General features: G+C 42.6%; 55 protein-coding genes and 1 other RNA gene (2 of these 56 cut by a window edge). 7 read left to right on the top strand and 49 right to left on the bottom strand.

Annotated elements, in window-relative coordinates:
• The 6 genes from pheT to thrS form a co-directional block, all read right to left on the bottom strand.
• A protein-coding gene (gene pheT, locus ACMUMQ_RS13715; RefSeq protein WP_414682538.1) for a phenylalanine--tRNA ligase subunit beta crosses the window boundary here: on the bottom strand, positions 1-928 show its 5' end (the start). The gene continues 1,457 nt to the left of window position 1, outside the view; the window shows 928 of its 2,385 coding nt (coding positions 1-928); it begins with the start codon at positions 926-928; the stop codon falls past the left edge of the window.
• 22 nt (positions 929-950) lie between these two features.
• Positions 951-1,946, bottom strand: a complete 996-nt coding sequence (pheS, locus tag ACMUMQ_RS13710) for a phenylalanine--tRNA ligase subunit alpha (RefSeq protein WP_414682537.1) — start codon at positions 1,944-1,946, stop codon at positions 951-953.
• 128 nt (positions 1,947-2,074) lie between these two features.
• Positions 2,075-2,431, bottom strand: coding sequence for a 50S ribosomal protein L20 (rplT, locus tag ACMUMQ_RS13705; RefSeq protein ID WP_024023333.1), 357 nt, complete (start codon positions 2,429-2,431; stop codon positions 2,075-2,077).
• 46 nt (positions 2,432-2,477) lie between these two features.
• Entirely contained in the window at positions 2,478-2,672 is a 195-nt protein-coding gene (rpmI, locus tag ACMUMQ_RS13700; RefSeq protein ID WP_317004231.1) for a 50S ribosomal protein L35, read from the bottom strand.
• Between the two features lie 63 nt (positions 2,673-2,735).
• Positions 2,736-3,281 carry a translation initiation factor IF-3 gene (infC, locus tag ACMUMQ_RS13695; protein ID WP_414682544.1) on the bottom strand — a complete coding sequence of 182 codons (546 nt, stop codon included), beginning with the start codon at positions 3,279-3,281 and terminating at the stop codon, positions 2,736-2,738.
• Positions 3,278-5,215: a threonine--tRNA ligase gene (thrS, locus tag ACMUMQ_RS13690; RefSeq protein ID WP_414682536.1), complete on the bottom strand. Its 1,938-nt coding sequence runs from the start codon at positions 5,213-5,215 to the stop codon at positions 3,278-3,280. Before thrS ends, infC begins: the two co-directional genes overlap by 4 nt.
• A gap of 239 nt (positions 5,216-5,454) precedes the next feature.
• On the opposite strand from thrS, the gene ACMUMQ_RS13685 reads away from it, so the two are divergent.
• Positions 5,455-6,081 carry an O-methyltransferase gene (locus tag ACMUMQ_RS13685; protein ID WP_414682535.1) on the top strand — a complete coding sequence of 209 codons (627 nt, stop codon included), beginning with the start codon at positions 5,455-5,457 and terminating at the stop codon, positions 6,079-6,081.
• A 94-nt stretch (positions 6,082-6,175) separates the two neighbouring features.
• Positions 6,176-6,874 carry a GIY-YIG nuclease family protein gene (locus ACMUMQ_RS13680; RefSeq protein ID WP_414682534.1) on the top strand — a complete coding sequence of 233 codons (699 nt, stop codon included), beginning with the start codon at positions 6,176-6,178 and terminating at the stop codon, positions 6,872-6,874.
• Between the two features lie 86 nt (positions 6,875-6,960).
• On the opposite strand, the gene ACMUMQ_RS13675 is transcribed toward ACMUMQ_RS13680, so the two are convergent.
• From ACMUMQ_RS13675 to ACMUMQ_RS13660, 4 genes are all read right to left on the bottom strand, one after another.
• Entirely contained in the window at positions 6,961-8,307 is a 1,347-nt protein-coding gene (locus tag ACMUMQ_RS13675) for a class II 3-deoxy-7-phosphoheptulonate synthase (RefSeq protein WP_527195810.1), read from the bottom strand.
• Positions 8,308-8,347: 40 nt separating this feature from the next.
• The gene (locus ACMUMQ_RS13670) at positions 8,348-8,959 is read right to left on the bottom strand and encodes a helix-turn-helix domain-containing protein (protein ID WP_414682533.1); all 612 of its coding nucleotides are present in this window, start codon (positions 8,957-8,959) and stop codon (positions 8,348-8,350) included.
• Positions 8,960-9,030: 71 nt separating this feature from the next.
• Positions 9,031-9,459 (bottom strand): protein tyrosine phosphatase family protein, encoded by a 429-nt coding sequence (locus ACMUMQ_RS13665; protein ID WP_414682532.1) that lies wholly within the window; start codon positions 9,457-9,459, stop codon positions 9,031-9,033.
• Between the two features lie 24 nt (positions 9,460-9,483).
• Positions 9,484-9,762 (bottom strand): peptidylprolyl isomerase, encoded by a 279-nt coding sequence (locus ACMUMQ_RS13660; RefSeq protein ID WP_414682531.1) that lies wholly within the window; start codon positions 9,760-9,762, stop codon positions 9,484-9,486.
• Between the two features lie 127 nt (positions 9,763-9,889).
• On the opposite strand from ACMUMQ_RS13660, the gene ACMUMQ_RS13655 reads away from it, so the two are divergent.
• Complete coding sequence (locus ACMUMQ_RS13655) at positions 9,890-10,687, top strand: response regulator transcription factor (RefSeq protein WP_414682530.1); 798 nt, start codon at positions 9,890-9,892, stop codon at positions 10,685-10,687.
• Positions 10,688-10,731: 44 nt separating this feature from the next.
• On the opposite strand, the gene mutT is transcribed toward ACMUMQ_RS13655, so the two are convergent.
• The 33 genes from mutT to tsaE form a co-directional block, all read right to left on the bottom strand.
• The gene (gene mutT, locus ACMUMQ_RS13650; protein ID WP_414682529.1) at positions 10,732-11,118 is read right to left on the bottom strand and encodes an 8-oxo-dGTP diphosphatase MutT; all 387 of its coding nucleotides are present in this window, start codon (positions 11,116-11,118) and stop codon (positions 10,732-10,734) included.
• Positions 11,118-12,338: a bifunctional glutamate N-acetyltransferase/amino-acid acetyltransferase ArgJ gene (gene argJ / locus ACMUMQ_RS13645; RefSeq protein WP_414682528.1), complete on the bottom strand. Its 1,221-nt coding sequence runs from the start codon at positions 12,336-12,338 to the stop codon at positions 11,118-11,120. Before argJ ends, mutT begins: the two co-directional genes overlap by 1 nt.
• A 15-nt stretch (positions 12,339-12,353) precedes the next feature.
• Entirely contained in the window at positions 12,354-15,062 is a 2,709-nt protein-coding gene (secA, locus tag ACMUMQ_RS13640) for a preprotein translocase subunit SecA (RefSeq protein WP_414682527.1), read from the bottom strand.
• A gap of 146 nt (positions 15,063-15,208) precedes the next feature.
• On the bottom strand, positions 15,209-16,126 hold the full coding sequence (gene lpxC / locus ACMUMQ_RS13635) for a UDP-3-O-acyl-N-acetylglucosamine deacetylase (protein WP_414682526.1): 918 nt from the start codon (positions 16,124-16,126) through the stop codon (positions 15,209-15,211).
• Between the two features lie 106 nt (positions 16,127-16,232).
• A complete protein-coding gene (gene ftsZ / locus ACMUMQ_RS13630; RefSeq protein ID WP_414682525.1) occupies positions 16,233-17,465 on the bottom strand; it encodes a cell division protein FtsZ in 1,233 nt (410 codons plus the stop codon).
• A gap of 40 nt (positions 17,466-17,505) precedes the next feature.
• Complete coding sequence (ftsA, locus tag ACMUMQ_RS13625) at positions 17,506-18,777, bottom strand: cell division protein FtsA (RefSeq protein WP_414682524.1); 1,272 nt, start codon at positions 18,775-18,777, stop codon at positions 17,506-17,508.
• Positions 18,778-18,850: 73 nt separating this feature from the next.
• Positions 18,851-19,531, bottom strand: a complete 681-nt coding sequence (locus tag ACMUMQ_RS13620) for a cell division protein FtsQ/DivIB (protein ID WP_414682523.1) — start codon at positions 19,529-19,531, stop codon at positions 18,851-18,853.
• A 3-nt stretch (positions 19,532-19,534) separates the two neighbouring features.
• On the bottom strand, positions 19,535-20,488 hold the full coding sequence (locus ACMUMQ_RS13615; protein ID WP_414682522.1) for a D-alanine--D-alanine ligase: 954 nt from the start codon (positions 20,486-20,488) through the stop codon (positions 19,535-19,537).
• Between the two features lies 1 nt (position 20,489).
• Positions 20,490-21,911, bottom strand: a complete 1,422-nt coding sequence (murC, locus tag ACMUMQ_RS13610) for a UDP-N-acetylmuramate--L-alanine ligase (RefSeq protein WP_317005997.1) — start codon at positions 21,909-21,911, stop codon at positions 20,490-20,492.
• Positions 21,911-22,981, bottom strand: coding sequence for an undecaprenyldiphospho-muramoylpentapeptide beta-N-acetylglucosaminyltransferase (gene murG, locus ACMUMQ_RS13605; RefSeq protein WP_414682521.1), 1,071 nt, complete (start codon positions 22,979-22,981; stop codon positions 21,911-21,913). Before murG ends, murC begins: the two co-directional genes overlap by 1 nt.
• Positions 22,978-24,183 (bottom strand): putative lipid II flippase FtsW, encoded by a 1,206-nt coding sequence (gene ftsW / locus ACMUMQ_RS13600; RefSeq protein ID WP_414682520.1) that lies wholly within the window; start codon positions 24,181-24,183, stop codon positions 22,978-22,980. Before ftsW ends, murG begins: the two co-directional genes overlap by 4 nt.
• A complete protein-coding gene (gene murD / locus ACMUMQ_RS13595; RefSeq protein ID WP_414682519.1) occupies positions 24,180-25,529 on the bottom strand; it encodes a UDP-N-acetylmuramoyl-L-alanine--D-glutamate ligase in 1,350 nt (449 codons plus the stop codon). The genes ftsW and murD overlap by 4 nt, the downstream gene beginning before the upstream one ends.
• A 9-nt stretch (positions 25,530-25,538) precedes the next feature.
• On the bottom strand, positions 25,539-26,621 hold the full coding sequence (mraY, locus tag ACMUMQ_RS13590; protein ID WP_414682518.1) for a phospho-N-acetylmuramoyl-pentapeptide-transferase: 1,083 nt from the start codon (positions 26,619-26,621) through the stop codon (positions 25,539-25,541).
• A gap of 18 nt (positions 26,622-26,639) precedes the next feature.
• Complete coding sequence (locus ACMUMQ_RS13585; protein ID WP_414682517.1) at positions 26,640-27,983, bottom strand: UDP-N-acetylmuramoyl-tripeptide--D-alanyl-D-alanine ligase; 1,344 nt, start codon at positions 27,981-27,983, stop codon at positions 26,640-26,642.
• Positions 27,973-29,442, bottom strand: a complete 1,470-nt coding sequence (locus ACMUMQ_RS13580; protein ID WP_414682516.1) for a UDP-N-acetylmuramoyl-L-alanyl-D-glutamate--2,6-diaminopimelate ligase — start codon at positions 29,440-29,442, stop codon at positions 27,973-27,975. The genes ACMUMQ_RS13585 and ACMUMQ_RS13580 overlap by 11 nt, the downstream gene beginning before the upstream one ends.
• Entirely contained in the window at positions 29,443-31,209 is a 1,767-nt protein-coding gene (locus ACMUMQ_RS13575) for a peptidoglycan D,D-transpeptidase FtsI family protein (RefSeq protein WP_414682515.1), read from the bottom strand.
• Positions 31,206-31,484: a cell division protein FtsL gene (gene ftsL / locus ACMUMQ_RS13570; protein WP_414682514.1), complete on the bottom strand. Its 279-nt coding sequence runs from the start codon at positions 31,482-31,484 to the stop codon at positions 31,206-31,208. Before ftsL ends, ACMUMQ_RS13575 begins: the two co-directional genes overlap by 4 nt.
• A complete protein-coding gene (rsmH, locus tag ACMUMQ_RS13565; protein ID WP_414682513.1) occupies positions 31,477-32,415 on the bottom strand; it encodes a 16S rRNA (cytosine(1402)-N(4))-methyltransferase RsmH in 939 nt (312 codons plus the stop codon). The genes ftsL and rsmH overlap by 8 nt, the downstream gene beginning before the upstream one ends.
• Positions 32,412-32,867: a division/cell wall cluster transcriptional repressor MraZ gene (gene mraZ, locus ACMUMQ_RS13560; protein WP_317004256.1), complete on the bottom strand. Its 456-nt coding sequence runs from the start codon at positions 32,865-32,867 to the stop codon at positions 32,412-32,414. Before mraZ ends, rsmH begins: the two co-directional genes overlap by 4 nt.
• Before the next feature lie 294 nt (positions 32,868-33,161).
• An RNA gene (rnpB, locus tag ACMUMQ_RS13555) (RNase P RNA component class A) lies at positions 33,162-33,510 on the bottom strand.
• Positions 33,511-33,584: 74 nt separating this feature from the next.
• Positions 33,585-34,892 (bottom strand): HAMP domain-containing sensor histidine kinase, encoded by a 1,308-nt coding sequence (locus tag ACMUMQ_RS13550; RefSeq protein ID WP_414682512.1) that lies wholly within the window; start codon positions 34,890-34,892, stop codon positions 33,585-33,587.
• A 6-nt stretch (positions 34,893-34,898) separates the two neighbouring features.
• On the bottom strand, positions 34,899-35,597 hold the full coding sequence (locus ACMUMQ_RS13545; protein ID WP_414682511.1) for a response regulator transcription factor: 699 nt from the start codon (positions 35,595-35,597) through the stop codon (positions 34,899-34,901).
• A 211-nt stretch (positions 35,598-35,808) separates the two neighbouring features.
• On the bottom strand, positions 35,809-37,107 hold the full coding sequence (locus ACMUMQ_RS13540) for an adenylosuccinate synthase (protein WP_414682542.1): 1,299 nt from the start codon (positions 37,105-37,107) through the stop codon (positions 35,809-35,811).
• Between the two features lie 38 nt (positions 37,108-37,145).
• Entirely contained in the window at positions 37,146-38,321 is a 1,176-nt protein-coding gene (locus ACMUMQ_RS13535) for an ATP phosphoribosyltransferase regulatory subunit (RefSeq protein WP_414682510.1), read from the bottom strand.
• 12 nt (positions 38,322-38,333) lie between these two features.
• Positions 38,334-38,531, bottom strand: a complete 198-nt coding sequence (locus ACMUMQ_RS13530) for a DUF2065 family protein (protein WP_414682509.1) — start codon at positions 38,529-38,531, stop codon at positions 38,334-38,336.
• A gap of 115 nt (positions 38,532-38,646) precedes the next feature.
• The gene (hflC, locus tag ACMUMQ_RS13525; protein WP_317004260.1) at positions 38,647-39,528 is read right to left on the bottom strand and encodes a protease modulator HflC; all 882 of its coding nucleotides are present in this window, start codon (positions 39,526-39,528) and stop codon (positions 38,647-38,649) included.
• Positions 39,528-40,775 (bottom strand): FtsH protease activity modulator HflK, encoded by a 1,248-nt coding sequence (hflK, locus tag ACMUMQ_RS13520; protein WP_414682508.1) that lies wholly within the window; start codon positions 40,773-40,775, stop codon positions 39,528-39,530. The genes hflC and hflK overlap by 1 nt, the downstream gene beginning before the upstream one ends.
• 39 nt (positions 40,776-40,814) lie before the next feature.
• Positions 40,815-42,104, bottom strand: coding sequence for a ribosome rescue GTPase HflX (gene hflX / locus ACMUMQ_RS13515; RefSeq protein ID WP_414682507.1), 1,290 nt, complete (start codon positions 42,102-42,104; stop codon positions 40,815-40,817).
• Positions 42,105-42,139: 35 nt separating this feature from the next.
• On the bottom strand, positions 42,140-42,385 hold the full coding sequence (gene hfq / locus ACMUMQ_RS13510) for an RNA chaperone Hfq (RefSeq protein WP_317004263.1): 246 nt from the start codon (positions 42,383-42,385) through the stop codon (positions 42,140-42,142).
• 89 nt (positions 42,386-42,474) lie between these two features.
• On the bottom strand, positions 42,475-43,407 hold the full coding sequence (gene miaA / locus ACMUMQ_RS13505; RefSeq protein ID WP_414682506.1) for a tRNA (adenosine(37)-N6)-dimethylallyltransferase MiaA: 933 nt from the start codon (positions 43,405-43,407) through the stop codon (positions 42,475-42,477).
• A gap of 1 nt (position 43,408) precedes the next feature.
• On the bottom strand, positions 43,409-45,328 hold the full coding sequence (gene mutL / locus ACMUMQ_RS13500) for a DNA mismatch repair endonuclease MutL (RefSeq protein ID WP_414682505.1): 1,920 nt from the start codon (positions 45,326-45,328) through the stop codon (positions 43,409-43,411).
• A gap of 54 nt (positions 45,329-45,382) precedes the next feature.
• Entirely contained in the window at positions 45,383-46,711 is a 1,329-nt protein-coding gene (locus ACMUMQ_RS13495; protein WP_414682504.1) for an N-acetylmuramoyl-L-alanine amidase, read from the bottom strand.
• A gap of 104 nt (positions 46,712-46,815) precedes the next feature.
• A complete protein-coding gene (gene tsaE, locus ACMUMQ_RS13490) occupies positions 46,816-47,268 on the bottom strand; it encodes a tRNA (adenosine(37)-N6)-threonylcarbamoyltransferase complex ATPase subunit type 1 TsaE (protein WP_414682503.1) in 453 nt (150 codons plus the stop codon).
• A 155-nt stretch (positions 47,269-47,423) separates the two neighbouring features.
• On the opposite strand from tsaE, the gene ACMUMQ_RS13485 reads away from it, so the two are divergent.
• Complete coding sequence (locus ACMUMQ_RS13485) at positions 47,424-48,173, top strand: sulfite exporter TauE/SafE family protein (protein ID WP_414682502.1); 750 nt, start codon at positions 47,424-47,426, stop codon at positions 48,171-48,173.
• A gap of 11 nt (positions 48,174-48,184) precedes the next feature.
• On the opposite strand, the gene orn is transcribed toward ACMUMQ_RS13485, so the two are convergent.
• Positions 48,185-48,739 carry an oligoribonuclease gene (orn, locus tag ACMUMQ_RS13480; RefSeq protein WP_414682501.1) on the bottom strand — a complete coding sequence of 185 codons (555 nt, stop codon included), beginning with the start codon at positions 48,737-48,739 and terminating at the stop codon, positions 48,185-48,187.
• A 74-nt stretch (positions 48,740-48,813) separates the two neighbouring features.
• Here orn and rsgA point away from each other — a divergent pair, with 74 nt between their 5' ends.
• Positions 48,814-49,848 carry a small ribosomal subunit biogenesis GTPase RsgA gene (rsgA, locus tag ACMUMQ_RS13475; protein ID WP_414682500.1) on the top strand — a complete coding sequence of 345 codons (1,035 nt, stop codon included), beginning with the start codon at positions 48,814-48,816 and terminating at the stop codon, positions 49,846-49,848.
• Here the strand turns inward: rsgA and ACMUMQ_RS13470 are convergent.
• Both ACMUMQ_RS13470 and motA read right to left on the bottom strand, forming a co-directional pair.
• Positions 49,845-50,753, bottom strand: a complete 909-nt coding sequence (locus tag ACMUMQ_RS13470; RefSeq protein ID WP_414682499.1) for a flagellar motor protein MotB — start codon at positions 50,751-50,753, stop codon at positions 49,845-49,847. The two genes, rsgA and ACMUMQ_RS13470, sit on opposite strands and share 4 nt — an antisense overlap.
• A gap of 33 nt (positions 50,754-50,786) precedes the next feature.
• Entirely contained in the window at positions 50,787-51,641 is an 855-nt protein-coding gene (motA, locus tag ACMUMQ_RS13465) for a flagellar motor stator protein MotA (RefSeq protein ID WP_414682498.1), read from the bottom strand.
• Positions 51,642-51,761: 120 nt separating this feature from the next.
• Between motA and ACMUMQ_RS13460 the strand changes: the two genes are divergently transcribed.
• The gene (locus ACMUMQ_RS13460) at positions 51,762-53,243 is read left to right on the top strand and encodes an HDOD domain-containing protein (protein ID WP_414682497.1); all 1,482 of its coding nucleotides are present in this window, start codon (positions 51,762-51,764) and stop codon (positions 53,241-53,243) included.
• Between the two features lie 24 nt (positions 53,244-53,267).
• On the top strand, positions 53,268-54,152 hold the full coding sequence (asd, locus tag ACMUMQ_RS13455; protein ID WP_414682496.1) for an archaetidylserine decarboxylase: 885 nt from the start codon (positions 53,268-53,270) through the stop codon (positions 54,150-54,152).
• A gap of 71 nt (positions 54,153-54,223) precedes the next feature.
• On the opposite strand, the gene ACMUMQ_RS13450 is transcribed toward asd, so the two are convergent.
• From ACMUMQ_RS13450 to secD, 3 genes are all read right to left on the bottom strand, one after another.
• Complete coding sequence (locus ACMUMQ_RS13450) at positions 54,224-55,237, bottom strand: serine hydrolase domain-containing protein (RefSeq protein ID WP_414682541.1); 1,014 nt, start codon at positions 55,235-55,237, stop codon at positions 54,224-54,226.
• Positions 55,238-55,312: 75 nt separating this feature from the next.
• Entirely contained in the window at positions 55,313-56,227 is a 915-nt protein-coding gene (gene secF / locus ACMUMQ_RS13445) for a protein translocase subunit SecF (protein ID WP_414682495.1), read from the bottom strand.
• A gap of 9 nt (positions 56,228-56,236) precedes the next feature.
• Positions 56,237-57,671 carry the 3' portion of a protein translocase subunit SecD gene (gene secD / locus ACMUMQ_RS13440; protein WP_414682494.1) on the bottom strand. The gene runs 419 nt beyond the window's last position, so only the last 1,435 of its 1,854 coding nucleotides appear in the window; its start codon lies beyond the right edge, outside the window; it ends in the stop codon at positions 56,237-56,239.

The raw sequence follows: 57,671 nt of genomic DNA, 5'->3' as shown, positions 1-57,671 counted from the left end.
ATGGCGCTTTCTCATCAGCAATCACCAATGTATCTTCACGAAGAGAGATTTCTTGGCCATCTAGCAAGACGATTTTTTCGTCAGCCGCTGCCATTCGAACAACAATTGATCCAGACAAATTAGCCAAATCAAATGCATGCATTGGTTGACCCAATTCAAGCATGACATAGTTCGTAATGTCGACAATAGGATCAATCGAACGAATTCCGCTTCGGCGAAGTTTTTCAATCATCCATAAAGGCGTTTGTGCTGTGACATTAACACCACGGATAACACGTCCTAAATAACGTGGACACGCTTCTACAGCATCAACACGAACGGGGAATGTGTCTTCGATAGCGACATCAACAGCCACTATATCAACAGGTGTAAGGTCGACTTTATTTAACACACCTACTTCACGTGCTAGTCCGGCTAGGCTCAAACAATCACTTCTATTTGGCGTCAGATCAACATCGATAATTTTATCATCAAGACCTAACACCTCACGGAAATCTGCACCTGTCGCCAATGACAAAGGCAATTCCATAATACCGTCATTGTCATCACTCACACCTAACTCAGATGCTGAGCACAACATACCAAAAGATTCTACTTGGCGTAGCTTAGCTTTCTTAATCTTAAAGTCAGCCCCTAATACCGCGCCGATTTTTGCAAAAGGAATTTTAATTCCTGGTCGTGCATTTGGTGCACCACAAACGACTTGAAAAGTATCTGTACCGTCTGACACTTGGCAAACTTGAAGCTTGTCAGCATTCGGATGTGGATCCGCACTGATAATTTCACCCACTACCACACCAGAAAATTCAGAGGCAACAGGTAGAACCTCATCAACTTCAAGACCAGCCATGGTTATCTGAGCCACCAAATCATCACTACTGATGCTTGGATTGACCCACTCTCTTAGCCAATTCTCACTGATTTTCATAAAAACATCCTAGATCGACTGGTTACTTGAATTGCTTAAGGAAACGTAAATCGTTTTCAAAGAACATACGAAGGTCATCCACTTTGTAGCGCAACATAGCAAAACGCTCGACACCCATACCAAAGGCAAAACCAGTATATTTTTCAGAATCGATCCCAGACATCTCAAGCACTTTAGGGTGGACCATGCCACAACCCAATACTTCCAACCAAGATTCCTCACCTTTACTGTTTGTACGCATGATGTCGACTTCAATAGAAGGCTCAGTAAAAGGGAAATAGCTAGGACGGAATCGAACCTTTAAATCATCTTCAAAGAAGACATTCAGAAACTCCTGCAGAATTCCTTTCAAATCAGCAAAGGAAATATTCTCATCAATTAGCAAACCTTCTACTTGATGGAACATCGGAGTATGCGTCTGATCTGAGTCACAACGATAAACCCGACCAGGACAAATAATTCGGATCGGTGGCTGCGTTTTTTCCATCGTACGTACTTGAACAGGAGATGTATGCGTTCTCAGTACGGTAGTTGGATTAAAATAAAATGTATCCTGCATAGCGCGCGCAGGATGATGTGCAGGAATATTTAACGCTTCGAAGTTATGATAATCATCTTCGATTTCTGGACCTGCCGCTACATCAAAACCAATGCCACGGAAAAACGTTTCAATACGCTCCATGGTTCTAGTGACTGGGTGCAAACCACCCACTTCCTGCCCTTTTCCAGACAGAGATATATCAATCGTTTCGTTAGCAAGCTTGGCATTTAAAGCGGCTTTTTCTAGACCAGCTTTACGCTCAGTAATTTTTTCTTGAACTTGCCCTTTGGCTTCATTCACCATTTGGCCAAACTTTGGTCGTTCCTCTGCAGAAACATTACCAAGCTGTTTCAACAAAGCGGTAAGAGCGCCCTTTTTACCTAAATAATGTACTCGAACATCATCTAGCGCGGACTCACTCTCAGATGCAGCTACTGCGCTTAACGCATCAGCAAGAATCTGCTTTAGGTTCTCCATTTATACACTCCAAAAAATAAAATAGGGGAAGAGCGCTAGCTCTTCCCCTATCAAAGACTGCATTGAGTTACTCGTTCTATTAAGACGGAATCTTTCAAGATCGACTCACTCTAAGGCTACGTCAGAAATTAAGCCAAGCTTGCTTTCGCTTTTTCAACGATAGCAGCAAAAACTTCTTTCTCGTACACAGCTAGGTCAGCCAAAACCTTACGGTCAATTTCGATTGCAGCTTTTTTCAAGCCAGCAATGAAACGGCTGTAAGATAGACCATTGATACGTGCAGCAGCGTTGATACGAGCAATCCACAATGCGCGGAATTGACGTTTACGCTGACGACGGTCACGGTACTGATACTGACCAGCTTTGATGACTGCTTGTTTAGCTACACGAAATACACGGCTACGTGCACCGTAGTAACCTTTAGCTTGCTTTAAAATCTTCTTGTGACGGCGACGAGCCTGAACACCACGTTTTACGCGAGGCATAATATAAACCTTATACTAATAAATTAATAAACTAAAAAATTGGGACTTAAATGTATGGCAACATGCGTGTGATTAACGCTTTGTCGCTAGCAGCGATGCTCTTCATTGCACGAAGATGACGCTTACGCTTAGTCGATTTCTTAGTCAAAATGTGACTAGTATGAGACTGCTTATGTTTAAAACCATTCGCGGTACGTTTGAAGCGCTTAGATGCGCCACTGTGTGACTTAATTTTGGACATGATAAAACCACTCTCGCATTCGTTAATGTTAATGTAATTTTTTAATAGCTAAGCTATTTGAAATTACTTCTTCTTTTTGGGGCCTAGCACCATAGTCAATTGACGACCTTCCATTTTCGCAGCTTGCTCTACTGCACCATATTCCTCTAAGTCTTGAGCGACTCGATTCATAAGTTGCATACCAAGCTCCTGATGGGCCATTTCACGACCACGATATCTTAATGACACCTTAGCCTTATCCCCGCCTTCAAGGAAACGTATCAGGTTGCGGAGTTTTACCTGATAATCCCCTTCCTCCGTCCCTGGACGGAATTTCATTTCTTTTACCTGAATCTGCTTTGCATTTTTCTTTTGAGCCGCTTTTGCTTTCTTCAGCTCAAAAATATGCTTACCGTAGTCCATTATTTTACAAACAATTGGATCTGAGTCAGTAATTTGCACTAAATCAAGGCTTGCTTCTTGAGCAGCTTTGAGCGCTTCCTCAATCGAAACAACACCAATTTGTTCACCATCAGCCGCGATTAAACGTACTTCGGTGGCGCGAATGTTCTCGTTGATTTGAGGACGCTGCTTGTTAGCGGCACGCCCACGATTAGTATTACCTTTTATAGCTCTATCTCCATTTCTTGTTTACGGCTACGGCGAGCAACTTCTGCGTGAAGCAAATCTTCAAAATCAGAAATACTCATCACTCCAAGATCTTCACCTGTTCGAGTTCGAACGGCTACTTGTTGTTGCTCAACTTCTTTATCACCAACAACGATCATATATGGAATTCGTTGAATAGTATGCTCGCGGATTTTAAACCCGATCTTCTCGTTTCTCAAGTCAAGTTTTGCTCTAAAGCCACTTGAGTTCAATCTTTTTTCCAAATCTGCACAATATTCGGCTTGTCGATCGGTAATATTCATGATCATCACCTGTTCAGGCGCCAACCAAAGTGGGAACGAACCTTCCGACTCTTCGATTAGAATACCGATAAAGCGCTCAAGAGAACCTACTATTGCACGGTGTAACATAACAGGCGTTTGACGCGAACCATCTTCCGATACAAATTGCGCACTCAAACGAGTTGGCATTGAGAAATCTACCTGAATCGTACCACACTGCCATACTCGGCCAATGGCGTCTTTCAAAGAGAACTCAATCTTAGGACCATAGAAAGCACCTTCACCTGGCAATTCTTCCCAATCCAATCCTGCTGCATCTAACGCATCCGCCAACGCTTTTTCTGACTTATCCCACACCTCATCAGAACCAACGCGCTGTTCAGGACGAGTTGAAAGACGATAAATCACATTATCAAAACCAAAATCGGCATACACTTCATGCAACAAACGAATAAACTCAGATACTTCACTCTGTATTTGGTCTTCTGTGGCAAAAATATGACCATCATCTTGTACGAAATTACGCACACGCATAATACCGTGTAAAGCACCAGATGGTTCATTACGGTGACAAGAGCCAAACTCCGCCATACGGAATGGCAGGTCTCGGTAACTCTTTAATCCCTGATTATATACTTGCACATGACATGGGCAGTTCATCGGTTTCACTGCGTAATCGCGGTTCTCCGAATGCGTTGTAAACATGTTTTCTTGATATTTACCCCAGTGCCCTGATTTTTCCCAAAGAACACGGTCAACAATCTGTGGCGTTTTAACTTCTTTGTAGTCATTATCAAGCTGTTTCTGACGCAAATATTGCTCAATAACTTGGTATAGGTGCCAACCTTTAGGGTGCCAAAAAACCATACCTGGCGCTTCTTCCTGAACATGAAAAAGGTCCAGTTTTTTACCTAATTTACGGTGATCTCGCTTTTCAGCTTCTTCGATTCGAGTTAGATATGCTTTTAACTCTTTCTTGTCATTCCACGCTGTACCGTAAATACGCTGCAACTGTTCATTATTAGAATCACCACGCCAGTAGGCACCAGCCAGCTTCATCAATTTAAAATGACGTAGAACACGAGTATTAGGAACGTGAGGACCACGACACATATCCAAATATTCTTCGTGATGATACAAACCAACCTCTGTTGTTGATTCATCCATATCATCAATAAGGGAAACCTTGTAAGTCTCACCACGCTCAGAAAACAACTGACGAGCTTCAGCAACCGGTGTCATTTTCTTAACAACATCGTAATCCGTTTTCACTAATTCAGCGATGCGTTTTTCAATTGCGGCTAAGTCTTCTGGTGTGAAAGGACGTTCGTACGCGATATCGTAATAAAAGCCTTCACTAATCACAGGCCCTATGGCCATCTGCGCCGTTGGATACAATTGTTTTACTGCGTGCCCAACAAGGTGAGCAAAAGAGTGACGAATGATTTCAACACCGTCTGAGTCCTTCCCCGTCACTATGCTTAATTCAGCATCATCAGAGATTAATTCACACGCATCAACAAGTTGTCCATTAATACGCCCTGCTACCGTTGCTTTAGCAAGACCAGGGCCGATATCTTCGGCAACTTGCATAACAGTAACTGGATTAGAAAAAGAGCGTTGGCTGCCATCAGGCAAAGTAATTACAGGCATTTTATTCCCCTATCGGAGTCAGTGGTGCTCCATACTAAAGAGCACATGTAAATTTCAGCGCATAACCTACCATTTTTCTATTATTCATGCGAATTAAATTTAAATAAGACTTTTTAGTGCATGTAATGGTCATCTATAAAAATCAAGCCTTTTTTCTCCTTTTCAGGCATAGACATTCTCTGTACTGAGAGTAAAATTGCCGTCCGTTTCATGAATACTTTAATTGACTAATAAAACCTATGGCTCTTGATAATCTTGACGACTACTGTATTGAGACAACTCAATCAGAACCAGACCTTTTGCTTGAGCTGGTTGAAAAAACCTACTCTGACATGGGCTATCCAAATAAGCTGTCAGGTAAAACCATAGGACGTACATTAAAGCTTTTAGCAAAAATCGCCCAACCAAAACGCGCCTTAGAAATTGGCATGTTTACAGGCTACTCAGCCCTTTCCATTGCGGAAGGCATGCCTGTTGATGGTAAGCTGATTTGCTGTGAAACCAATCCAAGAGCGATTGAATTCGCCCAGTCTTTTTTTGATCGTAGTGAGCACGGAAAGAAAATCAATGCTATTTTTGGACCCGCTCTTGATACGATAAATTCCTTGGAAGGGGAATTCGACTTTGTCTTTATCGATGCAGATAAGCGCAACTATTTGAATTACTACGAAGCAGTATTGCCTCTTGTAAAATCAGGCGGTCTCATCATCATCGATAACTCCCTATGGCAAGGGCGCGTTCTAGACCCTAAAGAAAACAGCGACATTGCTGTCGACCAAGTCAACCGCTTAATCGCGCAAGACAACAGAGTCGAGAATGTCCATTTAAATGTTCGTGACGGTCTCAATATCGTCGTAAAACACTAACCCTATTTTTTATAGAGCCCTCTCACCTTTGGGTTTCCTGAGGTGATAGGGTTTTATTTGCTATTTAAAAGATACTAGTTAAGAGGCAACGATTTTGGTCGTTTTTAAAATCACAAATAATATCTCTGGAAAGCATTATATTGGCACTTCCTTTAACAGTGGATTCCAGCGTTTTGAGCAATATGTTGAAGCAACAAACGAAGGTTTAGACTTTCCTCTGTACAATGACATCAGGGAGAGTGGCATTGAAGCTTTTATTGTTGAAGAACTTTTTGAAACCAGCGACAAACAAGAGCTGTATGAATTGGAAACAGATTACATTTCAATTTATAACGGTGAAAGCCTACGCGGTTACAAAATTGCTCAAACAGCAGAAAAGTCAGTCAACCTAAATCTTGGCAAAAAGGCATTATTTGACGCAAACGGCGTATCCACAGCAGAGCAACCTAAAAAAACACGAAAAGCAGCGGTAAAAAAAACCGTTGAGCTACCAAAGAAAACGGTTGAAGCTACACCAACAGCCAAATCTTTCTTTGGTGAGCTTATCAGTGAAGAGAGACTAGATGCACCTGCTGAGAAAGTAGCCGACAAAAAGAAACCGGTTACTCGCACAAAAAGCAAAGCCAGTATTCAAAAGATGCTGAATGAAGCAGAGAGAGCATCAAAGAAAGAGCGCGAAGAGAAACTAAAGCTACAGCAACAAGCTGAAGCGGAAGAAATGGCTCTTATCATGGCAAAGATTGACGTAACGTCCAAATCAGCTACTTCCGCTTTCAGAAAGCGTAAAGGCTAATTTAAGACTTTATCACTCTTTTCAAAACAAAAAAATCCCCGATTAAAAACACATTAATCGGGGATTTTTCGTTTATCGAGCTAAACTTAAGCTCTTGCTTTCTTCAATGTCTCAGAAATCATAAATGCCAATTCCAAAGACTGGTCTGCATTCAAGCGAGGATCACAATGTGTATGGTATCGATCAGCAAGGTCAGCCTCTGTCACTTCAAAGGAGCCACCAATACATTCCGTCACATTTTGACCTGTCATTTCAAAATGTACACCACCGGCATAAGTGCCCTCTGCATTATGCACTTGGAAAAATTGCTGCACTTCTTTTAATACATCATCGACACGACGAGTCTTATAGCCAGTTGATGCTTTCACCGTATTACCGTGCATAGGATCACTACTCCAAACAACTTGCTTCCCTTCTCTCTGAATAGCTTGGATTAGCTTAGGCATTCCATCTTCAACTTTATCAGCCCCCATTCGAACAATTACATTCAAACGACCAGCCTCATTTTCTGGGTTTAGCACATCACACAAACGCACCAAATCTTCAGGATCCATAGAAGGGCCAGCCTTCACACCAATCGGATTTTTAACACCACGTAAAAATTCAACATGAGCACCATCCAACTGACGAGTACGATCACCAATCCACAACATATGCGCAGAACAATCGTACCAGTCACCAGTTAAGCTATCCTGACGCGTAAGAGCTTGTTCGTATGGCAACAACAAAGCTTCATGAGAAGTATAAAACTCTGTTTCTTTTAATTGAGCCAAACCAGAACCGACTCCACAAGCTTCCATAAACTGCAACGCATCATCAATTTTTCCTGCCACACCATGGAATCGATCGCCCACTGGACTAGCATTTAAAAAATCTAAGTTCCACTGATGCACTTGATGTAAATCGGCAAAGCCACCTTGAGCGAAAGCGCGAAGTAAATTCATTGTTGAAGCGCTTTGATTATAAACCTGGATTAAACGCTCAGGATCCGGAACTCGTGCCTCTTCAGTAAATTCAATACCATTAATAATGTCACCACGGTAGCTTGGCAATTCAACACCATTAACCGTTTCCATTCCCGCAGATCTCGGCTTAGCGAATTGTCCAGCCATACGGCCCACTTTAACCACTGGGCACTTACCGGCATAAGTAAGCACAACAGCCATTTGCAGCATAACCTTAAAAGTGTCACGAATATTATTCGCATGGAATTCAGCAAAGCTTTCAGCGCAATCACCACCTTGCAATAAAAATGACTGTCCATTCGCCACTTGTGCCAATGCTTTTTTAAGCTGACGAGCTTCACCTGCAAAAACAAGAGGAGGCATTTTTCCTAACGTCGCTTCAACCTGAGATAAATGCGCTGCGCTAGGATAAACCGGCTGCTGTAATGCCGTTTTTTCTCTCCAACTTGCTAACTCCCACTCTTTCATAATTATTCTTAACCTTTTTTCATATTATTGTTTAATATTTTCAACGGGCTACAACCCAAAGTATTTCAGCATCTTTTGGGGACAAAGACACCACCGCATGCCCCATAGTGGCATCATAATACACACTATCCCCTTCTTTTAATTCAATTGGTTCATAGAGTTCAGAGAAAAAATTAATTTTACCGTCTAAAACCAAAAGAAACTCTTCGCCATCATGACGCACCCACTCTTTAAATTCATTAAAAGATCGAGCTCGCACCTTAGTTTTAAAAGGCACCATCTTCTTACGACTAATGGAGTAATTTAACAACTCATGCTCATAAGTGGCAGTAGGGTGAGGCTCTCCTTTTCCTTTTCGCGTAATGTCTCTACGACCAGCAATCGAGTACTCACTTGCCTCAACAAAAAGCTGCGGCAAATCCATCTCCAAACCATTTATTAATTTCTGAACAATGGTAAAGCTAGGGGACACCTGATCGTTTTCAATTTTAGACAAGGTTGAGCGCGCAATGCCGGTTCTCTTTCCAACCTCTTCTAACGTCCAACCTTTCGCCAGACGTATCTCTTTAACCCGCTTTCCAAGCTCTAAAGGCTCAACAAAACGATCCGGGTCAGACGCGGTGGCAGTTTCTAATGAAGGACGACTAACCATAATATTCCAATACTACTTTTTAAAATTTAACCTTACTCAAAAACCAACAACCCAAATACACTTCTAAAGCACTACTTCTTCGCCAAAGGCTCCATCGCAGCAGAACAACGAGACAAATCAAAGCCTTTACCTGAGACTTGGGAAACCAATTCTTGATACTCTCCACCTTGAGCATTTTTCATCAACACCCACAAGACAGATGAACGAGTACCTGTTCGGCAAAATGCAAGCGTTTTCTCACCTTCTACCAAAGCATCACTTTGAGCATCTACATGCGCCTGAGAAAGCTTAGGTAGCTCGATAGGGTTACTAACGTATTTCATACCAAGCATTTCCACTGCAACACGAATACTCTCAGCCGAAGGCTGATCATCAGATTCACCATCCGGTCGATTGTTAATAATTTTCTCAAACCCCTGTTTCTTTAATTCGGATAAGTCTTCTCTCAATAATTGAGGAGAAACAAAATAAAATTCATCAATCTGAACCACATTACTCATCACAATATCCTCATAAAACCTAGTTTAAGAACGGTATAAAACTTTAATCAGGTGAAAACCAAACTGCGTTTTCACAGGGCCTTGAACTTTCAATAAAGGCCCATTAAAAACAGCCTTATCAAAAGCGGCAACCATATCCCCTTTTCTAAATTCGCCCAAGTCCCCACCTTTTTTCCCAGATGGACAAGTCGAAAATTGTTTCGCTAACTTATAGAAATCAGCTCCTTTGTCTAACTTTGCTTTGATCGACTCAGCTTCAGACTTAGTTTTCACTAAAATATGACACGCACTTGCAGTGGACATCAACACTCCTATCTTTGAAACACTATAGATAAAACATGGTAACCCATTTAGTATATTGGAATTAACTAAAAATATAATGGATACTGTATTTAGTTGTATAAGTATCAATAAGTAGGCGATTTCATAAATGAGCAATTACGAAGCAATTAACGACCTTTCTTTTCTTCTTGTGGAACCTTCTGACACTCAAAGAAAAATTATCGTTAAGGCACTACAAGAAGCTGGTATCAAACAAATTGAGTGCGTAAATAGTATCCAAGAAACAATGGACACTCTATCTTCTTTCCCGCCAGACCTTGTTATTTCCTCAATGTATTTACCTGACGGCTCAGCCAATGACTTAATCGATCGCATACGCTCCAATGAGGAAACCGAGGGGCAATGTTTCATGCTTATTTCAAGCGAACGCAATAAAGAACACCTTGAGCATCTAAGACAATCTGGTGTTCTTGCGATTTTACCAAAACCATTCAGTCTTAAAGACTTACAGCGAGCAATTCACGCTACTCTAGATCTCATAATTGAAGAAGAAATAGACCTAGAAATGTTTGACCCTAGAACACTCAGGGTACTTGTAACAGATGACAGTCTTATGGCAAGGAAACACATCAGCAAAACTCTTAACACTATGGGCATTGAAGACATTGAATTTGCTGAAAATGGTAAAGAAGCAATAGAAATTTTAAGTCAAAGCGAATTTGATTTAATTATCACTGACTACAATATGCCTGAAATGGATGGCAAAGAACTTACTGATGCAGTACGACAAACACCTGAATGGGCTCACCTCCCTATTCTAATGGTCAGCTCAAATTCAGAAGACAGTCAATTAGCAAACATCGCTCAAGAAGGCGTCGATGCAATTTGCGGCAAACCGTTTGAACCAAGTGTTGTAAGGAAGCTCTTAGCTCAAATTTTGAACTAAAAAAAAGAGCTTCATATTGAAGCTCTTTTTTTGACACTAAATAACTAAACATTCGACATTAAGTCATCCACTACTTCCTGATTCGCCTCAGGAAAGTCATAGGAAGATAAAGTCGAAACAGGCGCCCAACGAACCTTTTGACCTTCTTTTCCTACAGGATCACCTTCAAAACCTGTAACCCGATAAAAAAGGAGTTGAACCTTTTTATCACCGTAATCATGAGAAATCTCCTTAAAGAAAGAGCACTCTGTTACAGAGATATCACACTCTTCTTTTAACTCTCGAACCAAAGCGATCTCAGCAGACTCTGAAGGCTCGCATTTTCCTCCAGGAAACTCCCATAAACCTCCTTGGTCCTGATCACTCTTTCTCAAAGCAATAAAAACAAGGTCATCTTTCAAAATAATGCCGGCCGCCACCCTAATTAACATTAGGTGCGGTACTCAGCATTAATAGTGACATATTCATGAGAGAAATCTGTCGTCCAAACCACATCAGATTCCTTACCCATACCTAAATCAACGCAAATATGGATCTCATCTGGCGCCATGGCTTTTTTGCCATGCTCTTCCAAATAATCAGGTGACCGGCCACCGTCTCGCGCAATCTCGAAGCCATTAATATGCAATTGAACTTTATCAACATCTAGATTCTCAACGCCTGCACGGCCAACCACTGCCAAAATTCGGCCCCAGTTTGGATCTGAAGCGAAAAGCGCTGTTTTTACCAATGGTGAGTGTGCGATTTCAAATGCGGTTTTAGTCGCATCTTGTTGCTCAACGGCACCAACAACCTCAACCGTCACAAACTTAGTCGCACCCTCTCCATCTCTTACGATTGCGTGAGCAAGCTCCTGCATGACTTCCGTAAAAGCTGAGATGAAGGCTTGCGTCAAAGGCTCATCAATAGACAAGAGTTTAGCATTACCCGCCATTCCAGTAGCAACAGCAATACAAGAATCATTAGTCGATGTATCACTATCAACTGTAATGCGGTTAAAGCTCTTATTCACAACATCTTTCAGAATACTGTAAAGCAAATCTTCATCCATTGAAATATCGCTGAACACATAACCCAACATGGTTGCCATATTAGGGCGAATCATGCCAGCACCTTTCGAAATCCCCGCGACAGTATAAGTACGACCTTCAAATTCAAAGGTACGTACGGAGCCTTTTGGCAAGGTATCAGTGGTCATAATACCAACACCTGCCGCATTCCAATTATCCGCAGATAAATTAGCAATCGCCGCTGGTATCGCATCAATAATTTTATTTACTGGTAAAGGTTCACCAATTACACCCGTTGAGAAAGGCAAAATAGCATCAACATCAACACCTACTTGAAGCGCTAACGCGTCACAAGTCTTTAATGCATTTTCAAGCCCTGACTTTCCAGTACCGGCGTTAGCATTGCCTGTATTAACAAGCAAATATCGACTGCTTGTCGTGCTTAAATGCTTCTGACAAATACGAACTGGCGCAGCGCAAAAAGCGTTTTGAGTAAACACACCTGCGACGGAAGCACCTTCACACAATTCAAAAAGAACAAGGTCTTTTTTGTTTGCTTTTTTAATACCCGCTTCCGCAACACCAATTCTCACACCTTTAACTTCAGGTATGAGAGGGAAATCATGCAACCCTACAGCCATTTAAACGCTCTCCAATTAAACCAGACGACCGTGACATTGTTTGTATTTCTTACCAGAGCCACAAGGACAAGGCTCATTTCGACCTACTTTAGGGTACTCAGCGCCATCATCAGACGATGAATCCGATTCATTCGATAATGAATCTACAGAGTTGTGAACCATGTCCATTTTAGTTTTTTCTTCTTGCTGACGACGAGCTTCTTCAATTTTTTCAGCTTCGTCTGCAGACTGTATTTTCACTCTCGTGATAATTTGAATAACTTCAAATTTAATCTGACTTAATAAACCTTGGAACAATTCAAATGCTTCACGCTTATATTCTTGCTTAGGGTTTTTCTGAGCATAACCACGTAAATGAATACCTTGGCGCAGCATGTCCATGGTTTGCAAATGCTCTTTCCAAAGAGTATCAAGCACTTGAAGCAATACTTGCTTCTCAAATGACCTAAATGCAGGAGCACCAGCAATCTCTTCTTTTTCCTTATGATTAGCAATCACACTATCAAGAATCTTCTGACGAAGTGGCTCTTCATAAAGTTTTTTATCTTCTTCAACCCATTGCGCAATAGGCAAGTCTAAGCTGAATTCATTACGCAATTTCTCTTCCAGACCAGCAAGATCCCACATATCAAAGATACTTTGAGGTGGTATAAACTCATCAATCAAGTCAGAAATAACTTCTTCTCTCATCGCTGCAATAGCTTCAGATAAGTCATCAGAAACCATCATATCAAAGCGCTGAGTATAGATTACTTGTCTCTGATCATTAGCGACATCATCGTATTCTAATAACTGCTTACGAATATCGAAGTTACGACCTTCCACTTTACGCTGAGCTTTTTCAATCGCGTTAGAAACCATCTTATGCTCAATGGCTTCGCCTTTTTCCATACCAAGTGCCATCATCATTTTCTTGATGCGGTCTGACATGAAAATTCGCATTAGATTATCTTCTAAAGATAAGTAGAAACGAGATGAACCCACATCACCTTGACGACCTGCACGACCACGCAGCTGATTATCTATACGGCGAGACTCATGACGCTCTGTACCGATAATATGCAAACCGCCTGCAGCCAAAACTGATTCATTACGCGATTTCCAATCAGCTTTAAGTGCATCAATACTTTCTTGGCTAGCGCCTTCACCAAGTTGAGCTAACTCAACTTGCAAATTACCACCAAGAACAATATCGGTACCACGTCCAGCCATGTTAGTTGCAATAGTTACCGCACCAGGGCGACCAGCATCGGCAACGATCTCAGCTTCTCGCTCATGCTGCTTAGCATTCAACACATTATGCTTTACGTTCTTTTTGTTGAGATAGTTTGACAACAACTCAGAATATTCAATCGAAGCCGTACCAACAAGCACCGGACGTCCTTGATTAACCACTTCTTCAATGTCTAATACGATCGCTTCAAATTTGTCTTCGGTAGACATATAAATCAAGTCATTGAAGTCTTTACGCTGCACTTGACGATTCGTAGGAATAACAACAACAGACAAACCATAAATTTGCTGAAACTCAAAAGCTTCAGTGTCTGCCGTTCCCGTCATACCTGACAGCTTTTCATATAAACGGAAATAGTTCTGGAAGGTTGTTGAAGCCAGAGTCTGACTTTCAGCCTGAATAGTCACACCTTCTTTTGCTTCAACCGCTTGGTGAATACCTTCGGACCAACGGCGTCCAGCCATAGTACGCCCAGTATGCTCATCAACGATGACAACTTGGTCACCTTGAATAACATAATCAACGTTTTTCTTGAAAATAACATGCGCTTTCAAACAAGCATGAACATGATGAAGCAAAGACAAGTTCGCAGCCGCATAAAGACTCTCACCTTCACCTAGCATGCCTTGCTCTACCAACCAACCCTCCACAAAAGAGTGGCCTTCTTCAGTTAATTCAATGCTACGCTGAGACTCATCATAAACATAATGGCCTGTTGCTTCAGCTTCAGCTTCTGTTTCTTCTTGCTTAACAAGCAAAGGTGCCAGTTCATTGATTCGGCGATACTGCTCTGAACTATCCTCAACCGCACCAGAAATAATAAGCGGCGTTCTAGCCTCATCAATAAGAATGGAATCCACCTCATCGACAACAGAGAAATTCAATTCACGCTGAACACGATCTTCTAAACGAAAAACCATGTTGTCACGTAAGTAATCAAAACCAAATTCGTTGTTGGTACCATAGGTAATGTCGCATAAATAGGCCGCTTTTTTGTCTTCTCGATCCTGCCCAGAAAAAACAACACCAACGCTCATGTCTAAAAACTCGTAAAGCGGTCTCATCCAATTCGCATCACGCTTTGCCAAATAGTCATTCACGGTAACAACATGAACACCTTTTGATGATAAAGCGTTCAAGTATACGGCTAGGGTCGCAACCAGTGTTTTACCTTCACCTGTACGCATTTCTGCGATACGACCTTCATCAAGCACCATACCGCCGATAAGCTGCACATCGAAATGGCGCATTCCCATAACTCGACGACTGCCCTCTCGAACAACCGCAAAAGCTTCTGGTAAAATAGAATCTAATGACGCTCCGGCATTAATACGCTCACGAAACTCACCCGTTTTTGCTGCCAAATCATCATCAGACAATCCTTTTAAAGATTCTTCAAATTGATTGATTTGTGAAACAACTTTTCTATATCGTTTAACTTCTCGGTCATTCTTTGTACCGATAATTTTTTTAATTACAGTTCCTAACATCTTGAACTCAACGTAGCCAATTAGTAATAAACACAGTCTATCATGGTAATGTGTGACAAAACATGAAATATCAAGGACCTATATACAAAAAAACCAGACATAATGTCTGGTTTTTTATAATTCGATCAAGTTTTCAACACTAGCAACTAGGCATTTGCAAAAACTGAATCCGTATAAGAAATAGGGTCAGCTTGCGCTTCATCTTCAAAGACAACATATTCCCAAGCATCTTGTTGCTCAAGCAATGCCAACAACAATTTGTTGTTTAATGCGTGTCCAGATTTGTAAGCTTTATATTCACCAATCAAACTATGACCTAGCAAATAAAGATCACCAATAGCATCCAAAACTTTGTGACGCACTAGCTCATCTCTGTAACGTAAACCTTCGTCATTTAATACTCTAAAATCATCAAGAACGATTGCATTTTCCATGTTCGCACCGCGAGCAAGGTTATTATTCTTGAAGTATTCAAGATCTTTCATAAAACCGAATGTTCTTGCACGACTGATTTCTTTGACAAAGGTAGTTGTCGAGAAATCAAATGAAGTACTTTGAACGTCTTCACCAATTGCAGGGTGCTGAAAATCAATTGTAAAAGACAAACGGAAGCAAGAATGAGGTTCTAATGAAGCAAACTTGTCGCCTTCTTCTACTTTAATTGGCTTTTTAACTCTGATGAATTTCTTAGGTGCGTTTTGAGCTTCCAATCCAGCAGATTGCAATAAGAATACAAAAGGACTCGCACTGCCATCCATCAAAGGAACTTCACTAGCACTCACTTCAACATAGGCATTATCAACACCTAAGCCAGCCATTGCAGATAATAAGTGCTCAACAGTACTAACTTTGACATCACCCTGACATAAAGCCGTAGCAAAATTGGTTGATCCTACCGATCGAGCATCACCAGGAATTTCTACAACAGGATCCAAGTCTGTACGAACAAATACAATGCCAGTATTTACAGGTGCTGGTTTAAGTGTCAAATACACTTTCTCACCAGAGTGTAAACCGACTCCAGTTGCTCGAATAATGTTTTTTAGTGTGTGTTGGCGTACCATTATATTCCTACAATTTTATGACTGGATACTAATCTTTGCAAAATAGTATCAACAAGCTCTTGATTATACAATCCAACATACTGATATTGCATTGTTTTTACGCAAACTAGTCAGCTTGTCTACGCAAAAATGCTGGAATGTCCAAATACGATAATTTATCGCCACTTGACGCTTCAGAAGAGTCAGCAGACTCTACTTTTTCATTCAAGCTTTTCTCTACCACTTCAACCTTTGCCTTAGGCAATGGTTGAGGCTCAGGCTGAGACTCTACAACTTGAGGAGCTTCTACACTCTCCACTACAGACTCAGGCTTTGCCGTTACTGGTTGAGAGACAACAGATTCACCAACAGCAGACTTCATTTCAACTGCAGGACGACCCTCTAAACCAGTTGCAACCACCGTGACTCGCATTTCATCACCAACATTAGGATCAATTGCACAACCAATCACGACAGTAGCATCTTCCGATGCATATTCTTCAATTATGCCACCAACCTCAGTAAACTCAGACAGACCTACTTCTTCGTTTGCCGTGATGTTTACCAGTACGCCTCGCGCACCTTTAAGATTAATGTCTTCCAATAATGGGTTATGTATCGCAGCTTCTGCCGCAACCCTTGCTCTATCATCACCTGATGCAGAACCTGTCCCCATCATTGCCATTCCCATCTCAGACATCACCGTTCTTACATCGGCGAAGTCTACGTTGATAAGACCTGGGCGCATAATCAAGTCTGTAATACCTTGAACAGCATTAAACAGAACATTGTTCGCTTCACCAAACGCTTTCAACAATGAAATATTCTTACCTAGTACTGGAAGAAGACGCTCATTTGGCACTGTAATTAATGAATCGACATTTTCTCGTAATTCTTTAACACCTTCTTCAGCAACTTTCGCTCGACGGCGACCTTCAAAAGGAAAAGGTTTAGTCACTACAGCAACAGTCAATATACCCAACTCACGAGCAACCTTAGCAATCACAGGGGCTGCACCCGTTCCTGTACCGCCACCCATGCCGGCTGTGATAAACACCATGTCGGCACCAGTTAGCAAATGTGTAATCTTCTCTTGATCTTCTAAAGCCGAGTCTCGCCCAACCTCAGGATTTGCACCAGCTCCAAGCCCTTTAGTAATGGCTGAGCCTAATTGCAAAGAAACTCCAGTATCAAAACCAACCAATGCTTTAGAGTCAGTATTGGCACAAATAAACTCGACGCCTTCCAGGCGATTCTGCAACATATGACGAACAGCATTACCGCCGCCACCGCCAACACCAATTACTTTAATAACAGCATTATCGGACAAATTATCTTCTGCTAGATCAAAGACACTCATGGGCTTATCGCTCCTTAAATAAATTCATAATCAATTCTGACTAGATATAACTCTGAAACCAGTGTTTTAATTTCTGCCATGCCTTCGTTGCACTGAAAGATGGTTCAGTTTCCTTAGGTGCCAGAATTGATGTTTCTCGTTTAGTTTTCGTCTTAGACATCGTCCGCTTCGAGATTTCAGTTACTTCGGTCTCTTTACTACCATAAGCCAATAATCCAACACTTGTTGAATATATAGGGTTATCGACAATGTCAGACATTCCTTTAGTACAATCTGGTACAGATAATCGAATTGGCATCTGAAAAACTTTCTCAGCCAAGTCAGCAGCGCCTTCCATAAGCGACGTACCACCAGTAATTACAATACCTGCAGGGATTCTCTCTGCGTAACCACTACGCCTTAACTCATCCAAAATTAAGGTATAAATTTCTTCATATCTTGCCTCAACCACCTCTGTCAGGGTATGACGAGTGATTGATCTTGGTTGGCGATCACCAACACTTGGCACCTGCAAAACTTGATCTGCAGACACCATAGATGACATTGCACAGGCGTATTTCACCTTTATCTCCTCAGCATGCTGAGTCGGTGTGCGCAACGCCATGGAAATATCATTTGTCACCTGATCTCCTGCAACAGGCACAACAGCTGTATGATGCAACGCACCATCAATCCAGACCGCAATATCTGATGTGCCGGCACCAATATCGATCAAACAAACACCTAAATCTTTTTCATCTTCACTGAGTGAAGAATCACTAGAAGCGAGCTGAGAAAGAATGACGCCATCAACACCTAAGCCACAGCGCTTAATGCACTTTTCTACATTCATAACCGCATTAACGGCACCAGAAATAAGATGAACATTTGCTTCAAGACGAACACCAGACATACCTAAAGGGTCTTTAATCCCTTCTTGAGAGTCTATGTGGTATTCCTGTGGAAGGATATGGAGAACGCGTTGATCGGATGAAATTGGAACAGCTTGCGCTGCGTCTATCACTCTTTCTATATCTTCTTGCTGAACTTCACCGTTCTTAACGGCAACAATGCCGTGAGAGTTCAAGCTACGAATATGACTACCCGCCACACTGACATACACAGAATGAATATTACATCCTGCCATCAGCTCAGCTTCTTCAACTGCTCGCTGAATAGATTGCACAGTGGATTCAATATTTATAACAACGCCACGCTTCATACCTTTGGCGCTATGAGAGCCAATACCGACAATTTCCAAACTACCATCAGCCAGTACTTCACCAACTAAACAGATAACTTTTGATGTGCCTACATCCAAACCGACTATCATTTCACCTTCCCGGTATTGCGTGTTTTATAACTACTGATGTTTGCGTTTATAAATAACAACAAACAAGTTAATGTCACTCTTTTGCTTTCCAACCTACTGCCACACCATGAGGGTAGCGAGCATCGACTGACGTAATTTGATCTATTCTACCCGATAAATCACTTTTATACACCGCTATAAAGCGCTGTAATCTCTCTAAAACTTCCTCTCTACCCAGCTTTACGACTATGCCATTGGTAAAGGTAACATTCCAAGCGCCTCGAGGTTCTAAAGTTAGTGTAAAAATCCGCAAAGAAGTTGCAGCCAACACCTGACTAATCAAACCAAACTGCTCAAGCACAACATCACTTGTGCCATCTGGGCCATATAAACGAGGAAGTGGCAGATCTGGAATCTGATTAGGTCTAATCACCACAGAAGATGTTGAGATCAACTGTCGATCGCGCCAGTATGCGAGCGGAGTGTACTCATGAACAAGCACCTGCAATATATTTGGCCAAACTTTACGCACTTCTGCACTTTCAACCCACTCAGGCGACCTTGCAAGGTCTAAAGCATCTGCTACGGAAAGACTTAACAAACTCTCGCCTAACAGTTCAGAATAATGCGCTTCAAGCTCAGCTTCCGTAACATAATTCAAATCCCCTTCTATCTCGATTTTTTGAATAGCAAACCAAGTAACGGGGGAATCTTCATCCTGAAAAGTAGCAACCAATATCAATAAAATCGCCCCTATAAGCGCCGCTATCCTCATAAATCAATCACGCTCTGCTTTTCCCCAAGCATCTATGACAATTTTCTCAACCAATGAAGGGTAATCAATCCCAACATAATTAGCTGCCATAGGGACAAGACTGTGAGTCGTCATACCCGGAGCTGTATTCACTTCCAACACCCAAAATACACCAGCCTGATCACGCATAATGTCTACACGCCCCCAACCAGAACAGCCCAACGAACGATAAGCATCTAAAGCAAGCATTTGCAGTTCGTTTTCATCATCTTCATTCAAACCACAAGGCAATAAATATTGCGTATCTTCCGCTATATATTTAGCCTCATAATCATACAACTTGTGATCTGGCGATGCCTTCAAGCCAATTGCAGGGTAAGCAACATCATCAATGATTGTGATAGTAAACTCAGGTCCATCAACAAACTCTTCAACCAACACATCAGAATCGTATTCAAGTGCCTTTAAAAGTGCTTCATCCAACTCTTCGCGATTACTTGCTTTATTAATTCCTATTGTTGAACCCTCTCTAGAAGGCTTCACTATCATAGGATAAGACATACTTTCTTCGATAACGTTCGCATCAACTTGATCAACAAACGATAAATAAGCCGGTGTTGGTATACCAATACCATTCCAAAAGCGCTTGGTTAAAACCTTGTCCATCGCTAAACCACACGCTAACGGCGAGCTTCCTGTGTAGGGCTTACCTAACATTTCCAGCAAAGCTTGAACTCGGCCATCTTCACCTTCTCCACCGTGGAGTGCTATAAACGCCAAATCAAATTCTATAGATTGAAGCTGCTTCACTGGGTCTAAACTTGCGTTTTCGCCATACAAATCAAGGCCAATTACCTGATAACCTTTTGATTTAAGGCCTTCAACAACGAGCGGGCCACTTTGCAAAGACACTTCACGCTCAGCAGAACGTCCACCATAGATAACAGCAATGACCAATTCTTTTAATGACTTTGACATATTAAATACCGCTTACTGATAATTTTTTAGACACAGCACCAATATCCCCAGCACCTTGCGTAATTAACAAATCCCCATCTCGCAAAACATTACTCAAAATCGAACGTAAGTCAGATTCACCACCCACATGAATAGGATCAACATTCCCGCGCTGACGAATACTGCCACACAAAGACCTGCTATCAGCGCCATTAATCGGCGTTTCACCCGCTGCATAAACATCTAACAATAAGAGCACATCGACTTGCGATAAAACACGTACAAAGTCTTCATACAAATCTCGAGTACGAGTATAGCGATGAGGCTGATAAACCATGACCAAACGTTTTTCTGGCCACCCTCCCCGAATAGCTTTAATCGTCGCCAACACTTCACTTGGGTGATGACCATAATCATCGACAAACATAACTTCGGAGCCATTAGGAAGCGCCAACGGCTTCTGCTCCTGAAAACGACGACCAACACCTTCAAAGCCCATTAATCCCGCTTGAATAGCGCTTGCGTCAACACCAAGATCCGTTGCAACAGCAATCGTCGACAAAGCATTCAAAACATTATGTCGCCCCGGCATAGGCAAACGAATCTTCAACGGTTCACCTTCTGGGCGATGCGCTAAAAATTCACAGTAGCGGCCAGTTTGAACAATGTCAGTCGCATAGAAATCAGCTTGCTGCTCAATACCATAAGTCAATACTGGACGACTCAATGAAGGAAGTATCTCTCGTACATTCTCGTCATCTACACACAACACAGCCAAACCATAAAACGGCAAGTTATGTATGAACTCCACAAAAGTATGTTTTACTTTTTCAAAGTCACCATCATAAGTGTCCATGTGATCTTCATCGATATTCGTCACGATGACAGTTTGAGGCTGTAAGTGAAGGAATGAAGCATCACTTTCATCAGCCTCAGCCACAAGATAAGAGCTACTGCCTAATTGCGCATTTGCACCAGCACTGGTTAAGCGACCACCAATAACAAAGGTAGGTGCTTCGCCTGTCGCCGCTAAAATGGACGCCATTAAGCTCGTTGTTGTTGTTTTACCATGAGTTCCCGCCACAGCAATACCGTGTCGGTAGCGCATCAATTCAGCCAACATTTCTGCTCTACGAACAATTGGAATGCGGTGCTCTTTACCCCAAATAATCTCTGGGTTTTCTTCATTAATGGCTGTCGAAACGACAATAACGTGAGCGTCATAGACATTTTCTTCCAAATGCCCCAAATACACCTTAATCCCTAACTCTTCTAAACGCTCAGTCACCGCCGAGGATTTTAAGTCGGAACCAGAAACTTGATAACCTTGGTTATGTAACACTTCCGCGATACCACACATCCCAACACCGCCAATACCGATGAAATGGATATTTTGAATACGGCGCATAGTTGGAATATCGTATTGTGTCTTCTGATCAATCATCATTTTATTAACCTTAAACAGTGTGCAACCACATCTTGTGTTGCATTAGGGTGAGCCACCGCTTTCGCTTGCTCGCCCATTTTTATTAATGCTTCTTCGTTTTCAACAAACTCAGAAAGTAAAGATAGAATTTTTTCACAGGTCAGTTGTGGCTGAGGCAGCAAATACGCCCCGCCTACTTTCTCTAAATAACGGGCATTCTCTGTCTGATGATCATCAATTGCAAAAGGATATGGAATCAAAATAGAAGGCAAACCAGCGACCGCCAACTCACTGACCGTCATAGCACCAGCACGACACAGAACAATATCCGCCCAATAATACGCTTGATCCATATTATCCAAATACGGCTCAACCCTCGCCTCAACATTGGCATTTTGATATAAAGCTTTAACTTCATCAAAATTTCGTACACCTGTTTGATGCCAAACATCCAAACGCTGAGAAAAAGACCAATTAGCCAATACCTGCGGCATCACATCATTAATTGCTTTCGCACCTAAGCTTCCACCGACAACCAACAACCGTAATGGACGTGCTGCATTTTCTCTGGCAACACGAACTTGCTGCTGCAATATATCGTTTCGAATTGGGTTACCGACACTCAAAGCGTTAGGCAGAGCACTATCAAAAGCTTGCAACTTCAAAGTAGCCACTTTTGACAATAATTTGTTTGTGGTTCCTGCAACCGCATTTTGCTCATGAATCACCAATGGGATTCTTAACAGCTTAGCTGCTACACCACCAGGGCCAGCAACAAACCCGCCCATCCCTAACACAACATCAGGTTTTGTTTTTTGTAAAACAGCAACAGCTTGACCAATAGCATGCAAGACTCTAAATGGCGCAGCTAGCAGCCCTAACAAGCCCTTACCTCTTACACCTTTAATCGACAATGAATGCAGGCGAATATCATGTTCCGCGACAAGCTTTTCTTCCATCCCACCTTTTGATCCAAGCCACTCAACATCCAGACCTTTATCAATAAAAGCATGAGCACAAGCTAGAGCAGGATAAATATGCCCGCCAGTTCCACCGGCCATCACAATAACTTTTTTAGTAGCACTCATTCTGCTCTCTCTTCTTGACTGTCACTTTCTAAATTGGCGTCCGTGACACCCAGTTCCTTTTCAGCACGTCGATTTTCTACATCAACTCGAGCAACCACAAACAGGCTACCCAAAGTGATAATCAAACTACTACCACCGTAGCTGATTAAAGGCAGTGTTAGTCCTTTTGTTGGCAAGAAGCCGGTATTCACACCGATATTAATAATAACTTGAGCTAAAATAAGAATCGCAAAACCAAAGCACATGTAAGCAGCAAAAGGTCGCGATAAAGTCATAGCTTTTCGGCCTATTTTAAACGCTCGCCCAACCATGACCGCAAACAAAAGAATCAGCAGCAAACCACCCAACATACCGGTTTCTTCAACCCAAATTGAAAACACAAAATCGGTATGCGCCTCAGGCAAGTAGGAAAGCTTCTGAACACTATTCCCCAAACCAAGACCAAACCACTCGCCACGCCCATATGCGATAAGCGCCTGACTTAGCTGATAGCCTTCATTAAAAGGATCCGCCCAAGGGTCAATAAAATTCATCAAGCGCTTTAAGCGATAACTTTCAGATATCGCCACCACACCTAACATAGACACAGCACCTACCATCAAAAGCAAAAACTGGTATAGAGGCGCTCCACCTAGAAATAACAACACCATCACAGTGCCGAGCAACACAACCGACGCCCCGAAGTCTGGTTCAAGCAATAAAAACAGCAAGAAAACACTGCAAAGACAAAGAGGAAGAAAGAAACCAATCCAACCTTCTCTCACTCGGTCAGCACGTCGCACCAAATAACCAGACATATAAACCACCATACAAACCTTCGCAACTTCCGAGGCTTGTAGGTTAAACACCACTAAATTAATCCAACGGCGGCTACCGTTTACACTCTTCCCAATTCCTGGTACCAAAACCAATATCAACAAAATAAGAGACAAGCCCATCATCAGGATGCCCCATTTTTGCAATTGACTAGTAGGTAAAGACAACAAAATCCAACCGAATACCAAACCAAGAACCAAGTACAAGGTCTGGCGTATCATGAAGAAATAAGGGTGACCGTGAATACTTTCTGACACAGAAATGGAAGCACTGGATACCATGACAATACCCAACGCTAAAATAGACACCACAGAAGATAAGAAAATAGCATCGATACGAGAAAGTTCTCGCCAAGAAACCCGGTCAAACATGTTTAACCATGTCATAAGGCAGCAACCAAGTTTACGAAGTGCTCGCCGCGCGCTTCATAGTTTTTATACATATCTAAACTAGCGCAGGCCGGTGAAAAAAGAACTACATCGCCTTCTTTTACCGTCGAAGAAATATCATGAATAATTTCATCCAATGTCTCAAAGCGCTTAATCACAGTATTTGAAGACAATGCCGTCGCAATGTTATCCGCGTCTTTACCAAACAAATAAACCGTACGAACAAAATCAGATACAGGCTTTTTCAAGTCACTGAAGTCCGCCCCTTTCCCCTCACCGCCAGCAATAAGAGTGATGTTTTTATGTGACGTGGAGCCAAGACCTTGCAAAGCAGCCAGAGTTGCACCCACATTTGTGCCTTTGGAGTCATTAATAAACGTGGCTCCACGGTAAGTACGAACACTTTCACAGCGATGTGGCAAACCACCAAATTCCGCTAAAACCTTAGCAACGCCTTCTGATCGCACATCCACACCCAACAATTCCAACATAGCCAGTGCAGCCAAAATATTTGCGTAATTATGCGTGCCCTTTAGTGCAATTTGAGAAGTGTGGTACAAGCGCTCGACACCACGACACAACCAAGCGCCATCACCATCTTTCAACATCCCAAACTCTTTTAGGTCTGGGCTTTTTGTCGTGAAAGCACGCACAGGAGTCGCTTCTGCCAACAAAGGCGCCGTCAAAATATCTTGCTTGTTGCAAACCGCCGCTTTACAGCCTCGATATACTCTTTGTTTTACGCGCTGATACTCGTAAAAATCAGTATAACGATCCATATGATCTTCAGAGACATTTAAAAGGCAAGCCACATCTGCTTGCAAAGCAGGTGTTGTTTCAAGCTGAAAGCTAGATAATTCCAATACATAATAATCTGTACCGGAAGAAAGGAGATCCAAAGCAGGCAACCCTAAATTGCCACCTGCTTTAACATCTTTTCCACACGCCTGAAGCAACAAAGCCACCAAGGTAGTGACTGTGCTTTTGGCATTTGAACCTGTAATAGCAACGAACGGTGCATCCACATAATCGCGAAACAAATCAATATCGCCTCGCATGGCCACACCCTTTTCGGCTAAACGAGACAAAACAGGCGTCCGCAATGCAATACCAGGGCTAACGTACAATTCTGTTACACCAAGGGTTTCAAGTACCGCTAAATCACCTGTCAAAATACGATCTTCTGGACAAAGCAGTTTTGCCTGCTCCAATCCTGGAGGGTTCTCACGAGAATCCACCACATAAAAATCAATTCCCTTGCTAGCTAAAAAGCGTACACAAGATAAACCTGTCGCCCCCAAGCCAACAACGGCTCTTACTCGATCTGACCCGATCAACGACATTTAAAACTCCTAACGTACTTTTAAGGTAGCGAAACCAATCAAAACAAGGCAAACAGTAATAATCCAAAAGCGCACAATAACTTTAGGCTCTGCCCAGCCTTTTAACTCAAAATGATGATGTATTGGCGCCATTCTAAAAATTCTGCGTTTTGTTAACTTATAGGAGGCAACTTGCAAGATTACAGACACAGTTTCCATGACGAAAACACCGCCCATAATAAACAACACCAACTCTTGACGAACGATAACTGCAATCACACCCAGCGCTGCACCAAGTGCCAAGGAACCTACATCCCCCATAAAGATTTGCGCTGGGTATGTGTTAAACCACAAAAAACCCAATCCAGCGCCCGCCAAAGCGGCACAAAATACAAGTAACTCACCCGAACCATGAACATAAGGGATTAACAAATACTCAGAAAAGCGAACGTTACCAGTTAAATAAGCAAACACACCTAACGCACCACCGACAAGTACCGTAGGCAAAATTGCTAAACCGTCTAGACCGTCAGTAAGGTTGACTGCATTACTGGTTCCGACAATAACAAAATAAGTAAGCACAATAAAAAACGCGCCTAAAGGAATAGCCACATCTTTAAACAAAGGAACTATCAGTGCGGTTTCGGCTGGTGTACTGGCTGTGTAATACAAATAAAACGCTGCCGCCAAACCGAATACACTTTGCCAAAAATATTTCCAACGACTAGGCAAACCTCGAGAGTTTTTTTCAACTACCTTACGATAGTCATCAACCCAACCAACAACACCAAAAGCCAACATTACTAGCAAAACAACCCACACATATTGGTTGGTTAAATCACCCCACAAAAGCGTACTGACCGTGATGGAGAAAATAATTAATGCTCCACCCATCGTTGGCGTACCGGCTTTGGATAAATGGGATTGTGGGCCGTCATCTCGAACAGCTTGTCCGATTTGCAAACGCTGCAATAAAACAATTACTTTATTGCCGATTAAAAGAGAGATAACTAACGCAGTGAGCACACCCAAAATGGCTCGAAGAGACAAATAATTAAACACTGCAAAAAAAGTGTGATACTTACTTAAATAAGTCGCCAGCAAAAGTAACATTGGTCAGGAACATCCTAATTATTTTAATGCTTCAATAACATTTTCCATTTTAGCGGAGCGAGAGCCCTTCACTAAAATGGCGTGATTTCTTCCAAGCGAACAAACTAACGCTGCCGCTTCCTCATGTGAATTACACAACTTTGCATCACCGCCCTTTTCCATAAAAGCAGTTCCTGCCACGCCTGCAACGGCACCAACACAAATCAAACAAGAAATACCTTTTTCTTTAGCGTATAAACCTAGATCTCGATGGACGGCTTCCTGTCGTTCGCCAAGCTCTCCTAACGCCCCCAAAATCAGCCATGTTTTATCAACTGACTGCATAGCAAGCACATCAATTGCGGCCTCTACAGATGTTGGGCTGGCATTGTAACAATCATTAATTAAGAGAGCTTCATTTTTTGTTCTAAGGCGCTCTAATCGCCCAGAAACATGCACTGGAGATGCCAATTTTTGCACCGCATCATGGTAACTCATGCCAGTTGCTATTAAAGCCAATACAACTGCCATACCATTGGCAATTTGATGTTTACCTGCACTTGCTATAAATACAGACAGCACTTCACCTTGATAGCAAAACTTTGCCTGACTAGATTCAGCGTTTAACTCTAAGTCAAAAGCATAAAGATCCGCAGACTCACCGAAACCAAAAGACAAAACAGGACGCGAACCAGCCAACTCACACCAATAAGGATAAAAACCATCATCAGAATTTAGAATGATCGTCGCATCAGGGTGAGCGCCAGAGATCAAACACCCTTTTTCCTTAGCAATGCCCTCAAGATTCCCAAAACCTTCAAAGTGGCTACCACTTGCATTGGTTAAAATCACCACATCTGGAAAAGCAATCTCAGCCAATCGCTCAATTTCACCTGGAATACTGGTTCCCGTTTCTACCACAGCAACATCATGAAAAGACGCTAAACCTAACAAAGTTTGCGGCACACCTATTTGATTGTTCAAATTGGCCTGCGTTTTTAACACTTTTTGATCGGTAAAGGATTGTGCCAACCAATCTTTTACAGTTGTTTTACCATTACTGCCTGTAATACAAACAACTGGCCCTTTAAAAGCGTCTCGTACCAAGCGCGCAATACGTCCATACGCAACTTTAGTGTCTGTTACTTTGACATAAGATTCGACATCCACATCACGATCAACCAACACGCCAACCGCACCAGAATTCATCGCAGCGGCAGCATAGTCATGACCATCAAAACGCTCACCTTTTAATGCGACAAACAAACAACCATTCGATATTTTTCGAGTATCTGTTACTACCAACTGAATGCTTTGATTCGGGCCAACCAACTCACCATTACAAGCCGCCGCGATATCTGCCAGGGTAAGATCAACCAACATAAGCTTCCAACGCCTTTAAGGCTTCCTCTTTATCATCGAAATGGTGCTTCACACCCTGAATATCCTGATAGTTTTCATGTCCTTTACCAGCAATAAGAATCACATCGTTTACATCAGCAGTGGCAATCGCTTTGCTAATTGCCACACGACGGTCAGGTTCAAGACAGAACCTCTTATCATCAGATTCAGTTTCCGATAAAACATCAGAAAAAATTTGCTCCATTGACTCTGTTCTTGGGTTGTCAGATGTTAACCAAACATAATCTGCATTAGACAATGCCGCCGACATCATCAAAGGCCGTTTACCTCTATCGCGATCACCGCCGCAACCGAAAACACAAATAAGCCGACCATTGGTATGTTCTTTTACTGCTTGCAATGCAACCACCAATGCATCAGAGGTATGAGCGAAATCCACAACAACAAGAGGAGCACCGGCCACTTCTACTTTATCCATTCGACCTGGCGCGCCTCGCAATTTCGACAAACCTTCGATAAGAAGCGCTTTATCGCTCGTTTGGTACCAAAGGCTCGCCAAAGCTGCCAAGGCATTTTGCACATTAAAGCGCCCCAACAAAGGAAGCTCGACATAGCTTTCCCCTTCAGGGTGGCACAGCACAAAACGAAAACCAGAAGCATCAAGCACTAGATCCTTTGCGTAAAAATCCGCCAATGCATTTTCAGCACTGTAATAATGACAACTCGAATTCAACGCGGCTTTTGTCATAAAAGTAGCGTATTCATCATCAAGACAGAAAACAGAATGAGTCAGCGTTGGAAAAGTAAATAAACGCTGTTTGGCCAAAGCATAAGAGTGCATATCACCATGATAATCAAGGTGATCGCGAGACAGATTTGAAAACACAGCTGTTTGAAAAGGAACCCCTTCAATTCGCCCTTGATCCAAAGCGTGCGAAGACGCCTCAAAAGCAACAAACTCCACACCAGAGTCAGCCATTTCAATGAGTGTTCGATGAAGAGACAATAAATCTGGAGTAGTTTGTTTCGCCTCTTGCAGATTATCTAATGCGCCAACACCGAAAGTTCCCACCAAGCCGCTCTTTAAACCAGAATACTGTGCCAGCTGCGCCATATAGAAACAAATAGACGACTTGCCATTGGTACCTGTAACAGCCACCATTTGCTTAGGCATAGCACCAAAAAACTGCTGTAAAGAAGCGACTAAAAGTTTGGCAGGATCTTCAACCAAGATAAGCTCAATTTTGTCATGATGCAAATCTATATTATTCGGAACAACAGCAACGCGACAGCCAAGAGAAGCAACATTATCTAAGTAGTCCCAGCCATTAGAGTTCACTCCCGGTAAAGCAAAAAAGACCGTATCTTCATTTACTTTTCGGCTATCTGTTTCAACAAGATTATAAAACGCAGAATGCGAGTTATCTCCAATGGAGAAACCCGCTAAAGTAAGTAACTGCTCATGAGAGAATTGGACCATTTAACCACCTTGTACGACTTGAAGAGGGACAGTTTTCTTCGGCTCCAAACGTACTTCTCTAAGACCTTCCGGTAAGTCAGGGTAAATATTCAATGTTGTCAAAGCCCCTTCCATGACTCGAGAAAATACTGGCGCCGCCACTTCACCGCCGTAATATTCTCGCCCTTTAGGATCATTTATCATGACAACCATGGCTAAGCGTGGATTAGACGCTGGGGCAACACCAGCAAACAAGGCAATGTATTGATCATATTCATAACCTTTCGAGCCAACTTTGTGAACCGTACCTGTTTTTCCCGCCACTCGGTAACCTGGAATCTGAGCCGCTTTACCAGACCCTTTTTGAACAACAGCTTCCATCATTTTGACCACATCTTTGGCGACCTTACGAGGAATCACTTGCTTACCATTAGCAGGAGAATCTTGTTTAAAAAGCGTCACAGGAACACGATAGCCATCGTTCGCTAATGTCATGTAAGCCTGTGCCAACTGCAAAGTCGATACAGACAAACCATAACCATAAGACAAGGTTGCAATTTCAGATGGATGCCATTTAGGGTGCGACGGAAGCACACCAGACGCTTCACCTGGGAAACCTATTCCTACAGGAGAGCCGATACCAAGCTCATAATCCATATTCCATATAGCATCTTGAGGCAAAGAAAGTGCTATTTTTGAAGCACCAACGTTACTCGACTTAATGAGCAGTTTCTCAAAATCCATATCACCGTAGTTAGTCGCATCACGGATAGTAAAGCGGCCAAAACGCAAATAACCTGGCGACGTATTAATCGTCGTTTCCGTGGTGTATTGCCCAGACATCAGAGCCGTTGCAATAGTAAAAGGCTTCATAGTTGAACCAGGTTCAAACAAATCAATTACCGCTCGATTTCGTAACTCTTCGTATTCCAGCTTAGATCTATCATTCGGGTTATAAGAAGGCTGATTAACCATCGCCAAAATCTCTCCCGTTTTTACATCTAGAATAACGGCAGACGCAGAAGTTGCACGATGCTCAGTTACTGCTGCTTTTAACTCTCGATAAGCCAAATATTGCAGTCTAAGATCGACACTCAACTCTATATTTTCACCAGGGTGCTCTGTCTCATCAACACCGATTCCGCGAATGATATTTCCTGAAAGATCCTTAACATAACTGCGACGTCCCGGCTCACCTTGCAATGCTCGGTTATACGCCAATTCGATCCCTTCTTGGCCTTTATCATCAATATTGGTAAAGCCAACCACATGGGAAGCCACCTCACCAGCAGGATAAAAGCGCTTATATTCTTTCGTTTTTGTAACACCGACCACTTTCGCAGCCATGATAGCGTCCGCCTCATGAGGCGAAATTTGACGACGCAAATACATAAAAGAGCGTTTTTTGTTTGCTTCGAATTTTTCTTGCAACCAAGCACGCCCAACGCCCATTACTTCGGCAAGGCGAGTAATTTCTTGCTCTGGCCCAGAGTTCGTAGATGGATCACGCTCTAGTTTCCAAAGCGCTCTAGGGTTAGCCACTACCGTCCAAGTAGGCGTACTAACCGCCAAAGGCTCGCCACGACGATCTAAAATCATGCCACGAGTAGCTGGAATCGATTCTGTTCTTACCGCTCTAATTTCACCTTGGTTCTGTAAAAAATCTCTATCAACAACCGTCAGGTAAAAGAGTCGCCCGCCCGCGACAAGAAACAACATCAGAGCGATAAGATAAACAAATCTAAAGCGCCATTTGGCTGGGGTGTAAACACTATTTTCAGTACTCATGGTTTTACTATTACCAATTCATCCGGTGAAGGTGAGTGCATATTTAAATTTCTAATTGCCGACTGTTCTAAACGGCTCGGCTGAGTGAGAGCACTTTGTTCAAGTAACAACTGCCCCCATTTCACTTCGTAATCCACTTCGCTTTGCTTCAATGCTTGAAGGTAAGAAAAGTTTTTTCTGAAGTCGTAAACTTGAATAACGACCGCTACAGAAACGATCGCCAACATCAAAACACAGGCGATAAATATCAAAGGCGAAAAAGTCGGCCTAATCACTTACTCGCTCCAAGACTCTTAACACCGCGCTTCGAGACCGAACATTCTCACTCACTTCAGATTGAGACGGCTTAATGGCCTTCCCTACTGTTTTAAATTTGATGTTGAGATGTGCATTCTGAATAGGTAAATGCCTTGGCAACTCAGGCCCTTTGGCTTTTAACTTCATAAAGCGTTTAACAATACGATCTTCAAGAGAATGGAAACTGATGACAGCCAATCGTCCGCCAACTTTTAAGGCTTCGGCAGCAGCATCAAGCCCTAACTCCAAATCACCAAGTTCGTTATTGATGTAAATACGAATACCCTGAAAAGCTCGAGTCGCAGGATTTTTGCCTTTCTCCCACGCAGGATTGGCTTCAGCTACGATTTTCGATAATTGAAGGGTGGTTAAAATAGGTGTGTGTGCACGGTATTCACAAATGGCTTTTGCAATACGACGAGAGAATCGTTCTTCACCGTATTGATACATAACATCTGCAATCTCTTTTTCTTTTGCTACAGCGATCCACTCCGCTGCACTCATTCCCTCGTTAGGGTTCATACGCATATCAAGCGGGCCATCATTCATAAAACTAAAGCCGCGTTCAGCGTCATCAATTTGAGGTGAAGAAACCCCCAAATCCATCATCACACCGTCAACTCTATCCACTCCGAACACATTAGGAATTTGCGTCGCCATATTGGCAAAACTGTCTTGCACAATAGAAAAACGAGGATCTTCTTGCTCTAGCTGTTTACCATGCTCTATTGCCACAGGATCTTTATCAAAACCAAGCAAGCGACCTTCTTTCAGTCTATTTAGCACTAAACGAGTGTGCCCACCTCGGCCGAAAGTACCATCGACATAAAGGCCGTTCTCGTCAGTCACTAGCATATCGACGGACTCATGAAGCATGACGCTTATGTGTTCTGCCATCGTATTTGTCATAAAGAAATATCCATCATGGTTTCTATTTGTAGATCCTCAAGCGCGTCTTGAGCCAAGTAATCTTCACGTTGTGCTTCCCACTCTTCGTAGCTCCAGATCTCTAACTTCTTACCTTGACCAAGAATCGTGAGCTTTTTATCTAAGCGAGCAAACTCTCGAAGTGGCGCTGGCAACAAAATACGCCCTGCTTTATCCACCTCTAAATCTGTTGCATGACCAACAAGTAAACGCTGAAGCCGTCTGGCTTGAGGCTGAAATGTCGGCAACTTGTCTAATTTTTGTTGAATTAAATCCCACTCAGATAAGGGATAAAGCAACAAACATCTGGACACTGGATCAATTGTGACGACGACGCCTTCATCGTCGTATTGAGCTAATTCATCACGCAAACGTGCAGGGAGCGACATACGCCCCTTCACATCAACGCTTACTTGATGAATCCCTCTGAACACAATTAAATCCCACTTATAGACACTTTATCCCACAATTTAACACTTTTTTATCAAAATAGTAAAAAAATATTAGTAGAAAATAGAAAAACGGGGACAACGGATACTAAAACACCGCTAAAAAGCGGTGTTTTTATAAGTTTTTTCGTTTAAAGACAGTTAAATAGAAAAATCAGTAGAAAATTGAGAGTGAACAGAAAACACAGACACAAAAAAGCCGAAAGCAATATAAATTAGCCTTCTGACAATTAAAATTAGGGATTGGAGAAAAAAGATTTAAGACGGGAAGAGATAAAAATTGCAAGTTGGCCGATAAGCCGGGTTCTGTCATGGACAGTCATTCATCTAATCCGTACATCACTGCACGTCTCTAGCAACCTACCCGAACTCAGCGCGGGTCACGCCAAAGAGTTCCTATTTGGTCTTGCTTCAAGTGGGGTTTACCTTGCCACGAACTGTTACCAGTCGCGCGGTGCGCTCTTACCGCACCATTTCAACCTTACCGGCAGTAAACTGCTTAGGCGGTATATTTTCTGCTGCACTTTCCGTAGGCTCGCGCCCCCCAGGCGTTACCTGGCACTTTACCCTGCGAAGCCCGGACTTTCCTCCCCTCAATAAATTGAGCGGCGACTGCCTAGCCAACTTGCGAGGCGCATCTTACTTACCTAGTACAACAATAACAAGCTCTTTTTCTGACGACCGCAGAAAAAGCCAAGCCAATCATGCCACGGGCAATTGAAAACAAACTTCTAAACCACCTTCTTCGCGGTTTCGAGCTGAGATAGTTCCTTTATGGGCTCGAATGATACGCTGTGAAATAGTGAGCCCTACACCAAAACCACCACTATTTGCCTCACGCGCTTCAGATGACCTATAAAAGGCATGGAAGATTTTTTCCAGTTTATCCTCAGAAACACCTGGCCCGTTATCTCGAACATAGATAAAAGCAGAACCCGATTTTTCTTCAGTAACCACCTCAATCTCACCACCCTCACCTGCATAGAAACAGGCATTTCGCAGAACATTTTCTATCGCATGACGTAACTGAAGAGGATCGCCCAATATGGTTTTTGGAAAACGACCAGACTTGGTAACAGAGATCCCCTTCAACTGACTCTCAAAACTGACGTCGTCCACAATATCATCAAGCCATTCTTGAAAGTTCATTTGTTCTTTTAGAAGTGAAGCTGCCTCTAAACGACTCAAAGTTAACACTTGCCCGATCAATTCATCCAACTCATGTAACTCGGTACGAATCCGACATAAATAACCTTTTTGAGCTTCAATGGCGTATTTGTCTTCAGCAATTGTTAGGGCAACTTCAATGCGCGCTAAAGGAGTTCTTAGCTCATGAGACACATCTCGCATCAAACGCTCTTTAGATGATAAAAGCGTCTCAATACGAACGGCCATTTCATTAAATTCTTGAGCCAACTTACCAATCGCATCACGGCGTCGAGCTAATTTATCTTCCACCCTCGCCGTCATATCGCCTTGACCGAAAGAGCGCGCCACTCGTTGTAATTTAAGTAACGGACCCAAAAGCCAATAAGCCAACACACCGCTCGACACAAACAAACCCAACAAAGAAAACCCAACTACAGCTTCCGGCGCCAAAGAATCAATCTTTGGGTCTGGCTTAAAGATCAGCAGATATTGAACATTATTCCCACCAATCACCTGTATAAACTGACTATGCAAAAAGTCAGCGGCTGGACGACTCGTTGAATCATTCGTATTTTGCTCTCTAAAATTACGAGGCAATGATTTAAGAAGCGGCCGACCATTTTCTTGATAAAGGTAAATCGTCCCAGACAACCTTTTTTCTGCTTTTTCGACTTCAGTCTCCAGAGACTTCAGCCCAAACTTTTCATACCCTGCAACCAACTGAACACCAACATCTCCCAAGACATCCGCTGACACTTGATTGCGTTTCTGAATAAACTGCACCATCCCCAAGCCAATACTGACAACAACAATATTGGACAACAGCACAACAAGAAACACGCGTAGAAAAGTATTCTTCATAAAAGCTTAAGCGCCTTGCTCATTTGATACAAAAATATAGCCAACACCACGAACCGTCTTAATTCTAGGGTCGCCCGTTTCTAAATTACCAATTTTCTTACGCAAATTACTAATATGCATATCCAAACTACGATCATACATAGTTAATTTACGACCAAGCGCTTTTTCTGAAAGCTCTTGTTTTGTTAATACTTGACCTGGCGCCATCAACATACACTCTAATAATGTGTACTCAGATGTTGTCAGCTCAACCAATTCACCTTCCAGATAAACCGTACGATCTTTGCGGCGCAACAAAACACCAGACAAATCGATATCTGCCGTTGGATCATCTTCACGCTCTTGGCTTGCACGACGCAAGATTGCTTTAATACGTGCCAACAATTCTCTCGGATTAAATGGTTTAGACAAATAATCATCTGCTCCCATTTCCAGTCCAAGAATACGATCAATATCATCGCCTTTTGCGGTTAGCATAATAACGGGAACAGCACTCTTATTTCGAATTTGCTTTAATGTTTCGAAGCCATCTAGTTCAGGCATCATCACATCCAGAATGATAATATCTGGCATATCTGCTGCCATTAACTCTAGCGCCTCACGACCATTCCAAGCGTGGGCCACTTCATAACCTTCACCATCAAAGTATTCTTTAATTAAATCCGATAAACGAGCATCATCATCAGCAAGTAATAACTTTACCATCACTCTTCCCTCTTATTTTTTCAATTATTTAGTAGGCAGTTAGATCGCCGTAAATTCAATTGTAAATATTACCTTAGCAGCGAATAAACTCGTCCCCCTCTTTTCACTCTATTTACAAAGAATACTAATATGATGAACTTAACAGACCACTAAAAACAAAAAAGCCGCAATAAAGCGGCTTTTATAATCATTACAAACGACTTTTAATCAATTATTGATTAAAAGGGTCGCGGATAACGATCGTCTCATTTCGATCTGGACCAGTAGAAATAATATCTACAGGAACGCCAACTTGCTCTTCTAGGAAACGAATGTAGTCTTGAGCATTTTTAGGCAATGCTTCGAAGTTTTCCGCACCAACTGTGGATTCAGTCCAACCAGGCAACTCAACATAAACAGGCTTCGCTTGCTCGTAACCTTCACTATCAACAAGTGAACCAGCAACCGGCTTACCTTCTGCATCTGTATAAGACACACAAACCTTGATTACTGAAGAACCATCTAGTACGTCAAGTTTAGTCAAACACATGCCAGATACTGAGTTAATTTGAACCGCATGACGCAAAGCAACAGCATCAAACCAACCACAGCGACGAGAACGACCCGTTGTCGCACCAAATTCATGGCCGCGAGTACCTAAGCGCTCACCATCTTCATCAAACAATTCTGTTGGGAAAGGACCAGAACCAACACGTGTTGTGTAGGCTTTCGTAATACCCAATACATAATCCAAGTACAAAGGACCAAAACCAGTACCAGCAGGCGCGCCGCCAGCAGTAGTGTTAGATGATGTAACGTATGGATAAGTACCGTGGTCAACATCCAACAATGAACCTTGAGCACCTTCAAACATAATATTCGCGCCGGACTTGCGCAAATCATGCAGTAGAGTAATTGTATCGGCAACCATTGGACGCAAGAACTCTGCCATTTCTAGACCAGCAGCGTAAACCTCATCATAAGAAATTGGCTCAACTTTGTGATACTGAGTTAGTACAAAGTTGTAGTATTCAAGCACTTCTTTAAGCTTGCTTGCAAAGCGCTCAGAATCTAGCAAATCGCCAACACGAATAGCACGTCGCGCTACTTTATCTTCATAAGCAGGCCCGATACCACGACCAGTTGTACCGATTTTCTTTTCGCCTTTAGCAAGCTCACGAGCCTGATCAATAGCAATGTGGTAAGGAAGAATCAAAGGACAAGCCGCACTGATTTTCAAGCGATCTACAGCAGGAACACCTTGCTCAAGAAGCTCAAGCACTTCTTTCTGCAACGCTTCAGGCGATAGCACAACACCATTACCAATAATGCATTGAACACCTTCACGCAAAATACCTGATGGTATTAAATGCAAAACTGTTTTCTTACCATCGATAACCAAGGTATGACCAGCGTTGTGTCCACCTTGAAAACGCACTACCGCAGCAACGTCTTCAGTCAACAAATCAACAACTTTACCTTTACCTTCATCACCCCATTGAGTGCCTAGAATAACAACATTTTTACCCATAATTTCAGGTCTCATTTAGATAGTTCTTAAAGAAAGTTCTAGTTTTTAATTGGCACTAACTGCCAAACACCGTCAACAAAATCCAGCTTAAACTCTGCTTCACTTGAATAAAGGTCGTCTAAAACCTCAACGACGCGATAGCCTTCCGCGCGCAAAGTGTTAATTTTCTGCCAAAGTGCGTCACTTGTACAAACAGGCGACAAAACCATTTTTGCTTTATCTACCACAACATCAGTTAAGGCTACTAAGGCCTTCACATCGGTACTAAAGCCTGTAGCTGGACGAGATCGACCAAAAACCTGACCGATATTATTGTATCGCCCACCTCGGGCTATGGCATTACCATGACCAGGAACATAAGCAGCAAAAACAACGCCAGTGTGATAACTATAAGAAACCAAATCGCTTAAGTCGAAATGCAAACCCACTTTTGGAAAACGCTGACAAACAACATTACTCAAGGTTTCCAACAATGCAATTGCACCATCAATTGAGTCACTTACACCACTCAATAATGTCGTTGCTCGCTCTAATACTTCTTTACCGCCACATAAACGAGGCAAACCAACCAACCATTGCTTTTGTTGATCAGGTAAAGACAATCCTTCTACAAATCGATCAAGTTCAGGTAAGTCTTTGGTTTTATACAACTCAATTAACTTACCTTCATCTGTTTTATCAAGATGACAAGCAGCAAGCACGCCACTAACAACATCTACATGCCCTAAATCAAGGACAAGATTAGGAAGCCCAGCAGCGGAAAGCGTTTGCAACATCAAAGACAAAACTTCAATATCACTTTCAACACCACCATGACCATAAATTTCTGCGCCTAACTGAATAGGACTACGAGTACCATCTAATCCTGCGGGTACCGTTCTTAATACACTGCCACAATAACTCAATCGTTTAACACCCTCACCCTTTAGGCAATGAGCATCAATACGAGCCACTTGAGAAGTAAAATCGGCACGAATACCTAAAAGACGACCAGATAATTGGTCAATTACTTTAAAGGTTTCAATTTCTAGGTCTGAGCCTGCGCCTGTGAGAAGTGAATCCAGGTACTCTAAAAGAGGAGGTATTACTAGATGGTATCCCCAACTTTCATGGAGATTAAGCAGAGTTCTTCTAAGGTGTTCAATTTTAGCCGCCTGTACTGGCAACGCTTCATCGACTCCCTCAGGAAGCAACCAGCGATCTGCTAATGTCATTAAATTATCCTCTTAGCGTCGTGTCAGCAAAAGAAGTATTAACCCAAGAATCATACTAACCACACCCAGAATACGTAAATTAAAATCTGAGCTCACGATTGCTTTCTTCATTATTTCTCGCCATAGCTTTGGAGCGAGAAAAGGCAAAAAGCCCTCGACGATCAATAAAAGGCTGACGCCAACCAACAGCGACTGCAGCAATTCTTGCATAGATTCTCTTTATTTTGACCATTAAAAAACCGGGCCATGCCCGGTTTGCGTAATAGTACCATGTTTCCTATTTTAACAAATAGGCCTCATGTACGATTATTAATGAATATCCACTCTATTTGGCAGCACTATTTGTAGAGCTGTTCAAATATTTGAAGAATTCACTGTCTGGTTCTAGGACAAACAAGTCACTATTACCATTAAAGCTCTCACGGTATGCCTGAAGGCTACGGTAAAACTCGTAGAACTCAGGATCCTGCGTGTAAACGTTAGAGTAAATCGCTGCTGCTTTCGCATCACCATCACCACGAATCATTTCCGCGTCTCGCTGAGCTTCCGCTTCTAGTACAACTTGCTGACGATCTGCATCAGCACGTATACCTTCTGCAAGCTCCAAACCTTTCGATCTGTGCTCACGAGCTTCACGCTCACGCTCTGTTCTCATTCGCTGATAAACAGATTCACTTACATCTGGCGGAAGATCAATACGCTTAACACGTATATCAACAATCGAAATACCTAGCTCATTCTGAGCAACAATATTTAGATCATCACGCAATTCAGTCATTAACTGGTCACGTTCACCAGAGACAACTTCGTGCATGGTTCTTTCACCAAACTTATTTCTAAGCCCTGTGTCTACTCGAGAAGACAATACACGGTTAGCAACGATTTCATCACCAGATGTTGCCTGATAGAACTTAGCAACCGAATCGATTTTCCATTTCACGTAAGAATCAACAATAACCGCCTTTTTCTCTAGCGTTAAATAACGCTGAGGACGAGAATCCATTGTTAAAATTCGAGCATCGAATTTCTTAACTTCGTTCATGACAGGCAGTTTAAAGTGAAGGCCAGGCTGAACATCTTCCTGAACAATTTCACCAAATTTAAGCACTACTGCTCGTTCTGTTTCTTTCACAACGAACAACGTCTGTGAAGCAAACAAAATACCGAGAAGAACAACAAATAAAACTGAAAAAGAAAAGCTTTTCATTAGTTTCGGCCCTCTCTACGAACAGTGGAACTTTGACGTTTACGAATTTCTTCAATAACTTGATCCGTTAACGACCCGATATTTGTGGAACCAATCACACTAGAATCAGAAGATGCTGCACGCTGCTTCATTAATTGATCCAAAGGAAGGTACATCATGTTATTCCCACCTTCGGTGTCAACAACAACCTTGTTCACATCTTTGTAAACGGATTCCATCGTTTCGATATACAAACGACGACGAGTTACGTCAGGCGCTTTTGTATATTCACGGTATAAACGATCAAAACGATCTGCCTGACCACTTGCACGAGCTACGATTTCAGAGCGGTAAGCTTCAGCTTCCTCTCGAATACGTTGAGCACGACCACGAGCTTCAGGAATAATACCGTTAGCATAAGATTCTGCTTCATTACGTACACGCAACTCGTCTTCTTTTGCTTTGATTACGTCATCAAATGCTTCTTGAACTTGCGTTGGCGCTTGAGTGTTTTCAACGTTAACTTTTGAAATCAACAAACCAGTACCGTAAGCGCTGCTGTAATCTTGAATACGAGCTTTAACCTCTGTCGCCAACAACTCACGACCTTCCGTTAAAATTTGATCCATTTCAGAACTACCAACAACGTGACGAAGTGCACTTTCTGTAATCTGAGCCAAAGACTCTTCAGGGCTACGAACATTCACCAAAAAGTCTTTAGGCTCTTGAACGGAATACTGTACAGAAACACCCACTTCGACAATCGCATCATCAACCGTCAGCATTAATGCTTTGTGATCATGGGAACGAACTTTCGTTACATTCACTTTGCTCACACTGTCAATTAGCGGCGGATTCCAATGCAGCCCTGGCAAAACAGTAGAGTGATATTCACCTAAACGAAAAACAACACCACGTTCCTGCTGGTCAACCTGATAGATACCTGTTGTAGCCCATAGCGCACCAATAGCAATCAAAGCAATAGCAATCAAACTACCACCAAATTTGCCAGACATGCCTGAACCACCACCATTGGAGCCACCCGACTTACGAGTTTTCTTCACCCCAAACATATCCATCAACTTTCGAAAGGCTTCATCAAGATCTGGTGGTCCTTGTTCTTTCCCACCAGACGGACGACCCCAAGGATCATTGCTATTGTTGGTATCTTTATCACGACCTTCGTCAGGGCGCCCAGCACCATTATTACGGTTTTTATCTGGATTCCATGGGTCATTGTCGTTATTACCCGGTTCATTCCAGGCCATACTGCATCTCCACTTTATTTTAATGATAATCCGGTAAAACTATGCGGCAACTATCTGATCTTCAGACATGCCTGCACGAGCCAAAATCTGTAAATAATCTTTCTTAGGCAACTTAACTTCAAGTATAGAGTGCCCTTCTTCATCGAAACGCTCTGCCTTTACAGCGCCATGCTCAAAAAGCATTGCTCTGAGACGACCATATTTGTTTGACAAAGAAAGCGTCTCACTAAAAACGTCCTCCGCCAAAAGCTCTGCGATCGCTTGCTGCAACAAATCAAGCCCTCGCCCATCACGAGCAGACAACCAAACTCGATAAGGGTTCCCATCGGCGTCTCTATCTATACGAGGCTCACCGGTAGGAAGTGCATCAATTTTATTAAAAACTTTTAATGTTGGAACTTCGTTGGCACCAATTTCTTCCAGAACAGAGTCAACATGAGTCATATTTTCATCACGAGCAATGTCCGCAGCATCAACCACGTGCAACAACAAATCAGCCTCTGACGACTCTTTTAGTGTTGCCTGAAAGGCTTTGATCAAACGGTGAGGCAATTGACGAATAAACCCAACTGTATCCGCTAAAATAATGGTTCCAACTTGCTCAATATCTAAACGCCTTAACGTCGGATCCAAAGTCGCAAACAGCTGGTCAGCCGCATACACTTCCGCTCCAGTAACATGATTAAACAAGGTAGATTTGCCTGCGTTCGTATAGCCAACCAATGAAACCGTTGGTATTGCAGAACGGGAACGTGAGCGACGATTTTGATCTCGTTGAGAACCAACTTTATCCAATCGCTTTTGAATAGATTTAATTCGCTCTCGTAGCAAGCGTCGGTCAGTTTCAAGCTGAGTTTCACCCGGCCCACGCATACCTATACCGCCTTTCTGGCGCTCTAAGTGAGTCCAACCACGAATTAGGCGTGTTGACATATGCTGCAACTGAGCAAGCTCCACCTGCAACTTACCTTCATGGGTTCGTGCACGTTGAGCAAAGATATCCAAAATAAGTCCTGTGCGATCAAGCACACGACATTTTAAAATACTTTCTAGATTTCGTTCTTGAGAAGGTGATAAAGCATGATCAAAAAGCACAATTTCTGCTTCTTCTCGATCAACAATTTCTTTAATTTCTGCGAGTTTACCAGTACCGACAAAGTATCTAGCATCAGGACGCTGACGAGACCCCGAAACAACTGCAACAGGATCCGCGCCGGCGGAAATAGCAAGCTCAACAAACTCTTCTGGTCCATATGTTTCACCTTGAACATGAAAATCGATATGAACCAATACAGCTAGATCACCGCTATCAGGGCGTTCAAAAAACAATATAATATTCCTCTGTTTGTCTTAATGCAGACAAACTACTCAACATCATCTTCTGGTTGATCAGGAGATGGAACACGGATAGTACGAGAAGGCACAACAGTCGAAATTGCATGCTTATAAACCATTTGACTAACTGTATTCTTTAACAAAATGACGAATTGATCGAATGACTCAATTTGACCTTGAAGTTTAATTCCATTAACAAGAAAGATAGAAACAGGCACTCTTTCTTTGCGTAGAACATTTAGATAAGGGTCTTGTAATGATTGCCCTTTTGACATTGGAATCTCCTTAAGTATGCGTAAAATTTTAAATTAAATACCGATAAAACAATATTGTAGATACTACACCAAATTTTTAAGTATTTCCCCTATATAATCCTGCTTTCTATATAATTCAAGGCCTCTGAAACAAGATCTTTCGATAAACTATCGAAAATCATCAAATCCTCCCAACCTCGTAGCCAAGTTAGCTGTCTCTTCGCCAGTTGACGGGAAGCAACAACTCCCTTAAAGATAGCATCATCTAGAGAATCCACACCGTCCAAATGTTGCCACAGCTGTCGATAGCCAACACAACGCATAGAAGGCATGTCGATCGACAGGTCACCGCGGCGATAAAAACGTTCCACCTCCGCCAAAAAGCCCTGCTCCATCATTTCATCAAACCTTTGCTCAATCCGTTGATGAAGGATACTTCGCTCTTTGGGCATAACCGCCATATTAATCATTTCAAAGGGCATAGAAGCAGCTTCTTGCTCAGCCCAAAACTGCGTCATCGTCTTACCTGTCAAACGATACACTTCTATCGCTCTTTGCAATCTCTGAGGGTCGTTAGGGTGAATTCTAAGAGCTGCCTCAGGATCAATCGTTTGCAAATATTCATGCAAAGCTGGCCAGCCTTTTTCGGCTGCCTCTGCCTCTATTTCAGCTCGCACCTGAACATCAGCCGTCGGCATTTCCGCCAAGCCCTTCTGTAAAGCGTTAAAATACATCATGGTACCGCCGACAAGCAGAGGCGTTTTCCCTTTTGATACAATATCAGCAACTTCTTTAACAGCATCAGAGACAAAATCGGCCGCTGAATAGGACTCTAACGGATCAATAATGTCAATCAAACGATGAGGCGCCCTTGCTAATAAGTCGGCATCAGGTTTGGCCGTACCTATGTCCATTCCCTTGTAAACCAACGCCGAATCAACACTGATAATTTCATAATTGTGATGCTGAGCCAGCTCGACAGCCAACCCAGTTTTTCCTGAAGCCGTCGGCCCCATCAAACAAACCACATGCGGTTTTGCCATTTTATCGCCCTCTCAGAAAGAGTTTATCCAAGTCCGACATACTCAAATGCGCCCAAGTCGGCCGACCATGATTACATTGCCCGCTTCGCTCTGTCACTTCCATATCACGGAGCAAGCTGTTCATTTCGGTAATAGTTAACTTACGGTTTGCCCTAACAGCACCATGACAAGCCATAGAAGCCATCAACTCATTGGCTCGTGACTCCATAAGATCAGACACACCATTAGCAGACAAGTCACTAATCACATCCCGAACCAAACCTTCAACATCACCTCGAATCAAGATTACCGGAACTTCCCGAACCATGACGCTTTCTAATCCCGTTCTTTCTACTCTAAAACCAAAAGATTCAAAAACCTGCCCACTCTCTTCTACAAGATCCGCTTCACTTTGAGAAACAGAAACACTAATAGGCACCAATAAAGGCTGAGAGGCGATATTTTTTTGGTAAAACGCATTCTTCATTCGTTCATACACAATTCGCTCATGAGCTGCATGCATATCAACCAAAATCAAGCCCTGCTCACTCTCAGACAAAATATAAACGCCATGCAACTGAGCAACAGCAAAACCCAAAGGAGGAACCGCTTGATAATCCCCTTTATGCTCAAAAGCACTTAAATCAGTATTACTCCCTAACCCCAAGGAACTAGACGGAAGCACTTCTTTAATTTCACCCGTTTCAGGATCAATCTGCTCCGTTTGAGAAGCATATTCTTGCGCATATCCAGAAAGTCGCCCCATCCCTTCCAACTGCCCACGCACTTCGGATGAACCAAAAGAATTAGACGCAGGTCTCATCCAATCCATTCCCGCTGTCGCAGAGCGATTAGATAAAGGCAAAGCCGATTGCTCAGTGATTTCAGGTTCAGAACTTGCCGCCTCCTGAATACCGGTTGGCGCTGCATCCGATTCAGGGCGAACATCTGCAATGGCTTTGTGTATACGACTGAATAAAAAGTCATGCACTAAACGGCCATCACGAAAGCGCACTTCATGTTTCGTTGGATGCACATTCACATCCACTGTAGAAGGATCTAATTCAAGGTACAAAACAAAGGTAGGATGACGACCATTATATAAAACATCTCGATAAGCTTGGCGTACAGCATGTGCCACCAGCTTGTCTTTCACCACTCTTCCATTGACAAAAAAGTATTGTAGGTCTGCTTGAGAGCGTGAAAACGTCGGCAAACCAATCCACCCCCATAAACGCAAGCCTGCCGCTTCGACATCAAGAGTTAACGAGTTCTCTATGAACTTCTTACCCAACAAAGTCGCCAACCGATGCTCCGCATGAAGCTGGTCTGTCACAGGGCGTAAATCATAAACCTGCTTACCATTATGACTTAATCGAAAACCCGTCTCATAACGACTCAAGGCAAGGCGTTTCACCACTTCTTCTAAATGGCTAAACTCGGTTTTTTCTGTTCGCAAAAACTTACGACGAGCAGGTGTATTAAAAAACAAATCACGCACATCAATGGTTGTACCTTGAGGATGGGAAGCTGGACGAACCGCCGCCGCCATATCTTTTCCTTCTGCTTCAACACGCCAAGCTTCCGTTTCACCTTCCGCTTGAGACGTTAGATGCATTCGAGAGACAGAGCTAATACTCGCCAGTGCTTCACCACGAAACCCTAGCGTACGAACCGCCTCTAAATCATCAAGCGTAATTATTTTGCTAGTTGCATGGCGACTCAACGCCAAAGACAAATCATCTTTAACAATACCCGTGCCATTATCACGAATTTTAATACGGCGAACTCCGCCTTGCTCCACATCAATATCAAGCTGCGAAGCACCTGCATCCAGACTATTTTCAAGCAATTCTTTTACAACAGAAGCTGGACGCTCAACCACCTCACCCGCTGCAATTTGGTTCGCTAAACGCGGTGATAAAAGATTAATTCTTTTCATGAACGACCTTTAAATTGAAAAACTTTCGATTAAAAATCCAAAGTCATATTAGATTTAGCCGGCAGGAATGACGAGCTTCTGACCAATCCAGATCACATCATTTTTCAGCTTATTTGTTTGTCGCAAAACCCCTAAAGAAACATTATTACGACGCGCGATCTCAGATAATGTATCGCCCTTTTGAACGGCATAGACATAATCGGATCGCTTTGTTTGTTTCCACGCAAGCAAGGTACCGTCTGGTGCATTTTTGGTAAAATAGTCCACAACACCTGTCGCAATAGACGCCGCCAACTTCACTCGATAAGTACGGCTTGATAAATTCTTTGCTTCTGTTTTATTGGAAACAAACCCTGTTTCAATCAATATAGATGGTATATCAGGCGACTTCAAAACAACAAAACCGGCTTGCTGAACACTGTCTTTATGTAATACAGCAACGCCTTTCATTTCACCTAAAACACTTTCACCTATATTAAGGCTCATTTGAATCGTCGAGTTCATTGACATATCAAGCAAGACTTCAGCTAATAGCTGATCTTTGTCATCCAAAGAAATGCCACCAACTAAATCTACCGAATTCTCTTGCTGAGCCAACCAACGCCCCATTTCCGAACTCTTACCGCTTAACGACAACGCCCACACCGAAGCGCCCCTCGCACTGGACTTCGTAAAAGCATCTGCATGAATAGACACCATTAGATCCGCATTGGCTTCTCGCGCCACTCGAGAGCGATCACGTAATGGCAAGTAAATATCTGTAGAACGTGTCAATACCGCTTTGAAACCGTCAACAGCATTTATTCGGTTCGCAAGCTCTTTCGCGATAGACAAAACAATATCTTTCTCACGTACTTTGTATTGCCCCAAAGCGCCTGGGTCTTTACCGCCATGCCCAGGGTCGATAGCAATGACAATATCACGCTTCTCTTTAGCCAAATTCGTCAAACTTTTAACAACCGTAGCAGGCTTGCGCTGACCGTATTCAAGCTCGATCAGAATTCTAGGACCATAAGTATCATTGGCCGCTAATACGGTACTTTTCGCTTTTGCAGACTGAGTCAAATCCAACACAAATCGCCCACCACTTTCACGGCGAGCATAACGCACACGAGTCAAGACATCGGAAGAAAGACCAGACAATACATCAGATGCAGAAGGGCTGAGTTCGGCATCTGTTATATCCAATACGATTCGATCTGGGTTAGAAAGAGGAAAAAGTCGATGATCAGAAGCACCTGACAATTCAAATACCAAGCGTGTCACTCCTTCTTGCTGAGCGACACGAATATCTCTAACTTCTGCAGCAATTGCATTCAGAGACACAAAAGACAGAATCAGATAAATAAAAACATTAAGACAAGTACGAAATTTAGTATGCATATCAGACAGCTAGCTAGAATATCTGTCACACTATAACTGCTGATCAAGTTGATCTCAATCCTGCTTATAGTAAAGACATTGATACATCAAGAAACCCAATCACCTCACAAAGATACTAAAGCGGCTGACGCTTTTTCTGTTTTCGCTTCTACCAAAACATGTCGCCCTTCTTTAATTCGATCAATAGAAACAATAAAGTCAGCTTCTGGAAGCACACCAACACCCATTTCAGCCCATTCGATTAGACATAAACAGGTCTCTGAAAAATAATCACGAATCCCCATATATTCTAACTCTTCAGGATCCGACACTCGGTACAAGTCAAAATGAAACGCTTCTATATTCGCCACATCATAAGGTTCAACAATCGTATAAGTTGGACTTTTCACAGGGCCATCATAGCCAAGGCCACGCAAAACACCTCGAACGAATGTCGTTTTCCCCATTCCTAAATCGCCTTCAAGGAAAACAACACCACCTTTTTTCAATGAAGAAGCAAAGGATTCCCCAAGCTGAACCATGGCATCTTCACCATAAACATCTTTCTCTATTCGCATTAAATCTTCATCCTCTCTCCGTTACCACGGAGTATTACAACAATGAAACAATTCTATTACATAAGCCTTTTTAAACCAGCATCAATGAATCATAATCTGGCTAAATTCGCCCTCTAGTTAAAAAAGCATCAAAAACAACAAATAAAAGGTCATTTATGGATTGGCTGCTCATATTACTGATTGCATTTGCCGTGTTAATAACAGGCATATCAAAAGGCGGATTTTCAGGTGCCTTTGGCGTTATCGCCGTTCCACTCATATCACTACAAACATCACCCACACTCGCCGCCGCCATCATGCTACCCATTCTCTGTGTCATGGACATTTTCGCCGTACAAAAGTTCTGGAAAAAGTGGAATACAGAACAACTCATAAAATGCATTCCAGCGGCCATTGTTGGCATCATTATCGGTGGCCTCACAGCATCTTGGTTTTCTGTTGAGTGGCTTAAAATAATGGTTGGCGTCATTGCCATCGGTTTCACAATCAACTCTTGGCCAAGAAAGAACAAAAGCTCTCGACTAAAACCCTTGAATACACTTGCTGGGAAATTCTGGTGTGCTTTAGGTGGCTTTACAAGTTTTATTGCCCACGCCGGTGGCCCACCAATGAGCGTTTATTTACTCAGAACACAATTAGACAAAACACAATATGTGGCAACCGCTGCTGTCATCTTTGCTGCCGTCAATTATGTCAAACTCATTCCTTACGGATTACTTGGCCAACTTAATACCACAAACATTCTGCTGTCGTTAAGTTTTACACCTATTGCTTATTTAGGCGTTCAGTTAGGTGCTTGGCTACACTATAAAATACCAACCGAACGCTTTTTTAAGTTCATCTACTTTTTTCTATTTTTAACAGGAGTAAAGCTTATTTGGGATGGCACTTCTGCTTTTTTCTAAAACTTATAAAACTAAACAGCATCCAAACCAAACATGGTTTTACGGTAATGTTTAAGCTCGCCAATGGATTCCAAAATATCGTCCATTGCCAAATGAGAACCAGATTTAGAAAAACCTTCCAATGCTTCAGGTTTCCAGCGTTTAGCCAATTCTTTCACCGTGCTTACATCAAGGTAACGGTAATGAAAAAAGCGTTCTAATTCTGGCATGTAGCGATATAAAAAGCGGCGATCTTGACCAACACTATTCCCACAAATAGGCGACGCGCCAGCTGGTACATATTGCGCCAGAAATTCAATCGTTTCTTTTTCCGCCTGCTCCATACTAATAGTCGAAGACAAGACTCGCGCAGTTAATCCAGAATTCCCATGATGCTGAGTACACCATTCATCCATTGCATCCATAACCGCTTTATCCTGATGGATTGCCAAACTAGGGCCTTTCCCTAACACGTTCAAATGTTTATCTGTAACAACCGTCGCAATCTCGATAATAGTGTCTGTTTCAGGATCCAAACCCGTCATTTCTAGGTCAATCCACACTAAATTCTCTTCATTTACGCTCATAATCTTCCAAATCCTTTATTATCAATGCCAAGCATTATACTCTATGCGCCTTAATATAGGACCAGACGAAACGAATGTCGAAGCGAAAACTTACCAAACAACAAACTTGGCGAATCGAAAGAATTCAAAAAGAACGCGTTGAGCGCACCAAGAAACGCAGTGATATTGCCGAGGAGCTACTACAGTCATCCGACCTTGGACCTGAAACCTCAGGCATTATCATTTCTCATTTTGGCACTCAGGTGGAAGTTGAAGGTACGCAAGCGCCTTTTATTGGCGTATCTACACGCTGCAACTTACGCGCAAATCTAGGACAACTCGTCACAGGCGATAAAGTTGTCTGGCGCCCAAAGCAAAATGAAGGTGGTGTCGTTGTTGCCACAACATCGCGACACACGTCACTAAGCCGCCCAGATATGCATGGCCGCCTCAAACCCGTTGCAGCAAACATAGACCATATTGTCGTGGTTATCGCAGCTGAACCGGTTGCGCACGCCAACCTTATCGACCGCTACTTGGTCGCCGCCGAAACCGTTGGCATTCCTCCTGTCATTCTATTAAACAAATGCGACCTAATAGACGACAAAAACAGGGATGAGCTAAACCAATTATTAAGCACCTACGAAGCGCTAGACTATAAAATCATTCGCACTTCTACCAAAGATCAAAAGGGCATGGAGTCTCTTTATAATTTTTTAGAAGACAAAACAAGCGTCTTTGTTGGTCAGTCTGGCGTGGGCAAATCCTCGCTAATCGGCACCCTTCTTCCAGACATAGACATCAGCGTTGGTGAGTTATCACAGAAAAGAAAGAAAGGTGTTCATACGACAACTACCGCTCGTTTGTTCCACATGCCAAAAGGCGGTGACTTAATCGACTCACCAGGAATACGTGAGTTTGGCTTGTGGCATATTTCTGAGGATGAACTATTAAACGGCTTTATTGAGTTTCGCCCACATATCGGCTATTGCCGTTTCAGAGATTGCGCCCATGAAAAGGAGCCTGGTTGCGCTATTTTAGACGCCTTAGAAAAAGGTGAAATTACAGAGCACCGCTTTCAAAGCTTTTTGCGCATCAAACAATCCATCAGAGAAAACCACGCCTTTTAAAAAACGCTTTCTGGGGCTAAATCTAACTCAGATTGAGTACCAGGATTGCCAAAGTTTCGGCGATTCTGGTCCAGCATTTTCTTATAAGCATCATCTGTTAACAATGTAATACTAATCCGTCGATTTTCTGCACTGTCTGTATCAAAACGATTGTACGGCACACTGTCTGCCAAGCCGATAACTTGAGCTATCCTTCGATCCTCAACACCACCTTCTTCCAATATCCGGCGGGCAGCATTGGCTCTTAATGCAGAAAGATCCCAATTATCTAAACTTTGAGGGTCATTAAACTGAGACGAATCCGTATGCCCTGTAATAACGATGGGGTTTTGCACCTTATTAAACAAAGGCGACATACTCAGCAAGGTGTTTTCAATATCTGGCATCATACGCGCGCTACCACGTTCAAACATGGGCTTATCTGGACTATCCAATAACGTGATACGCACACCAAGTGGTGTGATCTCAATGCGCAAATTATTCTCTTGTGACAAAACAATATTACTTTTCTCCAATTCCTCTTGGAGCAAGTCGTTAATACTGTTGGCCTCATCTGCCTCAGCACCATTCCCAAGTGCATTGTCATTAATCGGCACATCCGTACTGCCAGGCTCAGGTAATTGGGCATCAAGCTTTTTGTCTTTACTCTTGGCAGGACTCCCACCAAGGTCAATTGGATTAGCACTATACCCCGCCGTAGAAGCCCCCAAAGGATCTTGAAAATAACCTTCGATGCTTGCCAACTCTTCCGGGCTGGCAACGCTCAGCAACCACAACACCAAGAACAAGGCCATCATAGCCAAAGCAAAATCAGCCAAAGCTATCTTCCAAGCGCCGCCGTGATGACCGCCCTTTTTGATCTTTTTGACTCGACGAATGACCAAACCTTGAGAACCTACGGCCACATCATATCTCCGTTAATTCGGCAAAAATTCATCTTAACGATACTGCTTTAATTCAATAGACAATTCGGCAAAGCTTGGTCGCATATCTGGCGGAAGTAATTTACGCCCAGTCTCTACCGCTACCGGAGGCGGATAACCTGAAACAATCGAATTCAAACAAGCTTTAACACATAAATAAGCCTTCAGTTCATGAGCACCTAAATTCTCCAAATGGGAAGCTGCAGGGCCGACAAAGCCATAACCAAAAAAGATACCCAAAAATGTTCCAACCAAGGCTGCCGCCACATGAGCCCCAATTTCTTCCAAAGGCCCACCAATTGATCCCATCGTAATAACGATCCCCAACACCGCCGCCACAATACCAAAACCAGGCAAACCTTCTGCAACGCGGGTTAACGCATGACTCGGAGCAACAAGCTCTTCTTGTATTTGCTCTATTTCATTATCCATGATGGCTTCTATTTCATGGGAAGGAAGGCCTGTTAATGTAAATATGCGGTAGTTGTCTGTTAGGAACTCAACCAATTCATGGTCTCGAACAACATCAGGAAAACGCTTAAAAAGCTCGCTTGTAAAAGGCGATTCGATGTCCTCTTCAATAGACAAAAAACCATTTTGTCGGCTTTTCTGAAAGAGACTGTACATGACACCTAACAGCTGCAAATAAAATCTTTTATTATGTCGGCTGCCAGAGAACACTTGCGGCAGCATGGTAAGAACTTTCTTTTGGACTATGAATGGGTTGGCTACCATAAAGGCGCCTAGCGCAGCGCCACAAATAATAATCACTTCAAACGGCTGCCATAAAGCTAAAATGCTGCCATGAGATGCCAGATAACCAGAAACAACACTGATGATGACAATTAGAACGCCTGCTATTGCAAACATATTCCGTTCCTTAATAATGACAAAGTATGCTCTCACTTCAATATACAGTATGATGAATGAGATCAAAATATTAGAACGCCTCAACATACATAAACAACCAGGTCACTAATGTAACTAGCTATGAAAGACAAGTCACCTTTTGGCCTAAATGAATGGCTTCATTTTCTTAAAGAAAAAAAATTTCCAGTTCAAGCTGTAAATTTATCGAGACTCAAAACTCAACTAAAAAGAACTGAAGACACGCTTGACGGGATGCAAGCAAACATAGCGTCAGAGCCGTTACTTGCGTTCGCTATTTTGAACGAAGCAAACCGAACTCTATCCAACAAAAACAGTGAAATTAAAACCCCTTTTCACGCAGCCGCTTTGGTTGGTACAAATCGCATCACCAAACTGTTTTCTCGCTTCGAAGCCTACGAAATAACAAAGCGCTCGCCACCAAATCTCATCGCTTTTTTATCAGAAGTACAAACAAGTTACGAAGCGGCATCAATGGCAAGATTTTGGACAATTCAGAAGATTTCTGGTCACGAAGACGATATTTTTTGGACAACATTGTTCCGAGATGCCGCAAGGTGGCTGTTATGGTTTTACGCTTACCCTGTGATGGAAGCCATCACCCAAAAAATCAGGCAAGGTGAACAAGCCAGTAAAGTAGAAAAAAGCATCTTAGGCTGCCGAATAGATGAAATCACAGTGCATTTATGTACTTATTGGAAAACTCCCAGCAAGATCATTGAGTCCTTTCTAAGCAAGCATATCCCTAACAAGAAAGAGATGCAGACACTCGCTCATTTAGCCCATCACCCTGATGAGCTGCCCGGCTTCATTGAGGACAAGAAGCTGACTATTCTGGCGAACAATCCTCTTATTTATTCTTACTGCGCGACAAAGGTCGCTCATGATGCAAACCTTTTAGGCTGGGATTCAAAAAACCTCTCGTTTTTCTATCGAGTGGTTGCCACCTCAATGCACAAGCATCTAGGGGATGTTATTCAAACCGCCCATAGATCCAGCACAGAAGCGGCCAGACACTATAATTTAAAAGGCAAAATACCACTTGCTTTGCAACTTATTGATCCAGACTTGTTTACGCATAAACAAAAATCACCTACAAAAGTTGTGCCGCCTTCGACTCATCTCACACAACTCAAGCAAGCACTTAATCAACAAATTCACTTTGCAATAAAGCAAAAAGCAAACTTGGCTTTAAAAGCCATTAAGCACGAAATCCCTAACACTCAACATTGTATTATCTTTAAATACTCCTTTGGGAAAGTCTCTCCGCTTTACCAATCTGGTTACAGCGTAGACACCATTAAATCCATACAATGGAATGCGCCGTCTAGCGTTTTCGATAAGCTAAAAAATAAAAAATCTGCTGTTCACTTATTTGGAGTAAAATTAAAAAGTCTGTTAAGTGAACTCCCTCATCAAGCAGGACAAATCATAGAAAAGAATAGCCACTTATTTTTAGCCTCAACCTTATCAACAGAAAATGAGATGATGATATTTTGGCTTGAAGCGGGTTCCGAGTTTGATGAGAACGACTTTAAAAAACTTAAACAAATTGTGTCTTTAACAAGCCACAAAACACACTAATGAAAATTAATCAGGAAAAACAAAGTGACTAAAGACCAACTGTTTGCCTTTGCACAACATATTACCCCTCAAAAAACCTTATCTCGCGTTATTGGAAAAATAGCTGAGTGCGAAAATAATTGGGTAAAAAACACATTCATTAGTCAATTTGTAAAAAAATACCAAGTCGATATGTCAGAAGCCGTCAATAGCGACGAACTATCTTATCGCAACTTCAACGACTTTTTTACTCGCGCTATTCGTCCAGAATTACGCCCAATTTGTGATGAAGACAAGAGCATCGCCTGCCCGGCAGATGGCGCAATCAGCCAACTAGGTAACATCGAACACGGCACAATCTTCCAAGCTAAAGGCCATCACTACAGCCTAACAACATTACTTGGTGGCGACGCTTCATTGTCTGATCAATTCCTTGGCGGAACCTTCGCGACAGTTTATCTATCACCAAAAGATTATCATCGTGTTCACATGCCACTTACAGGCAAACTAACTAAGATGATTCATGTTCCGGGCAAATTATTCTCTGTCAACAAAGTCACAGCAGAACAAATACCAAACGTATTCGCTCGCAATGAACGTACAGTTTGCTTGTTCGAGACAGAAGCCGGCCCAATGGCTGTCATTTTGGTAGGCGCTATGATTGTCGCCAGTATCGAAACCGTTTGGGCAGGACAAGTAACGCCATTCAATAAAAACGTTGTAACTTGGGACTATGAAGCGCTCAATAATATTGAACTGCAAAAAGGCGAAGAAATGGGTCGATTCAAACTAGGCTCAACAGCGATTGTGCTATTCGGAAAAGACGCAATCAAATGGGAAGAGTCTCTAGCAGCTGAAACACCAACTCAAATGGGTATGAAATTCGGCGAAACATTAAGCAAAGCCCAAGACAAAGAAACAGCAGAATAACGCCCTTCCAGCTCAATTAAAAAAGTCTGCCTAGGCAGACTTTTTTAATGCGTTTTTTTCTAAAAAGATAATTACTGACCATCTTTTACAGCAGGAATAATATCCGCGCTAACCATGCTATGTAACAAGTCTCGATAACCGGTTCGTCCAGAGGGTAAATTCTCATCAGAAGTGATAGTGACAGTTAACTCTAAATCAGGAAAAACATAAATCATTTGCCCGCCATACCCCCAACCATAATAACCCTGCTCACCTGCAAAAGTCTGTATAAACCATCCATAACCATATTGCCCTCGATGAAAACGAGAGTGAGTTCTTGGTGTCCAACTTTCCTCAATCCACTGCTCTGATATCAAGCGCTTACCAGACTGAGTCACTCCACCACGTCGATACAACTCCCCAAAAGCCAACAAAGAAGATGGCGTCATACCAACTTGATTTCCACCCATTGGGATTCCTTGCGGGTCCGTTTCCCAACTCTGGATTCTCACACCAGAACCTTTCAACCATTGATTAGCAAGGCGATAAGTATGCCGACCGCTTTTCCGCATAACGATGGCAGACAGCAAATGTGTGTTCGCCGTTGAATATTGCATATCACCACCGACTTCTTCAACAAACGGCCACGACAATGCCGTTTTCACCCAATTATCACTGACAACCCAACGGCCATAATTACGCCCAGAAGTACGCTCCAAGCCCGCTTGCATGGAAAGTAAATGGCCAACGCGAATCTCCTCTAAACGAGGATCGAAATTTTCTGGTAACTGATCTTTCAATAAAGAGACAACAGCCTGATCAACGCCATCAATCACACCTCGATCAATCGCCATACCGACAATGGCAGACATCACAGACTTTGAAGCCGATTTAATATTCGCTACCGCTTTTATATCAGCGCCATTGTAAGCTTTTGCCCACACAAGCTTTCCTTTGTGTGCGATATGAACGGTTTTGATATTTGAAAAGCTTTCAGCAGTTTTATCCATCTCGTCGAAATCTAAAGCAAAAACCTGCAGACTGAAAACCAACGATAATGAAAGCAACACAAAACGCATAGAAACACCCTTTAAAATTTCATCCATCAATGTACTAACCATAATGACATAAAAAAGCCTGCATTAAGCAGGCTCTTTTAGCAAAAATGTAAGAAGATGATTCTAAGGAAGTTCGTCTTCCAACTCTTCTTTTGGTGCTGGCACCAAGTCTTCTCTCTTCACATCCATTGCAAGCAACAAGTTAGCCGCCACAAAGATAGAAGAGTAAGTACCTATGATGATACCCACCAATAAGGCCATTGAGAAGTTATGAATTGCTTCACCGCCTGCGACAAACAAAACCACCAAGACAAACAAGGTTGTCAAAGAAGTGATTAAAGTACGACCTAAGGTTTGGTTAATGGACTCATTCACCAAGTCATAAGGCGTCGTATCTCGCATGATACGGAAGTTTTCACGAATACGGTCACACACAACAATGGTGTCATTCAAAGAATAACCCACAACAGCAAGCAAAGCCGCTAGTACAGTCAGGTCAAACTCCACTTCAAACAAAGAGAAGAAACCTAACGTAATGATGACGTCATGCGTCAAAGCGATAACAGAAGCAACCGAGAACTTAAATTGGAAGCGAACTGCAACATAACCCATCACAATAAGCAGCGCGAGCAACATGCCCATACCACCTTGTTCACGAAGCTCTTCACCTACTTGTGCACCAACAAACTCAGAGCGCTGTAAGACAACATCAACCTCACCGTTATTCCGTAATGTTGATAAAACCTCATCACCTAATGTTGGTGTATAAGCGTTTGCCATACGAACCACAATGTCAGTTGGTGAGCCAAAGCTCTGAACCACTACATCGTCATAGCCACTCTGGCCCAGCAATTCACGGATATCGTCCAATTTAGGCGCTTCTTCGTACGCGACTTCAATCAGCGTTCCGCCAGTAAAATCTAAACCGAACTGCAAACCTTTCGTGGCCAATGCACCGATAGAAATTAAAATCAGCACCAATGAAAAAGCCGCTACGACTTTACGCATTGCCATAAATGGAATATTTGTCACTTTCATGGCGCTCTCCTAAATATACAGTTTCTTGTTTTTACGGCCGCCATACACAAGATTCACTTGCGCGCGCGTCACTACAATAGCCGTAAACATGGAAGTAATAATACCGAGCGATAACGTCACCGCGAAGCCTTTGACAGGGCCAGTACCAACGGCGAACAAAATAACAGCAACCAGCAAGGTTGTGATATTGGCATCAAAAATGGTTGTAAATGCGCGATTAAAGCCTGCATGTATTGCCTGCTGACTCGGCGTACCATTTGCCAATTCCTCTTTAATCCTTGAGAAAATCAACACGTTTGCATCCACCGCCATACCCATGGTTAATACAATACCGGCAATACCTGGCAAAGTAAGGGTTGCAGAAAGCAAAGACATACACGCCATCAGCAAAACAATATTTAAAGCCAGTGAAATATTGGCAAAAATACCGAACACCTTGTAGTAAACCAGCATGAAGAGCATAACTACCAATAAACCAATTTGTGCAGAACTCACACCTAACTTAATGTTTTCAGCACCTAAGCTTGGTCCAATCGTACGCTCTTCAACAAAATACATAGGCGCCGCCAAGGCTCCAGCGCGAAGCAATAACGCAAGCTCAGAAGATTCACGAGGACTGTCTAACCCTGTAATACGGAAGGAGTTACCTAGCGTTGTTTGAATCGTTGCCAATGAGATAATACCCTTCTCACTGTAACTACGACGCACTTCTTCAAAAGTGCCATCTTCTTGTTCTACAACACGCGTACGTGCTTTATGCTCGATGAAAACAACTGCCATATTACGACCAACAGCGGAGCGCGTAACTTTCGTCATTTGCTTGCCGCCTTTGGAATCAAGGCTGATGTTTACTTGAGGCTGACCGTTTTCATCAAAAGAAGAACTCGCGTCAGAAACACTTTCACCTGTCGTAATAAGGTCACGCTCTAAACGTGCAGTACGACCGCTACCATCACGGAAAGTCAGTGTTTCAATATCTGCGCCACTGTCATCCAATCCAGCTTCTAAACGGAACTCAAGGTTGGCTGTCGCACCGATAATACGTTTCGCTGCCGCCGTATCTTGAACGCCTGGCAACTCAACCACGATACGATTACTACCTTGGCGTTGAACCAATGGCTCAGCAACACCAAGCTCATTTACACGGTTACGCAAGGTTGTCAGATTTTGCTGTAATGCATAAACCTCAATTTCTTTAGTCTCGGCTTCGGTGAAAGCAACATCTAGATAAAAATCATCACCCTCTTGACGAGTATCGTAACGATATTCAGAGAAATCGCCTTTCAACAGGTTTTCCGCCAAAGACAAATCTGACTCTTGCAAGAAACGAATCGAAAGCACACCGTTTTCAACAGCCACGCTACGGTAACGAATACGATCAGAACGTAACGCCGCCTTCATCTCACTTGATGTTACTTCAAGACGCTGCTTAAGCGCCGCTGGC

Source organism: Marinomonas algae, from assembly GCF_047525555.1.
In the GTDB taxonomy this organism is placed as follows: domain Bacteria; phylum Pseudomonadota; class Gammaproteobacteria; order Pseudomonadales; family Marinomonadaceae; genus Marinomonas.
This window is presented reverse-complemented; position numbering and strand designations above follow the sequence as displayed.

Coding starts and splice junctions, on each gene's coding strand:
- pheS (WP_414682537.1), bottom strand. CDS start 1,946: ATGGAGAACCTAAAGCAGATTCTTGCTGATGCGTTAAGCGCAGTAGCT.
- rplT (WP_024023333.1), bottom strand. CDS start 2,431: ATGCCTCGCGTAAAACGTGGTGTTCAGGCTCGTCGCCGTCACAAGAAG.
- rpmI (WP_317004231.1), bottom strand. CDS start 2,672: ATGTCCAAAATTAAGTCACACAGTGGCGCATCTAAGCGCTTCAAACGT.
- thrS (WP_414682536.1), bottom strand. CDS start 5,215: ATGCCTGTAATTACTTTGCCTGATGGCAGCCAACGCTCTTTTTCTAAT.
- ACMUMQ_RS13685 (WP_414682535.1), top strand. CDS start 5,455: ATGGCTCTTGATAATCTTGACGACTACTGTATTGAGACAACTCAATCA.
- ACMUMQ_RS13675 (WP_527195810.1), bottom strand. CDS start 8,307: ATGAAAGAGTGGGAGTTAGCAAGTTGGAGAGAAAAAACGGCATTACAG.
- ACMUMQ_RS13670 (WP_414682533.1), bottom strand. CDS start 8,959: ATGGTTAGTCGTCCTTCATTAGAAACTGCCACCGCGTCTGACCCGGAT.
- ACMUMQ_RS13665 (WP_414682532.1), bottom strand. CDS start 9,459: ATGAGTAATGTGGTTCAGATTGATGAATTTTATTTTGTTTCTCCTCAA.
- ACMUMQ_RS13660 (WP_414682531.1), bottom strand. CDS start 9,762: ATGTCCACTGCAAGTGCGTGTCATATTTTAGTGAAAACTAAGTCTGAA.
- ACMUMQ_RS13655 (WP_414682530.1), top strand. CDS start 9,890: ATGAGCAATTACGAAGCAATTAACGACCTTTCTTTTCTTCTTGTGGAA.
- mutT (WP_414682529.1), bottom strand. CDS start 11,118: ATGTTAATTAGGGTGGCGGCCGGCATTATTTTGAAAGATGACCTTGTT.
- argJ (WP_414682528.1), bottom strand. CDS start 12,338: ATGGCTGTAGGGTTGCATGATTTCCCTCTCATACCTGAAGTTAAAGGT.
- secA (WP_414682527.1), bottom strand. CDS start 15,062: ATGTTAGGAACTGTAATTAAAAAAATTATCGGTACAAAGAATGACCGA.
- lpxC (WP_414682526.1), bottom strand. CDS start 16,126: ATGGTACGCCAACACACACTAAAAAACATTATTCGAGCAACTGGAGTC.
- ftsZ (WP_414682525.1), bottom strand. CDS start 17,465: ATGAGTGTCTTTGATCTAGCAGAAGATAATTTGTCCGATAATGCTGTT.
- ftsA (WP_414682524.1), bottom strand. CDS start 18,777: ATGATAGTCGGTTTGGATGTAGGCACATCAAAAGTTATCTGTTTAGTT.
- ACMUMQ_RS13620 (WP_414682523.1), bottom strand. CDS start 19,531: ATGAGGATAGCGGCGCTTATAGGGGCGATTTTATTGATATTGGTTGCT.
- ACMUMQ_RS13615 (WP_414682522.1), bottom strand. CDS start 20,488: ATGTCAAAGTCATTAAAAGAATTGGTCATTGCTGTTATCTATGGTGGA.
- murC (WP_317005997.1), bottom strand. CDS start 21,911: ATGATTGATCAGAAGACACAATACGATATTCCAACTATGCGCCGTATT.
- murG (WP_414682521.1), bottom strand. CDS start 22,981: ATGAGTGCTACTAAAAAAGTTATTGTGATGGCCGGTGGAACTGGCGGG.
- ftsW (WP_414682520.1), bottom strand. CDS start 24,183: ATGACATGGTTAAACATGTTTGACCGGGTTTCTTGGCGAGAACTTTCT.
- murD (WP_414682519.1), bottom strand. CDS start 25,529: ATGTCGTTGATCGGGTCAGATCGAGTAAGAGCCGTTGTTGGCTTGGGG.
- mraY (WP_414682518.1), bottom strand. CDS start 26,621: ATGTTACTTTTGCTGGCGACTTATTTAAGTAAGTATCACACTTTTTTT.
- ACMUMQ_RS13585 (WP_414682517.1), bottom strand. CDS start 27,983: ATGTTGGTTGATCTTACCCTGGCAGATATCGCGGCGGCTTGTAATGGT.
- ACMUMQ_RS13580 (WP_414682516.1), bottom strand. CDS start 29,442: ATGGTCCAATTCTCTCATGAGCAGTTACTTACTTTAGCGGGTTTCTCC.
- ACMUMQ_RS13575 (WP_414682515.1), bottom strand. CDS start 31,209: ATGAGTACTGAAAATAGTGTTTACACCCCAGCCAAATGGCGCTTTAGA.
- rsmH (WP_414682513.1), bottom strand. CDS start 32,415: ATGACAAATACGATGGCAGAACACATAAGCGTCATGCTTCATGAGTCC.
- ACMUMQ_RS13550 (WP_414682512.1), bottom strand. CDS start 34,892: ATGAAGAATACTTTTCTACGCGTGTTTCTTGTTGTGCTGTTGTCCAAT.
- ACMUMQ_RS13545 (WP_414682511.1), bottom strand. CDS start 35,597: ATGGTAAAGTTATTACTTGCTGATGATGATGCTCGTTTATCGGATTTA.
- ACMUMQ_RS13540 (WP_414682542.1), bottom strand. CDS start 37,107: ATGGGTAAAAATGTTGTTATTCTAGGCACTCAATGGGGTGATGAAGGT.
- ACMUMQ_RS13535 (WP_414682510.1), bottom strand. CDS start 38,321: ATGACATTAGCAGATCGCTGGTTGCTTCCTGAGGGAGTCGATGAAGCG.
- ACMUMQ_RS13530 (WP_414682509.1), bottom strand. CDS start 38,531: ATGCAAGAATTGCTGCAGTCGCTGTTGGTTGGCGTCAGCCTTTTATTG.
- hflC (WP_317004260.1), bottom strand. CDS start 39,528: ATGAAAAGCTTTTCTTTTTCAGTTTTATTTGTTGTTCTTCTCGGTATT.
- hflK (WP_414682508.1), bottom strand. CDS start 40,775: ATGGCCTGGAATGAACCGGGTAATAACGACAATGACCCATGGAATCCA.
- hfq (WP_317004263.1), bottom strand. CDS start 42,385: ATGTCAAAAGGGCAATCATTACAAGACCCTTATCTAAATGTTCTACGC.
- miaA (WP_414682506.1), bottom strand. CDS start 43,407: ATGGCAAAACCGCATGTGGTTTGTTTGATGGGGCCGACGGCTTCAGGA.
- mutL (WP_414682505.1), bottom strand. CDS start 45,328: ATGAAAAGAATTAATCTTTTATCACCGCGTTTAGCGAACCAAATTGCA.
- ACMUMQ_RS13495 (WP_414682504.1), bottom strand. CDS start 46,711: ATGCATACTAAATTTCGTACTTGTCTTAATGTTTTTATTTATCTGATT.
- tsaE (WP_414682503.1), bottom strand. CDS start 47,268: ATGCGAATAGAGAAAGATGTTTATGGTGAAGATGCCATGGTTCAGCTT.
- ACMUMQ_RS13485 (WP_414682502.1), top strand. CDS start 47,424: ATGGATTGGCTGCTCATATTACTGATTGCATTTGCCGTGTTAATAACA.
- orn (WP_414682501.1), bottom strand. CDS start 48,739: ATGAGCGTAAATGAAGAGAATTTAGTGTGGATTGACCTAGAAATGACG.
- rsgA (WP_414682500.1), top strand. CDS start 48,814: ATGTCGAAGCGAAAACTTACCAAACAACAAACTTGGCGAATCGAAAGA.
- motA (WP_414682498.1), bottom strand. CDS start 51,641: ATGTTTGCAATAGCAGGCGTTCTAATTGTCATCATCAGTGTTGTTTCT.
- ACMUMQ_RS13460 (WP_414682497.1), top strand. CDS start 51,762: ATGAAAGACAAGTCACCTTTTGGCCTAAATGAATGGCTTCATTTTCTT.
- ACMUMQ_RS13450 (WP_414682541.1), bottom strand. CDS start 55,237: ATGGATGAAATTTTAAAGGGTGTTTCTATGCGTTTTGTGTTGCTTTCA.
- secF (WP_414682495.1), bottom strand. CDS start 56,227: ATGAAAGTGACAAATATTCCATTTATGGCAATGCGTAAAGTCGTAGCG.